The organism is Brevibacterium rongguiense (assembly GCF_009857845.1).
GTDB lineage: Bacteria > Actinomycetota > Actinomycetes > Actinomycetales > Brevibacteriaceae > Brevibacterium > Brevibacterium rongguiense.
This window is the reverse complement of the sequence record NZ_WWEQ01000020.1, coordinates 1-51,728: the sequence shown is the minus strand read 5'-3', so window position 1 is coordinate 51,728 and position 51,728 is coordinate 1. Positions and strand designations below refer to the sequence as shown.

Below are 51,728 nucleotides of genomic sequence, written 5' to 3'. Positions count from 1 at the left end.
GGGCCGGCGGTGTGCGCGATGCCCGCCCGGCCCGCGCCCCACGCGCGGGCGGCAAGCGCACGCAGGCGCGCCTCGGCGTCCCCGTCATGCCCCGCCCACCAGCGCATTCGCACCCTCCCACCGGCAGCCGATCACACCCGCCAGCCCCGGCCCACCGGCGGCGGTCCGGGCAGTCCCGGTTTCGACGTACCATCGTCATGACCATTGTCGTCCACGGCCGCGGCCCGCGGCCCGCTCTGCGCCGATTCCGCTCTCACGCACCCCACGAAAGCCTGCCGTGACCGTTCATCCCCCGCAGTTCCCCGCCGCGCCGCTCGCCGGCCCTCCCCGCACCCTCATCGACATCCTCCTCGCCACGACGGCCGCGCACCCGCACGCCCCGGCGCTCGACGACGGGCGGCGCGTGCTCAGCTACGAAGAGCTCATCGCGCAGGTGCGCGACGTCGGGCTCGCCCTCAACGCCGCGGGCGTGGGCCCCGGCGACCGGGTGGGCGTGCGCGTGCCCAGCGGCACCGCCGAGCTCTACACCGCGATCCTCGGCGCGCTCATGATCGGGGCGGCCTATGTGCCGGTCGACGTGGATGATCCGGAGGAGCGCGCAGCGACGGTCTTCGGCGAGGCCGCGGTGGCAGCGGTCATCATGGGCCCCGAGGGCGCACCCGGCGCGAGCGCGGGGGCCCAGTCGGTGCCCGGCTTCCCTGGCCTTGCCATCGAGAGCCGGGCGGAGCGCACCGCGCCGCCGGCCCTGCGCGAGCCGCGGCCGGACGACGACTGCTGGATCATCTTCACCTCGGGCTCTACCGGCAAGCCCAAAGGCGTGGCCGTCTCGCACGCCTCGGCGGCCGCGTTCGTCGCTGCGGAGGCGGAGCTCTTCCTCGCCGAGGATCCGATCGGGCCGGGCGACCGCGTGCTCGCCGGCCTGTCCGTCGCCTTCGACGCGAGCTGCGAGGAGATGTGGCTGGCCTGGGGCCACGGTGCCTGCCTCGTCCCGGCCCCGCGGGCGCTCGTGAAGTCCGGGATGGACCTGGGCCCGTGGCTGGCCAGCCGCCGCATCACGATCGTGTCCACCGTGCCGACGCTGGCCGCGCTGTGGCCGGCCGAGACGCTCGACTCGGTGCGCCTGCTCATCTTCGGCGGCGAGGCGTGCCCGCCCGAGCTCGCGGCCCGCCTGGCCGACGGTGAGCGCGAGGTGTGGAACACCTACGGGCCCACCGAGGCCACGGTCGTCGCGTGCGCCGCACAGCTGGGTGCGGGACCCGTGCGCATCGGGCTGCCGCTGCGCGGCTGGAGCCTCGCGATCGTCGACCCCGCCACGGGCTTCCCGGTGCCCGAGGGCGCCTCCGGTGAGCTCATCATCGGCGGCGCCGGGTTGGCGCGCTACCTCGATCCGGCCAAGGATGCGGAGAAGTACGCGCCCATGGCGTCGCTGGGCTGGGAGCGGGCGTACCGCTCCGGCGACATCGTCGTCAACGACCCGGCGGGGCTGCTGTTCGTTGGCCGCGCGGACGAGCAGGTGAAGCTCGGGGGCCGGCGCATCGAGCTGGGCGAGGTCGATGCCGCGCTGCAGGCCCTGCCGGACGTGCGCGGGGCCGCCGCCGCGGTGAAGTCCACCCCGGGCGGCACGCAGCTGCTCATCGGCTACCTCGCCCCGGACGACCCCGCCCTGGGCGCGTCCGCCGGCAGCCCGCAGGCGGAGGCGGCGATCGAGGGCTGGGCCGCGCGGCTGCGCGAGTCCCTGCCGCCCGCGCTCGTGCCGCGCCTGGCGCTCGTCGACGAGCTGCCGACGAAGACCTCGGGCAAGGTCGACCGCGCCGCCCTGCCGTGGCCGCTGCCCGGTGCCGCCGCGGCCGAGCCGGCGGACGGCAGCCCGCTGCCCCCGGAGGCCGAGTGGATCGCGCAGCAGTGGGCGGCGGTGCTCGGGGCCGTCCCCGGGGAGGCGACCGACTTCTTCTCCGCCGGCGGGGGCTCGCTCGCGGCCGCGCAGCTCGTCTCGCGGCTGCGCGCCCGGCACTCGGCCGTGACCGTCGGCGACGTCTACGCCCACCCGCGCTTCGGCGCGCTCGTCGACCTGTGCCTGGGCGCGGAATCACAGGCCCCGGCGGCCCGGGCCGCGCGCACCGTGGTGCGCACGAAGCGCTCGATGCAGGCCCTGCAGACCCTGCTCGGGATTCCCGTCCACATCCTCGCGGGCATGCGCTGGCTCGTCATCGCCTTCCTCGTCCTCGAGGCCGCGGCCCTGCTGGGCGCCCGCGTGCCCACCGCACCGGGCTGGCTCACGCTGGCCCTCTTCGCCGCGTTCGTCACGCCCTGGGGGCGCATGCTCGTCTCCGCCGGCGTGGCCCGGGCGCTGCTGGCCGGGGTGGGCCCGGGTGTCTATCCGCGCTCGGGCGGGGTGCACCTGCGCCTGTGGCTCGCCGAACACATCGCGGACCTCGCCGCCGCGGTGTCCGTCGCGAGCGCACCGTGGGTGACCTGGTACTCCCGGCTGCTGGGCAACCGGGTGGGGCCCGGCGTGGACCTGCACTCCGTGCCCCCGGTGACCGGCCTGCTCACGCTGGAGGCGGGTGCGGCGATCGAGCCGGAGGTCGATCTGCGCGGCTGGTGGGTCGACGGCGACCTGCTGCGCATCGGCGCGATCCGGGTGGGCCGCGGCGCCACCGTGGGAGCCCGCTCCACGCTCATGCCCGGCGCGCAGGTGGGCGCGGGGGCCCATGTGGAACCCGGTTCTGCGGTCACCGGGAAGGTGCGCAAGAACCAGGTGTACTCCGGCTCGCCGGCGGTGCGGGTGGGCAAGGCGCGTCGTCACTGGCCGCCGCCCCCGCGCACGCGCCGCCACGCCCCGTTCCTCCTCTACGCGCTCGGCTCGCTGGGGCAGGCGACGATCCCCTACCTTGCGGCCGTGCCGGGGCTCGCGCTCATGGTCGCCGTCTCCGGGCCCGAGGTCGCCACCCGGCCGCTGGCGCTGCTCGCGTGGGCGCCGTTCCAGGCGCTCGCGTGGTTTGCGTGCACCGCGCTGCTCATCCTCGCGGTCGTGCGGGCGCTGGGGGCCGGGCTGCGCGAGGGCGAGTTCCCCGTCCGCTCGGCCATGGGCTACCGGATCTGGGCCACCGAGCGGGTCATGGACATGGCCCGCGACCTGCTCTTCCCGCTCTACGCGGGCCTCATCACCCCCGTGTGGCTGCGGCTGCTGGGCGCCAGGGTGGGCCGCGGTGTCGAGGCCTCGACCGTGCTGCTCGTGCCGAAGATGACGCAGATCGCCGCCGGCGCATTCCTCGCCGACGACACGATGGTCGCCTCGTACGAGATGGGCCGCGGCTGGATGCGCATCGGCCGGGCGAAGGTGGGCAAGCGGGCCTTCCTGGGCAATTCGGGCATCACCGCCGCCGGGCGCCGCGTGCCCAAGAACGCGCTCGTCGCGGTGCTCTCCGCCGCGCCCAGGAAGTCGCGCAAGGGCTCATCGTGGATCGGCTCGCCGCCGGTGGAGCTGCGCCGCAGCGAGGTGGCCGCCGATGAGTCGCTCACGTACGCGCCGCCGGCCCGGCTGCGCGCGGCCCGCGGGGCGTGGGAGACGCTGCGCCTGCTCGCAGTCGCCGTGGAGGGGGTGCTCGTCTCCGGGGTTCTCCTGGCCCTGTGCTGGCTGCTCGGGGCCGGCGGGCAGCTCACCGGCCGGCCAGGCGGGCTCGGCGCCGCGCTCTTCGCCGCCGTCCTCTCCGGCCTCGTCATGATGGCCGCCGGTGCGGTTGCCGCGGGGATCGCGGTCGCGGCGAAGTGGCTGTTCGTCGGGCCCATCCGGACCGGTGAGCACCCCCTCTGGTCGGCCTTCATCTGGCGCAACGAGGTGGCCGACACGTTCGTCGAGCTCATCACCGCGCCCTGGTTCGCGCGCACGGCCGTCGGCACGCCCGCCCTCGTCTGGTACCTGCGGGCCCTCGGTGCGAAGATCGGCCACGGGGTGTGGTGCGAGACCTACTGGCTGCCCGAGGCCGACCTCGTGGAGCTGGGTGACAACTCGACCGTCAACCGGGGCTGCGTCGTCCAGACCCACCTCTTCCACGACCGGGTCATGGCGCTCGACTCGGTCACCCTGGACGAGGGCTCCACGCTGGGGCCCAACAGCGTCATCCTCCCGGCGGCCCAGCTGGGCCGCTCGGCCACCGTGGGGCCCGCCTCGCTCGTCATGCGCGGCGAGTTCGTTCCGCCGCACGCGTACTTCACCGGCAACCCCGTGGTCCCGTGGCTCGATGCCCCGCTGGCGGCCGAGGATGCGCGGGACGCGGTCGCGCGCGAGGCGCCTGCCCACGAGGAGCAGCCGAGCCCCGCTCATGGGCGCGCAGCCTCTGCAGCACACGGCCCCGCGCCCGATGCCGCTGCGCCGTCCCGCGCCTCGGCTGCGGAGCCCCCTGCGCCGCCCGGCGCGTAGCATTCCCCTATCCCCACCCTTCCGTGCGGCCGGCCCGCACCCAGCGAAAGGACGCGGCACCCGCGCATGACAGTGCTCGACCCGTATACCCCCGAATCCGGCACCGCCGCCGTGCGCATCGACCACTACGAGCTCGTCCTCGACTACCGGATCGTGCCCAATCGGCTGAGCGGGCACGCCACGCTGCGCGGTGTCATGCGCGCCGCTGCGGATGCCATCGAGCTGGACTTCGTGGGCCTGCGCTGCGATCGCGCCCAGTTCGACGGCCAGCGCTGCCGCTACAAGACGGTGGGCTCGAAGCTCGTGCTTCGCCCGGGGAAGGCGCTCAAGGAGGGTCAGGAGTTCGCGCTCGACGTCTACTACTCGGGCAATCCGGAGCCCGCGATGGGCACGTGGGGCGATGTGGGCTGGGAGGAGCTCGAGGACGGGGTGCTCGTGGCGGGCCAGCCCAATGGCGCCGCGACGTGGTTCCCCTGCAACGACCATCCCTCGGACAAGGCGACGTTCCAGATCTCCATCCTCGTCGAGTCGGAGTACACCGCGATCTCGAACGGCGAGCTCGTGGGCGAGCGGCGCAAGGCCGGGCGCACGCAGTGGACGTGGCGCTCCGATGTGCCGGTGGCAACCTACCTGGCGACCATGCAGATCGGCCGGTATCGGCGCGGCGAGATTCCCGCCCCCGCGGGCTCTGATGTCTCTCGCGTGCCGCTGCGCCTGGCGTGCCCGCCGGAGCGGTGGGCGCACGCGGAGCGGGCCCTGAGCCGTCAGCACGGCATGATGCGCGCGTTCGAGGAGCGCTTCGGCCCGTTCCCGTTCGACGCGTACGGGGTCGTCGTCACCGATGACGTGCTGGACATCCCGCTGGAGTCCCAGCCGCTGTCCATCCTGGGCCCCAATCACCTCCACCGCACGTGGCAGGCCGAGCGGCTGGTGGCCCACGAGCTGGCCCATCAGTGGTTCGGCAACTCCGTCACGCCCGCCCGTTGGCGCGACATCTGGCTCAACGAGGGCTTCGCCTGCTACGCCGAGTGGCTGTGGTCCGAGGCCTCGGAGCGAGGTTCGGCCGATGAGCAGGCCAAGGCGCACTACGACTCGCTGCGGCCGGGGTTCCTCCGGCGCGCGGCCGAGCGGGTGGGCGAGGCCGTCGGCGGCATCGTCTCCCGCGCGGCGGGGGCACGCGGTGCGGACGCGAGCGGGTCGGTTGGCGCTGAGGATGCAGACAGCGCTGGTAGTGCTGGCGGTGCAGACGGCGCAGGTAGCTCAGGCGGCGCAGGCGGCGCTGGCGACCCGGATGCGGGGGTTCGCGAGGGGAGCGACGTGACCGAGGGGGCACGCGGAGCACGCGGTGCCGGTCGTCCAGCAGGTTCCGACGGCGGGGCCGGTTCCGCGGGTAGCGCCGGTTCCGACGGCGGGGACAGTTCCGCTGGTTTGGGTCCTTCCGCAGGTGGCGCTGGTTCCGAGGGCGGCGTTGAATCCACCGGCGGTGCGAAAGGCACGATGAGCGCCACCGCCGGAGATGCGGGTTCGCCCCGGGCGGAGCCTTCCCAGGCAGCCAGCGGTGTCCTCGCCAATCCGGGGCCCGACGACATGTTCGACGATGAGGTCTACAAGCGCGGTGCACTCACGCTGCATGCGCTGCGCGCCGCCGTGGGCGACGAAGCGTTCTTCGGCCTGCTGCGCGAGTGGACGGCGCGCTACCGGCTCGGCAACGTCATTACCGATGACTTCCTCGGCCTCGTCGAGGAGCGCGCGGGAGCCGAGGCGCGCGAGGCTCTCACCCCCTGGCTCTTCGCAGCCGAACTGCCGCCGCTGCCGCAGGTCGGCTGAGACGGGTGCGCGGGCTCCGGCTGGCGCGCTCACGGGCCGGTGCATGGACTGTGGCGGCGGGCACGGGCACGGGCACAGGCACGGGTACAGGCACGGGCAAGCGTATGCATTGAACGGTCAGGGATGGACAAGCGCCGCGGTGGTCAGGGCACGGACTGAGGCCTGCCCCCGCACCGAGCGGCGCACGGGTTCAGGCCCGCTCCCACGCTCGCACCGAGCGGGCGCACGGGCTCAGGCCCGCTCCCACGCCGCCCCGCACCCATCCACCCGTAACCGTTCTGGTCCTCATCCGCCTTCTCACCAGACCGGGTGCCCCCGATCTCACTCGACGGGGTGCCCCCGATCCTGTCTGCAGCTCAGCACGGCGCCCCCGTTCCGGCTCAGCACACTGGTCACCCGTTCCGGCTCAACGCGGTGTCACCCGTTCCGGCGCGTACCCGAACATTGGGCGCTCACGAGCCGGCACTCATCCTGGCACCGAGCACGTTCGATCCGGTTTGCAACCGCCGTTGCCGGCCGTGCCGGCGCATCTCGAGGCCGTGTTCGGGGCTTGCGCAGCGGTGGAGCGCGGGTGCGCGAACAACGGTGCCACGCTGCAGCGCGTGCGGGTTACGCGCGCAGGTCGAGCAGCATGATCGAGGCGTCGCCATCGGCGCCGACGGTGCGGAAGCCGGCGGCGGCGTAGAGGTGGGCGGCGCCGTTTCCATCCTCGACCGACAGGCTGATGGCCCGCTCCCCCGCGACGCGCGCCGTGCCCTTGAGCGCCCGCAGCAGCGCGGTGCCGATCCCCTCGCCTTGCCTGTCCGGGTGCACCGCGATGGTGAGCTCGGGGATGTCGTCGGCAACCCAGCCATAGCCGGGCGAGTCCGGCAGCCGCCGCAGCCACGCCGCGCCGATGAGCCGATCCGCACCGTTGCCCTCGTACGCCCCGAGCGCGAGGTCGCCGGCCTGACCCCACCCCGTGACGTAGCGGGCGAGCTCGGGCCGGCTCATGGCCTCGTCACGCGAGAGTTCCGGCTTGTCCATCGACCAGTTGACGGCCAGCAGGAGGAACGGCTCGAGCAGTTGTTGGGTCGCGGCGTCGTCGGTCAGGGGGCGGATTGTTGCCATGCTCCCAGCGTAGCGAGGCCGCTTGACCACCGGCGTGCGGACACACGACGGGTGAGGATTCGCCCCCGGGGAGGTCCGAAGAAGGGCACGGTCCTGGGCAGCGCCCCCTCAATTGGGAGGAGGCCCGTCAGAACGGCAGAGACTCGCGAAAGTGGGCAGAGACTCGTGAAAGTGGGCTGAGGCTCGTCAAAAGGGCGGAGGCTCGACGTGGGGCGTCTCAGCGCTTCCGGGATGACCACTGCCCCCGGGACGACCACTGGCCCCGCGGTCGCTGCCGCCTCCGAGGTGACCACCGCTCCTGGGCCGACCACCGCTTCTGAGCTGACCGGTGCTCCCGAGGCGAACATCGTGGCCCGCTGCCGCATCTCGTTCGCACTCCGCCCCGACCCTGCCGTCCGCGCCCTCTCCGACCGTTCCGCTGGGTTCAGCGAGCGCAGTGAGGAGGGCCGTGAATTCGCTCGCGTGCTGGGCCGACACAGGGTTGCCGGGAACCTCGGTGACCGCGGAGATCCCACCGTTGAGGCTCCAGGCGAGCATGCCCTCAGCGGTCCTCGTCGGCACGAGCCTGTCGTCGGTCTTCATCTGGTGGTGCCGCTTGCACAGCGGATGGAGGTTCTCGAAGTCGGTGCGCCCACCGGAACCGGGATTCTCGTGGTCGAACGGAACCCGATGGTCGAGCTCGCAGGATCCGGCCCGTCGTGAGCAACCGGGTGCCGTGCAGTGCTGCCACTTCGCCTCGATGGCCGTGCGCATGGGCGCCGGGATCGCGTAGGTGCGCGCTGCGGCATCGAGCACGTGGCCGTCGACGGGATCCGTGAGGATGCGGACCACCGAATCGAGGCCACCGGGGATCCGGCGCACGGCATCCGCCGGCACGGGCGCCCCGTCTGCGAGCTCTCCGGGCAGCTCGCTGAGTCCGAGGGCGGTGAGTGCCGGGACGGTGAGAGCGACCCGAGCCTGGGCGCGCAGCCATTGCGTGTTCGTCGGGCACGTGAGCGTGAGGGTGACGAGCTGTCCGGCCTCACCGTCGACCGTGCTGCCGTCCAGCCCGACCGATCCGTTGGATCCACCCGGCCAACCTGGCCCATCCGGTTCGTCTGCCCCGAACGGCCCGCCTGCCTCATCCGGCACACCTGTCCCGTTAGGCCTGTCCGACCGGTCTGGTCGACCTGGCCTGTCCGACCGGTCCGGTCGGTCCAGTTGGTCGCGTGCCCGGACAGTGGGCACACTGCGCCCCTGCCAGGGAACTCCCGGCCTGTTTTCCCTGCTCATCGCGCTGCAACGGTTGCAGGTACCACCTTCGTCGGCACCTCTCCCAGCTCCTTCTGCGATGCCGGGCCCGCAGGCGCGATGCGGACAGCTACCGTCGTGCGGGCAGTCAATGGGCCCCGGAACTCGCGGCGAACCGGATTGCGTTCGCACACCCTGCTCGTGGGCATCCTGGGTGTGAGAGTCGGGCACTCGGGACCCGGCGGGGCCGGCCCCGTGACCATCCACCTCGCTCGGAGGGTGAACCGCCTGCGCCGCTCCGGTGCCGGGTGCGGGGTGTCCGCGAGCCGTGTCCCCGTTGCCCGTACCGGGGACGCACTGCAGCCTCCCGGAGGCCCCGGACTCGCGCTGCAGGTGCGAAGCGGTGCGATGCGCACGCGCGTCATCAGCGGCAGCGGCGGGACGGAACCCGCGGGATGCAGCAGCGCCGGCACTGGCTCCCGCTTCGATGGGGAGCACGGCCTGCACACTCACCTGCGGCAGATACGAGGAGAGCATGTCGAAGCAGAGCTGGTCGAGGCTGCGCTCATCGATGACGCGCACCCCGGGCGGCACCTGCTGGCCGAACGCACCGAGTTCGCTGCGCCGCACGGCCCGTGCAACCGCGTAGAGGCGCCGATGCAGCGCGTCGAGTTCGGCACTGGGGCCGATGAGCGAGAGTACGGCGGTCCCGTCCGCCTGCGGCCTGTATTCGACGCGCCGCCGGCTGCGCGCGAGCTCGGCCAGCTCCGTCGGATCCTGGGCCGCTGCGACGAGTCGCACGAGGTGCCGACGGAAGTCGGCAAGGCGCATGCTCGGGCGCAGGGCGGCCAACTGCTGGTCGATGCGCCGCAGCCGCAGCAGCGGGAAGTCGCCTACGAGGTCCGCGGCGAGTGCGAGCTTGCGGAAGTCGATGAGCCCGCACCGCACCTGCGCCACGAGGCGGGGCAGACCGAGCAGCGCGGTCAGCGCCTGGGCAATGAGCCGGTGGGCAGAGTATTCGCTGATGTCGAGCACCGCGCCCACGGTCATCCCCAAGCGCAGCTTCCCGCCGTCGTAGAGCTGGCCGGGGACTCGACCAGGCGCGTGGAGGGTGAGCAGGCGGGTGATACGCGTAACCGGAATGAGCTCGGCATCCACGGGGATCGCATCGGCCCAGGCAATGTCGTCGGGAACCGGGCTGACCGGGGCACCGAGGCCGGGAAGGTCGAAGAGACGACGCGGTTCGACGGTCACAGGCTCCTCGGCCGGCGACGCCACCGGGCAGCGGCAGAGGCCCACCGCCCCCTCACGTGTACCGGCGCCCTCACCCCTACACCCACCGTGCCCCTCGGCTCCTCCGGGGCCCGGCCGAGCTCTCCATGTGCGATCGACTGTCGGTGCCCCCACAGCTGGAGCGTCGACTCCGACGCAGTCGAGTCCGCGGCCAGTCGCCTGGTCGGATGAGCGGTGCGCATCCGGAGCGGGGGCGAGCAGACCGCACCCCGTGCACACCTCGCCGATCCCCGCGCAGTCACCGGAGGAATCGAGCAGTGCACCATCGTCGACGCCGAGGGTGCGGAGCACCCCGTGGTCGACCATGCTCTGCAGTGCCGTGAGGCCGGGGCCGAGCATGCGGCGCAGGCTGTGCGTGCTGATGACGGTGGCTTCCTCGGCCAGCGCCGCGAAGACAGCGGCATCGTAGGCCTGTGGTCGGAGGTGGTCGTCTCCGGGGCTGCCGGAGCGTCTGGGACCACCGGGACCCGCAGGGGTTCCGCTGCCCGCATTCCGATGATCCGCCATGCCACTCGCCCCCTCTGCGCATGTCCGCCGGCCCCGCCGACTGGATGTTTCGGCTGTGGGTCCAGGATAGAACGAGGCACGGACACGAGAGCATGGAAAGGACTCCGTAAATCCCATGCGAACTAATACTCTTCGATTTTCTGTGGCGCAAGGGTGAAAGTCGACCCCGTACACCCGTCAAAGGGAGCGCACCGGGCTCAACCGGCGAAACCTGTGCATCCAGCGCCGTCGAGCACGGTCAGCGCAACCAGCCCACCCAGCACCGGCAACGGAACCAGCCCAGCAACCCAGACGGCACCGTTCGCACAGTCAGCACAGCCAGCGCAAGCAGCGCAGCCAGCCCAGCAAGCACCGCCGCCAAACACTGCCCGTGCAGTCAGCCCAATCAGCCCAGACAACCACCCCGGCGAACGCTGCCAGCGCAAGCACCCCAGCCAGCCCAACCAGCCCGCCCAGCGCAGTCGCGGCGGAGGTCCCGTGTGGTCAGGCTCGCGCCTCGGCGCGCTCGATCCACCCCTGGCCGCGCATGCGCAGGCCCAGCGTCACCGCCCGGGCGCCCATGAAGCCGAAGCAGAAGCTCGCCCAGAGCGCGGTGAGCGATCCGAACGCGGCCATCGCCGCCCACGCGCACGCGGCGAGCACGAGGAACGAGACCACCTGGGCAAGCGCGAGGTAGCGGGCATCCTCGGCGCCCATGAGGATGCCATCCAGGGTGAACACCCAGCCGGCGATGGGCATGCACAGCGCCAGGACGAGCACAAGCGGCGCGAGCAGCGCGCGCACGGCACCGTCCGAGGTGAACGCGGCACCCACCCACGGCGAGGCGCACGCGAGCGGCACGCCCACGACGACTCCGAAACCGGTCCCCCACAGCAGCAGCCGACGCTGCACGGCGGCCACGCCTGCGCGATCCCGGCGGCCCAGCTCCAGGCCGATGAGCGCCTGGCCCGCAATCGCAATGGAGTCGAGCACGAGTGCGAGCGAATTGAACAGCGTCTGGGCCACCTGCAGGGCGGCCAGCTGCGCCGTCCCCAGCGCGGTGGCCGCGGCGATGAGGACGATGAGGCCACCACGCAGCGAGGCATTGCGCACGAGCAGCCAGCCCGAGGTGCGGGCCGCGGCGAGCACGCCCGCCCAGTCCGGGCGGAGGTCTGCCCCGAAGCGCCGCGCCGCGCGGATTGCGATGACGATGTAGACCGCGCACATCGCGGCGTGGGCGCACACGGTGCCGAGCGCGGAGCCGGCCACCCCCATCCCCAGCCCGTAGATGAACAGCGCGTTGAGCGCGATGTTGAGCCCGAACCCGCCGGCCGCGACGAAGAGCGGCGTCTTCGTGTCCTGCAGGCCCCGCAGCAGACCCGTCGCCGCGACGACGACGAGCATGAACGGCAGCCCCCACCAGGAGATGGTGAGGTAGGACAGGGCGCCGGCGGCCACCTCGGGCGCGGGATGGAAGAGGCCCAGCAGCCAGCCCAGCAGCGGCAGTCCGCCGGCCACGAGCACGGCCGAGCACACGAGGGCCAGCCAGATGCCGTCGAAGCCCGCGCCGACGGCGGCGCGCTGATCGCCCGAGCCCAGGTGGCGGGCCACGCGCGGGGTCGTCGCATAGGCGAGGAAGACCATGAGGCCCAGGACCGTCTGCACGATGGTCCCGGCGATGGCGAGTGCGCCCAGCGCCCCGGCGCCCAGATGGCCGACCATGGCGGTGTCGGCGAGGAGGAAGACCGGCTCGGCGGCGAGCGCGCCCAGGGCCGGCAGCGCAAGGCCCCAGATCCGTCGGTCGAGTGCGCGCATGGTCACGCAGTCTACGCGGCAGGGCGCGCGGCTCAGTGTCCGGTCGCCGAGGTGCACGGCCGCCCCGTTCCGGCTCGCGCAGGCGCACCGCTCCCGGTGCACAACTGCCCGGTCTGCCGAGGTGCGCGGGCGCCGCTTCCGGTGCACGGCTGCCCATTGTCGCAAGGTGCGCAGGCGCGCCGCTCCCCGTGCGCGCAACCAGCCCGCTCCCGAGGCGCACCCCGGTCCGCTGCGCCAACGCCGGTTCGCGGCACCGAGGGTGCCGGCGGCCCGGCTCAGCCCAGCGTCGCGATCCAGCGCGCGGTGTCGGCGGGGTCGATGACGTCGTCGACGTCGAAGACCTCGGCCGCGCTCATTGCCCGGCCCTGCTCGTAGAGCGCGTCGAGGCGCTCCCGGAACGCGGCCTCGCGCTCGTCGGCATCGGCGATGGCCGCAAGCTCCTTGGCGAAGCCCAGGCGCACGGCGCCCTCGAGGCCCATGGGCCCCATCTCGCCGCTGGGCCACGCCACCGTGAATTGCGTGGCGCGCAGGTGCCCGGCCGTCATCGCCATGGCACCCAGGCCGTAGGCCTTGCGCACGATGATCGCGCCCACGGGCACCGTGAGCGCGGCCCCGGCGGCGAACAGCTCGCCGAACACCCGCACGCCCGGCTCCTCCTCCGCCTGCGGCCCCACCATGAACCCCGGGGTGTCGACGAAGCTCATGAGCGGCAGGCCCAGCGCCTGCACGAGCCGCAGATGCGCGGTGAAGGACCGCGCGGCATCCACGTCGATCGCTCCGCCCTGGTGGCGGTTGGCGTTCGCGATGAACCCGAACGGCCGCCCCTGAACGCGGGCGAAGCCCACGATCGCGCCGTCCGCATGGTCCGCGCGCAGCTCGAACACGGTCGCCGGGTCGGCCACCGCCGCGATGACCTCGCGCATGTCGAAGGCCCGCAGCCGGTCGGCGGGCACAAGGGTGCGCGGATCGGGGCGCGCCCCCTGGCCCTCCGCGGCCCCGGCGTCCCCGGCTTCGGGCGCCCCGGCTGCTGGCCCCTCGCTTTCCAGCGCCTCGACTGTCAGCGCCTTAGTCTCCCGCGTCCCAGCCGCAGGGGCACCGGCCCCAGCAGCGCCGCCATCGACAGCACCGCGGTTCGCCGCACTCCCCTCGGCGGCCCTCCCCCCGGCGGCGAAGCCCAGGTACTCCCTGGCCCGGGCGACGGCCGCGGCATCGTCGGCGGCGAGCACGTCGATGGCGCCCGTGCGGGCGTGCAGGGCGGCCGGGCCCACGTCCTCGGGGGCGAAGCGCCCCAGCCCGCCGCCCTCAATCATCGCCGGCCCGCCCATGCCGATGTTCGCGTCTGCCGTGGCGATGATGACATCGCACACCCCCGCCAGGGCCGCGTTGCCGGCGAAGCACCGGCCGGAGGCGATCGCGACGAGCGGCACGCGCCCGCGCAGCCCGGCGAGCGCGGCGAACGTCGTGACGTCGAGCTGCGCACCGGGCGGGATGTCCGTGTCCCCGGGCCGCCCGCCCCCGCCCTCGGCGAAGAGGACGACGGGCAGCCCGCGCTCCCGGGCCACGTGGATGAGCCGGTCCGTCTTCGCGTGGTTCCGGGCGCCCTGCGTGCCGGCGAGCACCATGTAGTCGTAGCTCATGACGACCGCCTCGACCTCGCCGGCCGGCGTTGCGATCCGCCCGATCCCGCCCACCAGGCCATCGCCCGGGGTGCGGGCGATGAGGTCGGCGCGGCTGCGCCGGGCCCGCTGCGCGGCGATGGCCAGCGGGCCGTATTCGACGAACGTGCCCGCGACGACGAGGTCGGCGAGGTTTTCCCGCGCCGTGCGCCGGCCGCGGGCGTGGACCTTCGCCACCGCCTCGGGGCGCGCCTCGTCGCCCGTGCCCGCGTGGCGCTCGCGCGCCTCGGCGATGCCGGGATGCTCCGCGGCCGCCTCCGCGTCCACCGCGCCGGCGCCCGGTTCGGCCGTCTCGATGAGGAACAGGGGCTCGCCCGCGCGGACCGTCTGGCCCACCGCGACGAGCGCGCGCGCCCGTGCGTGGGGCGGCGCGGTGACCGGGTGGTGCATCTTCATCGCCTCGATGACCGCGAGCTCGCTGCCCTCGCCGAGGGCGATGACGGTGCCGGTCAGCGGCGCGCGGACATACTCCTCGCCCGGCCCAGGCTCCGGCAGTGCCGCACCCGACACCGGTGCCCCGGTCCCACCCGGGCCCGAGGCGCCAGCCGGTTGACCGTCCGGACCCGAACCCAAGGCGCTACCCGGGTCTCCGTCCGAACTCCCCCGTGCCCCCGGCTCCGCGGCCGCGGCGATCCCCGCCGCGGCCTCGAGCAGTTCGCCCAGCCGCTCGTCCAGCGCGGTGGTCGTGGCCTCCCCCGCCAGGCCCGCCGCGAGGATGGCCCGCAGGAGCGGCAGCGTCGTGTCGACCCCGCGGATCCGCGTGCGGGCGAGTGCCCCGGTCAGAGCGCGCACGGCCCCGGTGAGATCCGCCCCGCTCACCGTGACCTTGGCCAGCAGCGAGTCGTAGAGGGCGCCCACCTGCGTGCCCGGGCGCAGCCACGAGTCCACGCGCACCCCCGGCCCGAACGGCAGCTCGAGGCCCTCGACGCGGCCCACGGCCGGCTCCACGGCCCCATCGGCGCGCAGCGCCTCGGCGCCCACGCGCGCCTCGACGGCGAAGCGGCCCGGCACGCCCCCGGGATCACCGCGCGGCAGGTCCACGGGCTCCCCGGAGGCGAGCGCGAGCTGCACGGCCACGAGGTCGAGGCCCGTGACCTCCTCCGTGACGGTGTGCTCGACCTGGATGCGCGGGTTGACCTCGAGCAGCACCCACCGGTCGCCCGCGACGAGGAATTCGACGGTGGCCAGCGAGGCGTAGTCGAGGGCGGCGAGCAGCCGTTCGGCGGCCTCCCACAGCCGCGCGCGCAGGCCCGGGTCGAGCCCCGGTGCGGGCGCGATCTCGATGACCTTCTGGCGCCGGCGCTGCAGGGAGCAGTCGCGGTCACCCACGGCGACGACGCGGCCATCGCCCAGGCCCGCGCACTGCACCTCGATGTGCCGGGCGCCGGCGAACCACTCCTCCGCGAAGACGCGGTCGTCGCCGAACCCGGCGCGCGCCTCGGCGGCGCAGCGGGCGAACGCGGCCTCGAGCTCCCCGGGCTCCGTCACGACGGCGATGCCGCGGCCCCCGCCGCCGGCCACGGCCTTGAGCGCGATGCCCTGCGGGGATGCCGCCAGCAGCTCGCGGGCGCCGTCCGCGCCGTCGAGCACCGGAGTCGAGGCGCCCAGGGGGATCCCGAGCTCGCGGGCGAGCGCCGCGGTGCGCGCCTTGTCCCCGGTTGCTTCGAGCGCCTCCGGGGAGGGCCCGGCGAACGCGGCCCCGGCGGCGGCGCACGCGCGGGCGAACGCGGCGGACTCGGCGAGGAAGCCGTAGCCGGGGTGGACGATGTCTGCGCCGGCTTCCTCGATCGCGGCGGTCAGCGCGGCGATGTCGAGGTAGGCCGCGGGGCCGGTGCCCGGCAGCTCGATGGCGAGGTCCGCCGCGCTCACGTGCAGGCTCGTGGCGTCGTCGGCGGAATGGACCGCGACGGCGCGGTGGCCCAGGGCCTGGGCGGTCGCGATGACGCGCACGGCGATCTCGCCGCGGTTGGCGACGAGGACCGTGCTCATGCGCCCTCCGCCTCCTCGAGGCCCGCGATGAGCTCGACCTTGCGGATCTTGCCGGTCGCGGTCATGGGCATCGCGTCGACGAGGTGGACCTCGGGCACCTTGTAGACCGCCATGCGCTGCGCCGCCCACGCGCGGAACTGCTCCGCGCTCGTCGTCGACCCGGGTGCGGCCTCGATGAAGGCGACCGGGATCTGGCCCGCCGCCGCGTCCTCGCGCGGGGCCACGGCGATGCGCACGATGTCGGGATGGTCCTTGAAGAGGGACTCGACCTCGGCCGGGAAGACGCTCATGCCGCTGACCTTGATCATCTCCTTCGTGCGGCTGAGGTAGGTGAGGGCGCCGTGGTCGTCGAAGCGGCCGGTGTCGCCCGTGAGCAGCCAGCCGTCCACGAGCTGCTGCGCGGTGGCCTCCGGCCGGTTGAAGTAGCGGGTGAGCACGGAGGGCGAGGACTCGATGATCTGCCCGGGCGTCCCGGCCGGCACGGGGACCAGGTCGTCGTCGACGACGAGGATCCGCGTGCCGGGGACGGGGTAGCCGCAGTAGATGGGCTCGGCGCGCAGGTCCTGGTCGTCCGCGTCCAGGCCGTGCGTCGTCGTGTCCGCCGTGTGGGTCTCCGTCATGCCGAACGAGGCCTCGTGGAGCACGGTGCCCGTGGCCGCCCGCCACTGCGCGCGCAGCTGGGGGTCGAGCTTGCGCACGAACGAGATGGCCATGCACTCGGCCAGGGAGTCGGTGCGCGCCGCGGCGAAGCCCGGCAGCTCCATGAGCTCGACGTAGTTGTCGGCCATCGCCACGGTGGTCGTGACTGCCTGGGATTCGATGAGCGCGAGCGCCGCCTCGGGGTGCCAGCGCGTCATGAGGACGAGGGTCGAGCCGTCCACGATCGGGTTGAGGATGCAGAAGTCCTCGCCGGCGATCCAGAAGATCGGCAGGAACCCCAGGACGCTCTGGCCCCCGGCCCCGGGCTGCAGGCCCATGCCGGCCAGCGAGCTCACGGCGGTGTAGAGCATGTGGGCCTGCGTGTGCTCGCAGCCCTTGGGCAGGCCCGTGGTGCCGCCCGTGTAGTTGAGCGCCGCGAGCGCGTCCGGATCCGCCTGCGCCGCCGGGGCGGGAGGGCTGGCGAGGATGGCCGCCCAGTCCGAGCCCAGCGCGGGGTCGGCGGGGCCGAACGGCGCCGCGGGCACCGCGGGCCCGGGCAGCGCATCGCCCAGCTGGGTGTAGCCCACGCACAGCGGTTCGGAGGGCTGCGCGGCATCCCGGGCCTGGGTCCCCTGGGCCTGCGCGGCATCCCCGGCCGCGCCCGCATCTCCGGCCGGGGCGCCCTGTGCGTCCTCGAGGCGCAGTCCGAGCTCCGCGGCCGCGGCCTGCACGACGGGCCGGAACTCCGCCTGCGCGAGCAGCGCGCGGGGCCGGGCATCGTCGAGCTCGTGGGCGAGCTCGGCGGCCTTGAACATGGGGTTGACCGGCACGTGCACCGCGCGCAGGCGCAGGATGGCGAGGAACGCGACGATGAACTGCGGGCAGTTGGCCAGGTAGACGCCCACCCGGTCGCCCGGACGCACGCCGCGCGCGGCCAGCCAGCCCGCACAGGCCGCGACCTGGCGCTCGAGCTCGGCATACGTCGTGTCCGCGCCGTAGAAGTGGATCGCGGTGGTCTCCGGGCGCTCGCGGGCCCAGCGGTCCAGGCGATCGCCCAGCGTGCCGGCCCACGCGGCGGGGTCGAGCGCCTGTGGCACATCGGCGGGCCAGAGGTCGCGCAGGCCCTCGAGCTCGGCCGCGGCGGCGTCCCAGGCCGCGCTGCGCCCGCTCATGCGCCCGCCCCCGGAGCGGATTCGGCGGCGTCGACCGGCTCCGCTGCGTCCGCGGACTCGGCGGCGTCGGCGCGGATCTCGCGCCGCAGCACCTTGCCCGAGGCGGTCTTGGGCAGCTCGTCGATGAACGTCACGGTCCGCGGGGCCTTGTAGCTCGCCAAGTGCTCGCGGCAGTAGTCGATGATCTCCCGCTCCGTGGCCTGCGCGCCGCGGTGGAGGGTGACGAAGGCCGCGACGGACTCGCCGCGGTAGTCGTCGGGCACCCCCACGACCGCGGCCTCCTGGACCGCCGGGTGGGTGAAGAGGACGTCCTCGACCTCGCGCGGCCAGACCTTGTAGCCCGAGGCGTTGATCATGTCCTTCTTGCGGTCGACGATGAAGACCCAGCCGTCCGCGTCCATGAACCCCACGTCGCCCGTGTGCAGCTCTCCGTCCGGGATCTCCCGCGCCGTGGCCTCGGGGTTGTTGATGTACTCGCGGACCACCATGGGGCCGCGCACGCAGATCTCGCCCACCTCGCCGGGGCCCACCGGGGCGCCCTCGTCGTCGAGGACGCGCACGACGGTGGAGGCCAGCGGCAGCCCGCAGGACAGGTTGCCGGAGTCCGGGTCGACGGGTGCGCGCAGCCCGCGCGGGACCACGATGCACTGGGCGGTGGTCTCCGTGAGCCCGTAGCCCTGGCCGATGTAGTAGCCCGTGCGGTCCTCGAAGCGGCGCACGACGCCCTCGGGCAGCGGCGCCCCGCCGGACATGATCTCGTCGAACGAGTCGAACTCGTCGCCCTGGAAGTCCGGGTGGGCGAGCAGCGCGAGGTAGGCGGTGGCCGGGCCGGCCATGTAGGTGGGCCGCTCCGTGCGGAAGAGCGCGAGCGCGGTGGCCGGCTCGAAGCGGCCGTTGAGCACGAGCCGGGCGCCGGCGGCGACCGCCGCGAGGAACAGGCACACGAAGCCCGTGATGTGGAAGACGGGAGCGAGCGCGAAGATCGCGGAGTCCGGCCCGTAACCGCGCAGCACCTTGAGCATCTGCGCGTTCGCGGCGAGGCCCCGCTGGAGCACGAGGGCGCCCTTCGAACGGCCCGAGGTCCCGGACGTGTAGCCGATGATGCCCGGGTCGTCCGGGCTCGTCTCGCGGTGGGGCACGCGCTGCCCGCGGTGGGCCTCGAGCGCTGCGAGGAAGTCCTGGCGCCCCGTGTCCGCCCCCGCCTCGGCGCCTGCCGGGCCGAACACCGCCTCCGGCTGCTCCACCGCGAAGTCGCGCTCCCCGCAGGTGAGGACGATGGGCAGGTGCTCGCCGTGAGGGCGGACCCGGTCGTCCACGCGGCGGCGGAGACGACGAGGGCGGTGACGTTCGCGTCCGCGAAGACGTGGTCGAGCTCATCGCGGTACATGGGATTGAGCGGGACGACGATCCCGCCGAGCTTCCACACCGCGAACACGGCGATCATGTAGTGCGGGACGTTCTGCAGGTAGATGCCCAGCCGGTCGCCCTCCCCGAAGCCCTGCGCGGCCAGGTAGGCCGCCAGCGCCTCGGCCATCTCGTCGACCTGCGCGAAGGTGGGCCGGTAGCCGAAGTACGCGAGCGCCGCGGCCTCGGGGTGGTTGCGCACCGTCTCGTCGAAGAGCGCGGGCATCGTGGATTCCGGGATCTCGCGCAGGCTGTCCGGGCTCTGCTCGAGCGTCTGCAGCCAGGGCCTGTCGTCGAACCAGCTCATGGGCGCTTCCTCACTGTCGTCGTTGATCAGCTGTGCGGGTGCTGCGGGCCGTGCGGGTACTGCGGGTGCTGCTGGGCTTCGGGTGCCGCGGGGGCCGGGCGGCCCGACGCCGGGGCGGGCGGGCGCCCGTGCCCCGGCACCGCCGCCGAGGCGCGGGCGCTGACCCGCGCCTCGGCGGCGGTGAGCGCCCTCAGGGGCGCAGGGCGGGGCTCAGAGGACCTCGAAGAGGCCGGCGGCGCCCTGGCCGCCGCCGATGCACATCGTCACGACGACGTACTTGACGCCGCGGCGCTTGCCCTCGATGAGCGCGTGGCCGGTCAGGCGGGCGCCGGACATGCCGTAGGGGTGGCCGATCGAGATCCCGCCGCCGTCGACGTTGTACTTCTCCGGGTCGATGCCCAGGGTGTCGCGGCAGTAGAGCGTCTGGGAGGCGAAGGCCTCGTTGAGCTCCCACAGGCCGATGTCGTCGACCGTCAGGCCGTGGCGCTTGAGCAGCTTGGGCACGGCGTAGACCGGGCCGATGCCCATCTCGTCGGGCTTGACGCCGGCCACGGCCATGCCACGGTAGACGCCCAGCGGCTCGAGCCCGCGCCGGCTGGCCTCGTCGTCGGCCATGAGCACGCAGGCCGAGGCGCCATCGGACAGCTGGGAGGCGTTGCCCGCCGTGATCGTCACGTCCTTCGTCACGAGGCCGGGCTCGACGACCGGCTGGAGGCTCTGCAGGCCCTCGAGGGTGGTCTGCGGCCGGTTGCCCTCGTCCTTCTCCAGGGTCACCTCGACCTCGGAGACCTTCCCGGTCTCCTTGTCCTGGACGAGCTTGGTGGTGGGCAGCGGCACGATCTCCGCATCGAACCGGCCGGCCTCCTGGGCGGCGGCGGTGCGCATCTGCGACTGGTAGGCGTACTCGTCCTGCGCCTCGCGGCTGATGCCGTAGCGCTCGGCGACGATCTCCGCGGTCTGGAGCATGGGCATGTACATGTCCGGCTCGTGCTCCTTGAACCACGGGTCCGCGGCGCGGTAGCTGTTCATCTTGTCGTTCTGGACGAGCGAGATCGACTCGACGCCGCCGCCCACGGCGATCGTCTGGCCGTCGACGATGATCTGCTTGGCGGCCGTCGCGATCGCCATGAGGCCCGAGGCGCACTGACGGTCGACGCTCATGCCGGGCACCTCGACGCCCAGCTCGGCGCGGACGGCCGCCTGGCGGCCGATGTTGCCGCCCTGCGCGCCCTGCTGGAGCGCGGCGCCCAGGATGACGTCCTCGACCTCGGAGCCCTCGATCCCGGCGCGCTTGACCGCGTGGCGGATCGCGTGGCCGGCGAGCTCCTGGGACTGTGTGTTGTTGAAGGCCCCGCGGTAGGCCTTGCCGATGGGCGTGCGGGCGGTGGAGACGATCACTGCGTCGGTCATGTCATTCCTCGATGTCGATGATGGTGGCCAGTTCGCGCTCGAGGGCCTCGCGGCTGCCCAGCAGCAGCTCGTCGGCCTTCGCGCGCTTGAGGTACAGGTGGATGGGGTACTCCCAGGTCATGCCGTTGCCGCCGTGGAACTGGAGCATCTCCTCGGCGACGTGGACGGCGACCTTCTTACCGTAGGCCGCCGCGGTGAGGACCGCGATCGCGGCATCGGCGTGTTCGGCGGCCGGATCGTCGGCAGCCCTATCGCCGGCCTCCGTTTCACCGGCACCGGGCTCGCCCCCGGCGGGCACGGCGGGGGCCGCGGACAGCGAGCGCACGGCGGCGAGCGCCGCGGCGCGCAGCTGCATGACGGCGATCCACGCATCGGCCGCGCGGTGCTTGAGCGCCTGGAACGAGCCCAGCGTGCGGCCGAACTGCCGGCGCTGCCGGATGTAGTCGAGCCCGATCTCGAGGACGCGCTCGGCCAGGCCCGCGCACTCGCAGGCCAGCAGCGCAAGGCCCAGGAGGCGGGCGGCCTCGCACGCCTCGCCGGCGGCGTCGCCGGTGCCCAGGACCGCGCCCGCCGCGCCGTCGAAGGACACATCCGCCAGCGGGCGCGTCTCGTCGAGGCCGGGGAAGCCCTCGATGCGCGCGGCGGCGGCCTCGACTGCGACGAGCACGAAGTCCTCCCCGCAGCGGGCCGGGACCACCAGGACGTCGGCGGCCTGGGCGTCGGGCACCGCCGTGATCGTCCCGGTCACGGAGACCGTGCTGGCCGAGCCGCTGGCCTCGACGGTCGTCACGGCGAGATCGGCGGAGTCGAACGGGGCGGCGACGATGCCCACGGCACCGCCGGCCAGGCGCTCGACCAGCTCATCGGCGCCCAGCGCCCCGACCGCTGCCATGGCGACGGCGAAGGTGAGGAAGGGCACGGGCGCGACGGCGCGGCCGAGCTCGTGGGCCGCGGCGCCGGCCAGCGCCGGGCCGGGTTCGGGCTCGGCAGGCGCAGCGCTCGCGGCGCCGGCGGGGTCCCGTCCGCCCGGGCCGGCGAGCAGCTCCCCCAGCCCCATGTCCGCGAGCAGGGCCGCGCGCAGCGCGGCGAAGTCCGGGCGGGGCTGGGCGAAGGCCGACAGCGCGGTCGGCGCATCGCAGTGGTCGGCGAGGAGGGCGCGGACGGCCTGGCGCAGCGCCTCTTCGTCCGCGTCGGGCAGCAGGTCGGTCGTCGTCATCTCGGCAGGTCCTCGAAGGGGATGTCCTTGTCGACGCGGTGCTCGCCGGGCAGGCCGAGCACGCGTTCGGCGATGATGTTGCGGATGATCTCCGTGGTGCCGCCCTCGATCGAGTTCCCCTTCGCCCGCAGGTAGCGGTAGACGGGGTTGCGGCCGGTCATGGAGTAGTGCTCGGGGCGGCGGTCGGCCCAGTCGTCGTAGCGCAGGCCGGCGGCGCCGCGCATCCGCACATCGAGCGCGGAGAGCGCCTGGGCGTTGCGGGCGAACGAGATCTTCGCCCCGGACCCCTCCGGGCCGGGCCGGCCGGCGGCCGCCTGCTGGCGCTGGAGCTCACCGGCGAGGCGCGCGACCTCGGACTCGATCCACAGGTCCATGAGCTCGGCACGGGCCGCCGGGCTGCGGTATTCGGGGTGGGCGCGCCAGGCCGCGGCCACGACGCCGATCATGCCGGCCTCGCGCGCGGCTCCCCCGCCGATCGAGACGCGCTCGGAGTTCAGCGTCGTGTTCGCCACCTGCCAGCCGGCGCCCTCGGGTCCCAGGCGCATGGCATCGGGCACCCGGGCGTCGGTGAGAAAGACCTCGTTGAACTCCGATTCGCCGGTGATCTGGCGCAGCCCGCGGGTCTCGACACCCGGCTGGTGCATGTCGATGAGGAAGTAGCTCAGCCCGCGGTGCTTGGGCACGGTGGGGTCGGTGCGCGCCACGAGGATGGCCATGTCCGCGTTCTGCGCCCCGGAGGTCCAGACCTTCTGGCCGTTGACGGTCCACTCGTCGCCGGAGCGCACGGCGCGCGTGGCGACGGCGGCGAGATCGGAGCCGGCGCCGGGCTCGGAGAACAGCTGGCAGAAGATCGTCTCGAGCGTGTAGATCCGGGCCAGCAGCGCCTTCTGCTCGTCCGTGCCGTACTCCACGATCGTGGGGGCCGCCATGCCCATGCCGATTGCATTGGCGTGCGGGTCCGGCACCGGCACGCCGGCGGCGGCCAGCGCCTCGGCGGCGAAGGCGCGCAGGCCGGCGGACACGCCCAGGCCGCCCCAGCCTGCGGGGAAGTCGACCCAGGCCAGGCCCTCGTCGTAGAGGACGGCGCGGACCTGCGCGTCGTCCTGGGAGCCCGCGAGCCGCCGGGCGGCCGCGGCGACCGCCGCCGCGACGAGCTCGCGCTCGGCGGCGGCGGTGCGCTGCGGTGCGGGACTCAATTCTTCGGCCCGCCCGCGACGTAGATGACCTGCCCCGAGACGAACCCGGCGCCCTCGCTGGCCAGGAAGGACGCGGTGTTCGCGATGTCCTCGGGCTTGCCGGAGCGGGCGACGGGGATCGTCTTGATGGCCGCCTCGACGAACTGCTCGAAGGGCACGCCCACGCGCTCGGCGGTGGCCTTCGTCATGTCCGTCTCGATGAAGCCCGGGGCGATCGCGTTCGCGGTGACGCCGAACTTGCCGAGCTCGATCGCGTAGGTCTTCGTCATGCCCTGGATGCCGGCCTTGGCCGCCGAGTAGTTCGTCTGGCCGCGGTTGCCCAGCGCCGACGTCGACGACATCGAGATGATGCGGCCGAACTTCTGCTCCACCATGTGCTTCTGGCAGGCCTTCGTCATGAGGAAGTTGCCGGACAGGTGGACGTTGAGGACCGCGTTGAACTCCTCGAGCGTCATCTTGAACAGCATGTCGTCCTTGATGATGCCGGCGTTGTTGACGAGCACGGTGGGCGCGCCCAGTTCGCTCGCCACGCGGTCCACGGCCGCCTCGACGGCCGCGGGGTCGGTGATGTCCGCGCCGATGCCGACCGCCCGGCCACCGGCCTGCTCGATCTCGCCGACGACGTCGGCCGTCTGGTCCTCGCGGATGTCGAGGACCGCGACGCTCATGCCGTCGGCGGCCAGCTTCTTCGCGATCGCCGCGCCGATGCCGCGGGCGCCGCCGGTGACGATTGCCGTGCGCTGTGCCATGTTCTCTCCTTCGCTGCCCCGGATGGGGCCGGTACTGCGCCCCGTGCGGGGCGGGGTCACTTCTGCTTGCGGTGCTTCTTGATCTCGTTGCGCGCGATCGAGCGCTTGTGCACCTCGTCCGGGCCGTCGGCCAGGCGCAGGGTGCGCATGTGCGCCCAGAACCGCGCGAGCGGGAAGTCGTCGGTCACGCCGCCGCCGCCGTGGACCTGGATGGCCCGGTCGAGGACCTTGAGGGCCATCGAGGGGGCCACAACCTTGATCGCGGCGATCGCGTTCTTGGCGACCTTGTTGCCGTGCTTGTCCATCATGTCAGCGGCCTCGAGGGTGAGCAGGCGCGCCTGGTCGATCTCGATGCGCGATTCGGCGATCCAGTCCTGGATGTTGGCGCGGGAGGACAGCGGCTCGCCGAAGGTCGTGCGCGACTCCGCGCGCTTGACCATGAGCTCGAGGGCGCGCTCCGCGACGCCGATGGCGCGCATGCAGTGGTGGATGCGGCCGGGGCCCAGGCGGGCCTGGCTGATGGCGAAGCCCTCGCCCTCGCCCTTGAGCACGTCCTTCTTGGGCACGCGGACCTGGTCGAAGACGATCTCCGCGTGGCCCTCGCGGTCGTCGTAGCCGAAGACCGGCAGGTTGCGCTTGACGGTCACACCGGGGGCGTCGATGGGCACGACCATCATGGACTGCTGGCGGTGGACCTCCGCGTTGGGGTCCGTCTTGCCCATGACGATGAGGACCTTGCAGTTGGGGTGCATGGCGTTCGAGGCGAACCACTTGCGGCCGTCGAGGATGTACTCCTCGCCCTCGGGCTTCATGAGCATCTCGATGTTCGTCGCATCGGAGGACGCGACGGCGGGCTCCGTCATCGCGAAGGCGGAGGCCATCTCGCCCTCGAGCAGGGGGCGCAGGTACTTCTCCTTGTGCTCGTCCGTGCCGTAGAGGGTGAGCACCTCCATGTTGCCGGTGTCCGGGGCGTTGCAGTTCGTGGCCTCCGGGGCGATCTCGATGGAGCGGCCCATGATCTCCGCGAGGGGCGCGTATTCGAGGTTCGTCAGCCCCGGGCCCCATTCCTTGTGGGGGTGGAAGAGGTTCCACAGGCCCTGGCGCTTCGCCTCGGCCTTGAGGTCCTCGAGGATCTGCGGCTGGAAGTGCGGGCTGGGGGCCGCGGCCATCTGCTCCTCGTAGACGGGCTCGGCCGGGTAGACGTACTCGTCCATGAATGCCTCGAGGCGCTCCCGGTAGTCCCGGGCGCGGTCGGATTCTTCGAACACTGTCACTCCTTCGTTTCGCTGGCGCTGGGCTGGCGGCGGCGCGGCTGCCCTGCCGTGCCCCGCCGGGTCGGGTCGCAGCCGCGCTCGCCGGCCTGGGCGGCGGTGAGCAGCTGGCGCTGGTAGCGGCGCATGCCGCGCAGCCAGCGGTCGTAGTCGGAGCCCTTCATCCGGTACATCTCGAGCACCTCGGGGTGGGGCAGGGCCAGGAACTGGCCGGCCTCGACCGCGGCGAGGACGCACTCGGCGACCTCGGCCGGGGCGAGTACGGCGCCCGCGGAGGTCACGGCGGCTGCCGCCGCGCGGTCCACGGGGTCCGCGGCCTGCGCACCGGCCTGCAGCATGGCGGTGTCGACGGCCATCGGGCACAGGCACGTGACCTGGACGCCGGCATCGCCGTAGGTGATGGACAGCCATTCGGCGAAGCCGACGGCTGCGTGCTTGGTCACGGAGTAGCCGGCCTGGCCAAGCTGGGTGAGCAGGCCCGCCGCCGAGGCGGTGGTGACGAAGCAGCCCGAGCCGCGCTCCGTCCACTCGGGCAGGAGGGCCTTGGCCGCGCGGATGTGGGCTCGGACGTTGGTCTCGAAGATGCGGTCCCAATCTGCCTCGTCCTCGCCGATGCCGCGCGGGCCCATGATGCCGGCGTTGGCGAAGTACGCGTCGATGCCGCCCAGCTGCTCGCGCGCGGAATCGAGCAGGGCGGCGATGCCCTCGCTCGTGGCGGTGTCGCCGGTGAACGAGCCCGCGCCGATTCCCTCGGCGACCGCGGCGACTCCGGGGTCGATGTCGGCGAGGACGACGTGCGCCCCGCGCTGGGCCAGGGCCGCCCCGAGGGCCGAGCCGATGCCTCCCGCGCCGCCGGTGACGATGGCGCGCGTGCCGCGGATGTCCATGCGTGCGATGCCTTCCGCTTGCCGTTCTTGTGACCGGGTTCACCACTATCTATAGTGGACCGCACCGGAGTTTTCAAGTCAGACCAAACAATCGTTCGCCCAGATTGGAAGACGCGGCGGCCCGCCGGGCCGTCGGCACTCCCATGATCCGAAGGAGCATCGTGGAGCAGAGCTCTCACAACCTCATCGACCCCCTGCTGGAGCACGCGCGCACCCGGCCGGACGAGGTCTTCCTGCGGGGGCCGCTCAGCGAGCCGCGCCTGGAGCTCACCTGGGCGCAGCTGGCGGGGCTCATCGCGCCCCGCGCCCGGGAGCTCGCGGCGCTCTACGCCCAGGGCGAGCGCGTAATCCTCATCGCGCCCACGACGGCGGAGTTCGTCATCGAGTACTACGCGGCCCAGGCCGCGGGCCTCACGGTGGTCGCGGTCAACCCGCTGTCCACGCCGCGCGAGCTCGCCTACTACATCGCGGACTCGGGGGCCAGCGCGATCCACGCCCATCCCGCCACGGCCGAGGCAGGTGAGACCGCCGCGCGCGAGGCGGGCATCCCGTTCGCCGCGCTGACGACCGTGGGCGCCGAGTCCGTCGCCGCCGCGGCACGGGAGGACCTGGGCGCCCTCTCCCCCGCCCGCCTGCCGGCCGAGCACGTAGCCACACTGCTCTACACCTCGGGCACGACCGGGCGGCCCAAGGGCGCCATGCTCACGGTGCGCAACCTCCTGGACTCCGGGCGCAACGGCGTCGAGGCCTCGGGCCTGACGACGGACGACCGCTCCGGCACCGCCCTGCCCCTGTTCCACGTGTTCGGCCTGGCGTCCGTGCTCATCTGCGCCGTCGCGGCCGGCGGCCAGCTCACCCTGCTGCCCCGCTTCGATGCGGTGGAGCTCATGAGGGTGATGGACACCGACCGGCTGACGCTGGTGGCGGGAGTGCCGACGATGTGGAACGCCATCACCCATGCGCCGGAGGGCGAGTACGACTTCTCCAGCCTGCGGTTCGCCCTGTCCGGCGGCGCCTCGATCGCCGTGGGCCTCATGCGCCGCTTCGAGGAGCGCTTCGGCGCGCGGATCGCGGAGGGCTATGGGCTCACGGAGACGACCGCCCAGGCCACCCTCAACCGCTGGGACGGCGTCATCAAGCCGGGCACCGTGGGCACGGACCTGCCCAACATCGAGACGAAGATCGTGGCCCTCGACGGCACGGACGCCGACGTGGACGAGGTCGGCGAGGTGTGCGTGCGCGGCTCGATCGTCATGGCCGGCTACTGGAATCGCCCCGAGGCCACGGCGGAGGCTATCGACGCCGACGGCTGGTTCCGCACCGGGGATCTGGGCAGCAAGGACGCCGACGGCTACCTGTCGATCGTCGACCGCCTCAAGGAGATGATCATCCACGGCGGCTACAACGTCTACCCGCGGGAGATCGAGGAGGTCCTCTACGAGCACCCGGGCGTCCTCGAGGCCGCGGTCATCGGCTCGCCGGATGAGCACTACGGTCAGATCGTCGCCGCCGCGATCACGCCCATGCCGGGTGTCGAGCTCACCGCCGCGGAGATCGAGGCTTTCTGCCGCGAGCGCCTCTCGGCCTACAAGATCCCCCGCATCATCCGGTTCCTCGAGGCGCTGCCCAAGGGCGCCACGGGCAAGATCCAGAAGCGCGAGATCGCCCTGGACTGACGCGCGGGGCGGCGCACGGCCGGGAGCTGGGCTGCGGCCGGCCGTGCGCCGCCCCGCGGCGGCCAGCACCCGCAGCGGAAGGGCCCGCGGTCCGCACCCGTCACGGGTGCGGGCCGCGGGCCCTGCGCGGTGGCCGAACGGGCTCAGGCGTCGGCCACGAGCACCTTCGTGGGCTCCTGCGGGTAGAGGTTGGTGCCGGGCACGGCGTGCGGGTCGTCCCGGACCGCGCGCGGGTTCGTCTCCTTGAGCGCCAGCGTGCAGGCGATCGTGATGACCGAGGTCACGACGACCATCGCGACGACCCCGTTCGTGTTGCCGAACGAGGCGATGAGCCACGTCATGAGGAACGGCGTGCCGCCGGAGATCGTGATCGCGGCCAGTTGGTAGGACATCGAGGCGCCGGAGAACCGGATGTGCGGGGCGAACAGCTCGCCGAAGTACGCCGCCAGCGGCGCGTAGACCATCGACTGGAAGACCGAGGCCACGCACAGCGCCACGCCGAAGAGCACGAGGTTGCCCGTGTTGACGAGCGCGAAGTACGCCGGCGCCCAGAGTCCGATGCCCAGGCCGCCGATGAGGATGATCGGGCGGCGCCCGAAGCGGTCGCTGGCCAGCGCGGCCAGCGGGGTCGTCGCGATGCCGACGAGGCACGAGAGCATCGAGGCGACCATCATCTCGTTGCGGTTCATGTGCAGCGCCACCGTGCCGTAGGACAGGATGCCGGAGATCGAGATGTAGAAGATGCAGTTCGTCGACGCCATGACGCCGCAGGCCAGCACGATCGTCTTCCAGTGCCCGCGCAGCGCCTCGACGAGCGGGGCCTGGGCGACCGCGGGGCGCTCCGAGGCGACCTCGGCCTCGAGCTGCTTGAACTCCGGGCTGTCCTCGACCTTGAGCTGGATGTAGAGCACGACGGGCACGAGCGCCGCGGTGAACCAGAACGGCACGCGCCACGCCCACGCGATGAGCGCCTCGCTGCCGAAGATGAGCGAGGTGGAGGTGAACACGAGGCTGCCGAGCAGGGCGCCGGCGGGCACGCCCAGCTGCATGAACGAGCCGGAGAAGGCGCGGCGCTTGGGGCCGGCCGACTCCGTCATGAGCAGGGCGAGGCCGCCCCACTGGCCGCCGCAGGCGAAGCCCTGGACGAAGCGGCAGCTCACGAGCAGGACCGCCGCGATCTCGCCGATCGTGCCGGCGCCGGGCAGGCAGCCGATGACGAAGGTGGAGACCGCCATGCCGATGAGCGCGGCGACGACGACCGGCTTGCGGCCCACCTTGTCCCCGTAGTGGCCGGCCACGAGGCCGCCGATCGGGCGGGCGATGAAGCCGGCCCAGAACGTGGAGAACGACAGCAGCGTGCCCATGAGCGGGCTGCTGTGGGGGAAGAACACGTGCGGGAAGACGAGCGCTGCCGCCGTGCCGTAGAGGAAGAAGTCGTACCACTCGATCGACGATCCGATGAGCCCCGCGGTGAGCAGCTTGCGGTGGGCCGCGGCGCCGTGGGCGGATGTCGTGGGCCGCGAGGTGGGGATCGCGGGGTCGGTCACTGCCATAGTCGAATGCTCCATCGTCGTTGACGGGCCCGGCCGCGCGGTGCCGGCCGGGGCACGGGCACGCGTTTCAGTGCGCCGTACAAGCGCTCACTCTGCCTGAACCTAAATGTGATGTCAATCACTATTTAAGGTATGGGTATCGCTCTTTTGCGCAACATCCGACGATTTTCGCGGGACTGCGCCGCGCGCAGCAGCACACCCCGTGCAGCTCCTCGCCCGGAGCATCGCCCGGAGGCGCGCGATGGCCCGAGCGCCCATCGGGCACCCGGGCCATCGCACACGCGGCCGCGCAGGCCCGGCAAGCCTTGCACGCTCCGCAGGCCCCGCTGTCCCACGGGCCCACCGGGCCTTGCGCAGCCCAACGCTGCGCGCTCAGCGCGCCAGCACGTCCGGATACAGGTTGGTGCCGGGCACGGCGTGCGGGTCCTCGCGGATCGCGCGCGGGTTCGTCTCCTTGAGCGCCAGGGTGCAGCCGACCGTGATGACGGCGGTGACGATGACCATGCCCACCACGCCGTTCGTGCCGCCGGTCGTGGCGATGAGCCAGGTCATGAGGAACGGGGTGCCCCCGGAGATCGTGATCGCCGCGAGCTGGTAGGCCAGTGAGGCGCCGGAGAAGCGGATGTTGGGCGGGAACAGCTCGCCGAAGTACGCGGCCAGCGGTGCGTAGACCATGCACTGGAAGACGGAGGACACGCACACGGCGACGCCGAGCAGCAGGACCGAGCCGGTGTTGACGAGCATGAAGTAGAACGGCACCCACAGCGCGATGCCCACCCCGCCGATGATGATGATGGGCCGCCGGCCGTAGGCGTCGGCGATCTTCGCCCAGAGGAACGTCGTGAGGATGCCGACCGCGCACGAGGCCATCGTGGCGATCATCATCTCGTCGCGCTTCATGCCCAGGTGCGTCGAGCCGTAGGACAGGATGCCGGAGATCGAGATGTAGAAGATGCAGTTCGTCGACGCGAGGACGCCGGCGGCCAGGAGGATCGTCTTCCAGTGGCTGCGCACCGCCTCGACGAGCGGGGCCTGGACGACCTTGGGCAGCTCATCGGAGACCTCGGCCTCGAGCTGCTTGAACTCCGGGCTGTCCTCGACCTTGAGCTGGATGTAGAGCACGACCGGCAGCAGCACCGCGGTGAACCAGAACGGCACGCGCCAGGCCCAGGCGGCGAACGCCTCCTCGCCCGCCAGCACGGATGTCCCGACGAAGATGAGGTTGCCCAGCAGCGCGCCGGCGGGCACCCCGGTCTGCATGAAGGAGCCGGCGAACGCGCGGTGCTTGGGGCCCGCGGACTCCGTCATGAGGAGGGCGAGGCCGCCCCACTGGCCGCCGCACGCGATGCCCTGGATGAAGCGGCACAGGACGAGCAGGACCGGCGCGATCGCGCCCACGGTGTGGGCGCCCGGCAGGCAGCCGATCGCGAACGTGGAGACCGCCATGCCGAGCAGCGAGATGACGACCATGGGCTTGCGGCCGATCTTGTCCCCGTAGTGGCCGGCGATGATGCCGCCGATGGGGCGAGCGATGAAACCGGCCCAGAAGGTCGAGAACGACAGCAGCGTGCCGGTCAGCGCGGAGCTCTCCGGGAAGAAGACATGGGGGAAGATGAGCGCCGCGGCGGTGCCGTAGAGGAAGAAGTCGTACCACTCGATCGAGGAGCCGATGATGCCCGAGACGAGCAGGCCGCGGTGGCGCTTGAGCGCGCTCTCCGGCGAGGCGGCCGGCGGCCGCGCGGCGCCGGCCTGCGCGGACGACCCGCGGGCGGGCGAAGAGGACACTGACATGAACGACTCCATCTCCATTGACGAACTCGCGGCGCCGCCCAGGGGCCTTTAAAGCAACCGCACGAGCGTTCACTATGCCCGGCTCGCACTGTGGTGTCAATCACATGTTCGCGTGTCGGACAGGACGGCCTCACCCGGGCCCCGCGCCTCACTCGAAGCGGGAGACGTCCCCGGCCCCGGCACGGGCGACGACCGGATCGCCGCCGGTGAAGTCGATGACGGAGGTGGGCACGGTGCCGGGCACGCCGGAGTCGATGACGATGTCCACGTCGTTGCCGAGGCGGTCCATGACGTCCTCCGCGTGGGTGAGCGGATCGTCGTCGCCGGGCAGCAGGAGGGTCGAGGACAGCAGCGGCTCCCCCACCTCCGCGACGAGCTCGAGCGCCGTGGTGTTCTGCGGGATGCGGGCGCCGACCGAGTGCTTCTTGGCGTGCATCATGCGCCGCGGCACCTCCTTCGTCGCCTTCATGATGAACGTGTAGGGCCCCGGGGTCAGCGACTTGATCGTGCGGAACGCGGAGTTGTCGACGATGACGAATTGGCCCAGCTGGGCGAAGTCGTGGCACATGAGGGTGAAGTGGTGCTTGGAGTCGAGCTGGCGGATGCGGATGATGCGCTCGATGCCGTCCTTGTTCTCCAGCGCGCACCCCAGTGCGTAGCAGGAGTCCGTGGGATAGGCGACGAGGCCGCCGTCCGCGATCGTCTGCGCGACCCTGCGGATGAGGCGGGGCTGGGGGTTGTCCGGGTGGATCTCAACGAGTTCGGCCATACCCCATGCTAAGCACCGCGCGGCGGCGCTGAAAAGGGCGGATGGGCCCGAGGCGCGGGCCGGGCCCGCGCGTCAGGAGCCCTGGTCGGCCCTGCCCGGCTGCGCAGAGCCCGCGGGCGCGTCCGGGTCCCCGTGCTCCCCCGAAGCCCCTGCCCGAGGCTCCCCGGCCCCACGCGCCTGGGTCCCACGCGCCTCGGGGGCGGGGCCGCTCGCGGGGGTGCTGCCCCCGGTGGTGCCGCCCGTGGGCGCGCCGGCGGCGCCGGAGCCCTCGGCGGCAGTGCTCGTGGCCTCGGTGACGCGGGCGGCGGGCGCCTCGGCGGGCGGCTCGGCACGGTCCTCGGCCGCGGTGCCCGCGCCCGACCGCCCGGGTGCCGCCGGCGCTGCGGGCGGATCGGAGGCGATGAGGAGGTTGACCCAGGAGGCGCGCGGGTCGGCGTCCACGAGGAGGGCCTTGAGCAGCAGCGTCGCGGGCAGCGCGAGCAGGGCCCCCAGCCAGCCGAGCACCCAGTACCAGAACAGCAGGGAGACGAACGAAACGAACGGGGTCACGCCCACGGACTCGCCGGTGAACTTGGGCTGGATGATCGACTGGATGACGAAGTTGAGCGCGGAGTAGGCGACGATGACCCACACGGCATCGGCCCAGCCGCCGTCGACGAGGGCCATGAGCGCGGGCGGGATGACGCCCAGGACGAAGCCGATGTTGGGGATGTAGTTCGTGAGGAACGACAGGATGCCCCAGACGATGGCCAGCGGCACCCCGATGACGTAGAGCGCCGCCACGTCGAGCACCGCGACGATGAGGCCGAAGATCGTCGCGACCACCCAGTAGCGGCGCACGCCGGCGCCGAACGACGTCAGGGCCGCGGCGAAGCGCGGTCGCAGGATGCCCGCGCGTGCCATGCGCTGGGGGAAGGACATCGAGTCCAGCGCCACGAAGAACACGGCCATGACCGCGGTGACCATGAGCGAGAGGCCCAGCGAGAGGTTCTGCGCCAGCGACATCGCGGCGTTGAAGATCGATGTGAACGACAGCCCGGACAGCTGCCGGCCCACGAGGTCCGGGGTGATGCCGAGCTGGCCGAGCGCCTGCACCGCCTGGCCGTAGAGCACGCTGATCTTCTGGCTGTAGCCGGGCAGCACGGTGACGAACTGCGCGATCGACCACGCCGTGAGCCCGAAGAAGCCGACGACGAGCACGAGGACGAGGACCACCGTCACCATCGCGGCGACGAAGGCGGGGACCCGGCGGGCGACGAGCCAGCGCTGGACGGGGTAGACGACGATGACGAGGTTGACGGCCAGGAACACCGGCGCCACGATGTCCTGCAGCCCGCGGAAGAACTGGAGCGCGAACGCCAGGCCCGCGATCCCCAGCACGACGACGAGGAAGCGCGGCCAGCGCGCGCCGGACTCGGGCCGGTCCCCGTGCGCAGCGGGCGCCGGCGCCTGCGCGGCGCCGGCGCTCACTTGCGCTTCCTCTTCTCGCGGATGCGCATGCTGATGTCGATGGGGGTGCCCTCGAAGCCGAAGGTCTCGCGCAGCCGGCGGGCGATGAAGCGGCGGTAGCCGGGGTCCAGGAAGCCGGTGGTGAAGAGCACGAACCGCGGCGGCCGGTTCGACGCCTGGGTGCCGAAGAGGATCCGCGGCTGCTTGCCCCCGCGCAGGGGGTGGGGGTTGGCCGCGACGAGCTCGCCGAGGAACGCGTTGAGCCGGCCGGTGGGGATGCGGGTGTCCCAGGACTCGAGGGCCCGCTCCATCGCCGGCACGAGCTTGTCCGCGTGGCGGCCCGTCTTGGCGGACAGGTTGACCCGCGGGGCCCACGCCACATGGGCGAGGTCGCGCTGGATCTCGCCCTCGAGCTGGTGGCGGCGTTCCTCGTCGATGAGGTCCCACTTGTTGAACGCGAGCACGATCGCCCGGCCCGCCTCGACGGCGGTCTTGACGATGCGCACGTCCTGCTCGGAGATCACCTGATCGGCCTCGAGGAGGATGACGGCCACCTCGGCGCGCTCGAGCGCCGTCTGCGTGCGCAGCGCGGCGTAGAAGTCCGCGCCGGAGGCCTGCCGGGCGCGCTTGCGGATGCCCGCCGTGTCGACGAAGCGCCACTGGCGCCCGCCCAGCTCGACGAGCTCGTCGACCGGGTCGCGGGTGGTGCCAGCGACGTTGTCGACGAGGACGCGCTCGCTGCCGACGAGCCGGTTGAGCAGCGAGGACTTGCCGACGTTCGGCCGGCCCAGCAGCGCCACCCGGCGCGGGCCGCCCACCTCGAGCTTCTGGTCGACGGCGGAGACCTCCGGGAGGACCTCGAGGACGGTGTCGAGGAGGTCGGCGACCCCGCGCCCGTGCATGGCCGACACCGTGTGCGGCTCGCCCAGCCCGAGGGACCAGAACTCGGCGGCCTGCAGCTCGCCGCGCTCGTCGTCGACCTTGTTGACGGCGAGGACGACGGGGCGCGCGGCGCGGCGCAGCATCCGCACGACGTGCTCGTCCGTCGACGTCACGCCGGTGCGGGCGTCGACGACGAAGATGGCGGCATCGGCCATGTCCACCGCGATCTCGGCCTGGTCGGCGATGCGCGAGGCCATGCCCCGCACGTCGATGTCCCAGCCCCCGGTGTCGACGAGGGTGAACGGGCGCCCGTTCCACTCCGCGGGGTAGCTCACGCGGTCGCGGGTGACCCCGGGCACGTCCTCGACGACCGCCTCGCGGCGGCCGAGGATGCGGTTGATGAGCGTCGACTTGCCCACGTTCGGCCGGCCGACGACGGCGAGGACCGGCGCGGGGCCCGTCTCCTCGTCGTCGAACTCGTCGGCGAGCGCGGTGTCGAGCAGGCTGCGGTCCTCGTCCTCGAGCTCGTAGTCCGACAGGCCCGCGCGCAGGGTCTGGGCGCGCTGCTCGGCCTCCGCGTCGTCGATGCCGGCGACGCGCCGGCCCAGCTCCTCGTCCGGGGCCTCGACGAAGCCCTCGGGGTCCGGTGCGCTCATGTGCGGTCTCCGATCAGCTCGAGGACGGCGGCGACGGACTCGTCGAAGCCGATGTGCGTGGTGTCGAGGGTGACGACGCCGTCCGCGGCGGTCGTGAAGTTCGTCGTCTGCGCGTCGCGGGCGTCGCGGTCGGAGATCTGCGCGCGGGTGGAGTCCACGTGCGCGGCATCGGCCGCGCCGTGCAGCTCCGCGGCGCGGCGGGCGATGCGCACTGCCTCGTCGGCGGTCATGAGGATGCGCACCGGGGCCTGCGGCGCGACGACGGTGGTGATGTCCCGGCCCTCGACGACGATGCCGGGCGAGGCCGCGGCGATGATCTCGCGCTGGCGCTCGATGAGCTCGCTGCGCGCCTCGGGCACCGCGGAGACGGTCTGGACGAACTGGGCCACCTCCGGGTCGCGGATGTCGTCGGTCACGTCGATGCCGTCGACCTCGATGGCGAACGCATCCGGGTCCGTCGAGATCTCCAGTTCCGCGCCGCGCACCAGCTCGACGACGTCGCCGGGGTCGCCGACGCCGCGCTGGTGGGCCAGCCAGGCCATGGCGCGGTACATCGCGCCGGTGTCGAGGTAGCCGAAGCCCAGCCGGCGCGCGGTCTCCTTCGACACGCTCGACTTGCCGACCCCGCTGGGGCCGTCGATGGCGATGACGGTGGCGGTCATGGCGCTCCTTCTCCTGCGTGCTGTGCTGCGTGCTGGGCTTGCTGTGGCTGTGGCGCCGAGTCGGCGTCGGCCGGCTGTGCGCCGGCGCCCCCGGCCCGGCGGGGCTCGCGGGCGGGCTCCTCGGACAGCGCGGCGGCGGGGATCCACCAGCCGCGCTCGGCGAGGCCCTCCTCGAGGGCGGCCTGCGCTGCGGGGAGGACGGCGACCTCCACGCTGCCGAGCTTAATGCCGGTGGCGTGCTCCATCCGGATGTCCTCGACGTTGATGCCGAGCTCCCCGATGTCGGCGAAGAGGCGGGCGAGCGTGCCCGGCCGGTCGTCGAGGAAGACCGTGACATCGGCGTACTTCGTGGGCGCCGCGCCGTGCTTGCCGGGGATCCGCTCGTGGCCCTCGTTGCCGGCCGTGAGCGCGCCGGCGATGACGGCGAGCGCACCCGGGCCCAGCCCGAGGGCCGCGATGACCTCGTCGAGGTCGGCGCGAACCTCGGCGAGCACCGCGCGCACCTCGGCGGCGTTGCCGGCGAGGATCTGGGTCCACAGGCCGGGATCGGAGGCCGCGATGCGCGTGGTGTCGCGCAGTCCCTGGCCCGCCAGGGCGATGCCCTCGGCGGGCATGGCGCGCAACCGGGCGGCCAGCAGCGTCGCGAGCACCTGCGGGGCGTGGGAGACCCGCGCGACGGAGGAGTCGTGGAAGTCCGGGTCGAGGTGGACGACGCTGCCGCCGGCATCGCGGGCGAGCGCGATGACCTCGTCGAGGCGCTCCGGCGGGGTGTCCGCGTCCGAGCAGATGACCCACGGCCGGGCGGCGAAGAGATCGGCGCGGGCCGCGGCCGCACCGGACTTCTCCCGCCCGGCCATGGGGTGGCAACCGATGTAGCGGTCGAGCTCGGGGCCCGTGGCGGCGGCGCGGACGCGCTCGAGGATCGCGCCCTTGACGCTCGCGACGTCGGTGACCGTGGCGCGCGGCCAGCGGCGCAGGGCGCCCACGATCGTCTCCCCCGCCACGTCCGGCGGCGTGGCGACGACGACGACGTCGGGGGCCTCAGGATCGTCTGCCCGGCCCGCGCCCATGTCCGCGGCCAGCCGCCTGACGGTGGGCGAGGCGTCGTCGAGCGTGACCGCGTGGCCGCGGCGGGTGAGCGCGAGGCCCAGCGAGGTGCCGAGCAGCCCCGCGCCGATGATGTGGACCCTCACAGCCCCACGGCCTCGAAGAGCTTCGCGACCTCGTCGGGCCGCAGGTCGCGCAGCTTGCCCTGGCGCTGCTCGGCCAGCTCGATCGGGCCGAACTTCGTGCGCACGAGCCGCTCGACCGGGTTGCCCACCGCGTCGAAGAGGCGCCGGACGATCCGGTTGCGCCCCGAGTGCAGCGTCACCTCGACCAGCGCGGTGCCCGGCGTGGAGTCGAGCAGCTTGAACGAGTCGACGCGGGCCAGGCCGTCCTCGAGCTCGATGCCCTCGCGCAGGCGGGCACCGACGTCGCGGGCCACCGGGCCCTTGACCTGTGCCAGGTAGGTCTTCTGGATCTCGTAGCGGGGATGGGTGAGGCGGTTGGCGACGTCACCGTCGTTCGTCAGCAGCAGCAGGCCCTCGGTGTCGAAGTCGAGCCGGCCCACGTGGAAGAGCCGCTCGGGGCGGTCGCGGACCACCTCGCTGAGATCGCGCCGGCCCTCCGGGTCGTCCATCGAGGTGACCATGCGCGCGGGCTTGTTGAAGGCGAGGTAGACCCGGCCCGTCTGGGCCGTGATGGGCATGGTGTCGACCTCGACGCGCTGGGTGCGCGGGTCCACGCGGGTCCCGAGCTCCGTGACGATCTCGCCGTCCACGGCCACCCGGCCGTCGGCGATGAGCTGCTCGCAGGCGCGCCGCGAGCCCAGGCCGGCCTCCGCGAGCACCTTCTGCAGGCGCACGCCGTCGGGGGTGTGGACATCGGCGCCCGCGGGGCCGGACTTGGCGGTCTGCGCGCGCTGGCGGCGGGTGGGGCGCTTGGACCGGTGGCCGGGGGCGCGGCTGTCGTGGGAATTCATTCCCCCATTGTCCCAGATGCCGACGGGTGAGAGTACGACGGTGCAGGTACCCTGGCTGTCGAGCGCGCACCGGGTGCTAGCTAGCAGGCGGCAACCTGCTTTTTCATGTCCGCCAATTCCTTCTTGGAATACCGGAACTTTGATTTTCCGATATATTCACCTTTCGGAGCGGAAAAGAAGCGTCTTAGAAAGCTACTGCCATCTGAACTCGCAGTTGCTGTAGATGTTGCGGAAGGAGAGGATTTTTCAACGTACGGAGCTACACGGCCACGTTGGGCAGTACACACGTCCGCACCAGATGCTCTCATCAGACCCCTGTAGTAGTAATCGCCACTAGTAGCCGCATATTCGGGGTTGACGGTGGTCAACGACACCCACCGCACCATCGGAACCAGCGCCGGCTCAGACTCACCGTTCCGGACCAGGGGATAGATAGAACGAGTCGCGAGTGAAACCTCGACCGCAGGCTCCCCGCGCAACTTGACATCTTTCACCTGCCACCCAGATGTCGACTGCCCGCTACCTGTGACCGACCACCCGTCAGCCAGGTCGGTCGCATATCCCAGGGGCCAAAAATCTTCATGCTTCTTATCCCACTTCACAAAACCTCGCATATAACTGCGAAGCTGACCGGGAGCCGAGTTCAGTGTCTGCTGAACGGCCTCGTTTGTGTCGAGATTCTTGTGGGGTATCGACATCGCGCGCATGATGGAAGACGCGGCTTCCTCCATGCTGACGAGGTCCTGTGCCGTATAGCGCTTTGTCGACTGCGTCAGCTTCGGGATCTCAAGCTGATCCACGCTTCCCCAGTCCGCGGCCTTCTCGTGAACCAATGCCGCGTCTGCCTGCGACTCTGAGCTAGGAGTAGCAGAAGTGGAAGAACCTCCTTCTTCCTTGTGCGAACAACCGGACATGCTCAACCCGACGATCGACAAGAGCGCTGCGGACCGAAGGATACGATTCATGCGGAGAATCCTTTGTGACACCGCGAGCACTCGGTCGCGATTGGAAACGTAGGCGGATCACTGACACCAACCCGGAGCAGCAGATAGCCACTTCGGAAACAGTACACCGAAAAACGAATGTATTCCCGACCTCAGTCGGCCGTGGGCACGTCGTCGCCCTCGGGCAGGAACGGGGCGATGTCCGGCAGCTGGTCGAGGGCGTCGAGGCCCGCGGCGGCGAGGAACTCGTCGGTCGTGACGAACTGCTGGGCGCCCGAGGCGCCGTCCTCGCCCGCCTCCACGATGAGCCCGCGCATGAGCAGGGTGCGCACGACCCCGTCGACGTTGACGCCGCGGATCGCGGCGATCCGGGCGCGGGTGACGGGCTGGCGATAGGCGATGACGGCCAGGGTCTCGAGCGCTGCCTGCGACAGCCGGGCCGTCTGGCCCGCGGTGAGGAACTCGCGCACCGCCTCGTGGTGCGCCGCGCGGGAGTAGAGCCGGAAGCCGCCGGGGCCCTCGCGCAGCTCGAAGCCGCGGCGCGGGCCGGCCAGCTGCCCGTCGTAGTCCGCGCCGAGGTGGGCGAGCGCAGCGGCGACCTCGCCCGCATCCGCTCCGAGGGCATCCGCGAGCTGGGCGGGGGCGACGGGCTCGGCGGCGACGGCGAGGATCGCCTCGAGTGCCGCGCGCAGCTCGGGTGCCGGTTCGGCCACCGGCTCCCGCGCGGCCGCCGGTCCGCCGTCACGGGGCTCCGCGGCCGGGTCCGCGGAGCCGTCCGGGCGCGGCGGCTTAGGCATCGGGATCCTCCCCCGCCGTGTCCGCGCTGGGCGGGCCGAGCGCCGCGGCGCCGGGCGCGCCCGGGCGCAGCCGGGCGTGGAGCGCCCCGAGCGGCTCGTCCTGGTCGAGCGCGCACACCCCGGCCTTGAACAGCTCGAGCAGCGCGAGGAAGCGGGCGACGACCACGAGGCCGGATTCGGCATCCGCGGTCAGCTGCGCGAACTCGGCGGCCCCGCCGTGCGACTCGAGGAGCGCGACGATGCGGGCGCGCTGCTCGGCCACGCTGACCTGCGGCAGGTGGAGGTGGTCGAGCGCGACGCTGGGCGGGGTGCGGTCCCGGCTGATGATGGCCGCGAACAGCGCGGCGAGCGCCTGGGGGCTCGTCGTGAAGTCCAGCGGGGGCAGGATGTCGTGGAACTCCGGCGGCAGCGGCACGGCGCGCGGAGTGCGGCGCGCGGCCTGGCGCATCGCCGCGCCCAGCACCGCGGACACGCCCTTGTAGGCGCGGTACTGGAGGAGGCGGGCGAAGAGCAGGTCGCGGGCCTCGAGGAGCTCGAGGTCGAGCTCGTCGTCGACCTCGCCGCGCGGCAGCAGCCGGGCGGTCTTGAGGTCGAGCAGGGTGGCCGCGACGAGGAGGAAGTGGGACAGCTCGGCCAGGCTGGCCGCCCCGCGGTCGCGCAGGGTGCCCACGTAGGCGATGAACTCGTCGGTCACCTCGGCCAGCGCGACCTCGGTGATGTCGAGGCGGCGCTTGCCGATGAGGGCCAGCAGCACGTCGAAGGGCCCGGAGAAGTTGCCGAGTTCGACGACGAACCCGGCCACCGCCTCGGCGGCCTCGCGCTCCCCGGCGCCCGGGTGCGCGGCTGCCACCGCGAGGGTGTCCGCGCTCAGGGGGCGCCGCCGCGGCTGATGAGCTCCCGGGCCAGCCGCCGATAGGCCTCCGCGCCCGGGTGGGTGGGCGCGTAGGAGGTGATGGGCTCGGCGGCGACGGAGGCATCGGGGAACTTCACGGTGCGATTGATGACGGTGTCGAAGACCCGATCGCCGAACGCCTCGACGACGCGGGCGATGACCTCGCGGGCGTGGAGCGTGCGCCCGTCGAACATCGTCGCGAGGATCCCGTCGATCTGCAGGCCCGGGTTGAGGCGGTCCTGGACCTTCTCGATCGTCTCGACGAGCAGCGCCACGCCGCGCAGGGCGAAGAACTCGGTCTCGAGCGGGATGATGACGCCGTGGGAGGCGGTGAGGGCGTTGACCGTGAGCAGGCCCAGGGAGGGCTGGCAGTCGATGAGGATGACGTCGTACTCGTCGGCGACCTTGGCGAGCGCGCGGGCGAGCACCTGCTCGCGGGCGACCTCGCCGACGAGCTGGACCTCCGCGGCCGAGAGGTCGATGTTGGCAGGCAGCACGTCGATGTTGTCCACGGCCGTCGTCGCGATCACCTCGTGCGGATCCAAGCGGGACTGCATGAGGACGTTGTAGACGCTGAGCTCCAGGTCGTGGGGGTTGAGCCCCAGGCCGACGGACAGCGCACCCTGCGGGTCGAAGTCGACGAGGAGGACGCGGCGGCCGTAGGCGGCCAGCGCAGCGCCCAGGTTGATCGTCGAGGTGGTCTTGCCCACCCCGCCCTTCTGGTTGACCATCGCGATGATGCGCGCGGGACCGTGCTCGTCGAGCGGCGCGGGCTCCGGGAACTCGACGAGGGGCCGGCCGGTGGGGCCGATCTGCTCGGAGGCGGGGATGTCGAGTTGCTGCTGGGAGTCGGCCACGGGGAGCTCTCACCTTTCGTCGGGGCGGATCGGGACCAGACTACCGCGCCCGCAGGAGCCCCGCGCTACCGCGCCCTCGGGTGGGCAGTCGCGTAGACCTCGCGGAGGCTCTCGGCGGTGACGCGCGTGTATGACCCGCGCTACCGCGCCCTCGGGTGGGCAGTCGCGTAGACCTCGCGGAGGCTCTCGGCGGTGACGCGCGTGTAGATCTGCGTCGTGGTGACCGAGGCGTGGCCCAGCAGCTCCTGGACGACGCGGATGTCCGCGCCCCCCTCCAGCAGGTGGGTGGCGAACGAGTGCCGCAGGGAGTGGGCGGTGACGTGGGAGGCCAGACCGGCGCGCTCGGCGGCGCGGGTGACGATCGCCCAGGCGCTCTGCCGGCTCAGCCGGCCCCCGCGCGCGTTGAGGAAGACGGCGCCGGCCCGCTCGCCCGAGGCGCCGGCCCCCTTGGCGGCGAATCCGGGGCGTCCGCGCACCAGCCAGGCCTCGAGGGCGGCCGCGGCGAGCGAGCCCACCGGCACGAGCCGCTCCTTGCTGCCCTTGCCGTAGAGGCGCGCCACGCCCTGGCCCAGGTCGAGGTCGTCGACGTCGAGGCCGACGGCCTCGCTGATGCGCGCCCCCGTGGCGTAGAGGAACTCGAGGACGGCGCGGTCGCGCAGCTCGCCGGGGCTCTCGCCGCTGACGGAGTCGATGAGCGCCTCGACCTCGGCCACCGTGAGCGCCTTGGGCAGCCGCTCGGCCCCGGAGGCGGGGGCCACGTCCGCCCCGGGGTCGTCGGCGGCCTGGCCTTCGGCCAGCAGGAAGCGGTGGAGCCGGCGCACGGCCACGGTGGCCCGCGCCCGCGAGCGCACGGCAAGGCCGTCGGCCTCGAGAGCCGCGGCGAACGCGCGGATGTCCTCGGCGGTGGCCGCGGCGAAGTCGCTCACGCCCCGGGCCGCGAGCACCGCCACGTATTTGGCGATGTCGCGGGCGTAGGCGTCGATGGAGTTCGCGGACAGGCCGCGCTCGAGCCGGAGGTGGGTGAGGTAGTCGGCGGCCGCGGCGCGCAGGGCGGGCGGCCCGTCGGGCAGCAGCTGCGCGCCGTGGCGGGCCACGGGCTCAGCGTCCCCGCAGGTGCTCGCGGGCCGGCCACGGCGCATCGGCCGGGCGCAGGTCCTCCCAGCCGCGCTCCCGGGCCGCGCACGCGTGGAGCACGGCCAGCTGGGTCGTGGCGTTGCCGATGCCCCCGGCGATGACGGCCTCGCGGGCCTCGGCCAGCGGTGTCCAGCGCGGCTCGATGCCGCTCTCCTCGTCCGCGCGGGCGAAGCGCTCGGCATCCGGGACCTCGCTCAGCTCCCTGGCCAGGTAGATGCGCAGGGTCTCGTCCATCCCGCCGGGCGAGGAGACGTAGTCCGCGAGCACGTGCCAGTCGGCGGCCCGCAGGTCCGCCTCCTCGGCGAGTTCGCGGCGCGCGGCGGCCGCCGGGTCCTCCCCGTCGACATCGAGCAGCCCGGCCGGGATCTCCCAGTCGCGGGTGCGGATGGGGTGGCGGTACTGGCGCATGAGGAAGATCCGGTCGTGCGCGTCGAGCGCGGCGATCGCCACGGCCCCGGTGTGCCTCACGAAGTCGCGCACCATGGGCCGCTGCGCCTCCGGCAGCGTGAACGTCTCGCGCTGGACGTCCCAGACCTTGCCCCGGAAGACGGTCTGGGAGTCGGAGACCTCGACGTCGACGGGCTGGTCGCGCAGCACGCCTACGCCCCGCCGGCCGCGCGCTGGTGGTCGAGCCCGGCCCGGATGAGGCCGGCGAAGAGCGGGTGCGGGTCGGTGGGCCGCGAGCGCAGCTCCGGGTGGGCCTGCGTGGCGACGTAGTACGGGTGGACCTCGGCGGGCAGCTCGACGTTCTCCACGAGCTGGCCGTTCGGCGAGGTCCCGGAGATGACGAGGCCGGCGTCCTCGAGGCGCTGCCGGTAGGCGTTGTTGACCTCGTAGCGGTGGCGATGGCGCTCCTCGACACTGTCCGAGCCGTAAACCGCGGCGGTCACGGAGCCCGGCAGGAGCTCGGCGGTGTAGAGGCCCAGGCGCATGGTGCCGCCCAGGTCGCCCTCGCCGTCGACGATCTCGAGCTGCTCCTCCATCGTCGCGACAACGGGCTCGGCGGCCTCCGGGTCGAACTCGGTGGACGAGGCGCCCTCGACCCCCGCCTCGGCGCGGGCGTACTCGATGACCATGCACTGGAGGCCCAGGCACAGGCCCAGGGTGGGGATGCCGTGGGCGCGGGCATAGCCCAGCGCGCCGATCTTGCCCTCGATGCCGCGCACCCCGAAGCCGCCGGGCACGCAGATCGCATCGAGGCCCGCGAGCTGCTCGGCCGCGCCCTCTGGCGTCTCGCAGTCATCGGAGAGGATCCAGCGGATGCTCACCTTCGCGTCGTTGGCGAACCCGCCGTGGCGCAGCGCCTCCGTGACGGAGAGGTAGGCGTCGGGCAGGTCGATGTACTTGCCCACGAGGCCCACCTCGATCTCCGCCGAGGGCCGGTGCACCCGGTCGAGGACCCGGTCCCACTCGGACCAGTCGACGTCGCGGAAGGGCAGGTTGAGCCGGCGGATGACGTAGACGTCGAGCCCGCCGTCGTGGAGGACCTTGGGGATGTCGTAGATGCTCGGCGCGTCGACGCAGGACACGACGGCCTCGTAGTCGACGTCGCAGGACGAGGCGATCTTCGCCCGGATGGAGCCGGGCAGCTCCCGGTCGGAGCGCAGCACGATCGCATCGGGCTGGATGCCGATCGAGCGCAGCGCGGCCACCGAGTGCTGGGTGGGCTTCGTCTTGAGCTCGCCCGAGGGGCCGATGAAGGGCACGAGCGAGACGTGGATGAAGAAGACGCTGTCGCGGCCCACGTCGTGGCGGATCTGCCGGGCCGCCTCGAGGAACGGCTGGGATTCGATGTCGCCCACCGTGCCGCCCACCTCGGTGATGATGACATCGGGGGCGCCGCCGTCGGTGCGGTCGGCCTGGGCGCGCATGCGCGCCTTGATCTCATCGGTGATGTGCGGGATGACCTGGACGGTGTCGCCCAGATACGCGCCGCGCCGCTCCTTGGCGATGACCTCGGAGTACACCTGGCCCGTCGTGACGTTGGCGCTGGCGTCGAGGTTCGTGTCGAGGAAGCGCTCGTAGTGGCCGATGTCGAGGTCCGTCTCCGCGCCGTCGTCGGTGACGAAGACCTCGCCGTGCTGGAACGGGTTCATCGTGCCCGGATCCACGTTGAGGTAGGGATCGAGCTTCTGCATGGCGACCTTGAGGCCGCGCTCTGCGAGGAGGTGGCCGAGCGACGAAGCGGTCAGGCCCTTCCCCAGTGAGGACACGACTCCGCCGGTGACGAAGATGTGTCGGGTCTTGTGTTTTCCGCTTGAACTCAGTCGTTGCACCACGGACCTCGATTCTAACAGAGCCGCGGGCCGGCGGCAGTCGCTGGGGATTCGAGCTTAGCGCCCGGCGCGCACCGGGCGGGCCGGGGCGGCTCGGCGCGGGAATACGGGCGCCGGGCTGGGCCGACCACGCCGGCTACAGGGCGGCGGCGATGCGCGCCCGCGCGTAGACGTCGTCGAGCGCGGCGGGGTCGAAGCGCTCATCGGCGACGACCCGGCGGCGGGCGGCGAAGCCGTCCTGGACGCGCTGGGCCGGATGGTCGGAGAGCTCCTCGAGTTCGTGCAGCAGCCCGCGGGTGTCCCCCGGTGCCGCGCGCGGGATGGAGGGACCCCACACCCGGGCCTCCTGCTCCGAGCCCACGAAGACCACGGGCCGGCGCAGCTGCATGAGGCCGGCCGCGTCGATGCCGCCCAGCTTCGTCCCGGCCACGACGATGTCCGCCGCCGCCGCGGTGTCCACGGTGCTGACCTGGGGCTCGACGCGCAGGTGGTCGAAGCGGGGCAGGAACTCCCGGGCCACGGTGTCCGCGGCGCGGCCGCCGCCGGTGAACGCCACGACCCAGCGCCGGTCGCCGCGCGCCTCGGGCAGCCGCGCGGCGGCTTCGAGGATCGCGGTGAACTCCGGGGTGTCGGCCATGCGCACGGGCACGGCGATGAGCACGGCCCCGGCGGGGACGTCGAGGTCCTCGCGCACGCGGGCACGGCTCAGCCGCGGGGCGACCTCGCGGGCGAGTTCGGAGCGCAGCAGGCGGGCCCGGCGCACCAGGGGCACGCGGTCCTCGTAGTGCTCGCAGATGGGCTCGGTGGTGCCGAGCACCGCGGTGGCGGTGCGGGCGACGACGGCGCCCTCGAGCGACCCGATCGGCCCCGTCTGCTCGTCGTGGCCGAGCGTCGCGACGAGCGCGGGCCGCAGGCGCTGCGGCAGTCCCGTGCACGCGAGGCCCGCGAGTGCGGCGGCGTGGAGGCCGTGGGCGTGGACGACGTCGACGAAGCGGTAGCGCTTGTGCAGGGCGAGCGCGGATTCGGCGTCGCTGGGCCGCACGCCGGGGGCGGCCGCGATCGGCACGGTGCGCAGCAGCTCGGAGGCCGGCAGCTCGAGCGCGGCGAGCACCTCGGGCCGGGCGGCGACGGCCACGGCCAGGCCCGCCTCGAGCTGGGCTGCGATCGCGGCGCGGGCGACCTCGCCGATGGCGGTGTGCGCGCTCGTGAGGACGTGGAGGATGCGCGTGCGCCCGTCGAGGGCAAGCGCGGCGTCGGGTGAGCTCATGGTCCTCTTCCTGCAGCGTGTCGGGCCGTGCACGGCCGGTCTGGCCCTACCTTACGGCAGGCACCGGCGCACCGGTCGCCGGCCCTGACGCACCGGCCGCGGTCCCGGGCGCACCCGCCGCCGGGGGCGGGCGGCGCGCGCCCGGCCTCGGCTGTTCGGCCTCAGCTCTTCGCGATGCCCGGGACGAGGGAGGCGGTGCCGTCGGCGAAGCCGTACGCCTGGTTCTTGTTCGTCGCGAGGCGCTCCTTGACGGCGAGCGCGCCGATCACGGGGCCCGCGCCCAGTTCGAGGCCGTCGGTGGTCGTCACGTCCGCGTTGTCCGCCCGCAGGGTGGCGACGAGGCCGCTGGAGGCGTTGCCGGAGGTGCCCTCGACCACCGTGGCAATGCGGGTGCCGAGGCCCGCGGCGAAGGCCACGAGGTCCTCCGGGATCGACTGTGCGGCCCCGGCGGTGGGCGTGGCCCCCTCGTCCTGCGCGGCGGTCTGCGCCCCGGCGACGAAGACGACGGCATCGGCCTTCTGCGCCTGCCCGCCTTTGAAGCGGCCGGCGTCCTGGAACGCGGTCAGCACGTCCTTGGCGGTCTGGGCGCTGTAGGGCTGCGAGCCGCGCTCGGCGCTCAGCGCCTTGGCCAGGGCGGTCGTCAGCGCGGTCCCGGGGTCCTTGGGCAGCGCGGTGTCGAGCTCGCGCAGCTTCGCGACGAGGTCGTCGCGCTCCTGGGAGGCGAAGGTCTTGGCGGTTAGCCCCCCGGCGTCAACCGTCTTCGCGTTCGCCTCCCGCAGCCGCTGCTGCACCGCCGCGAGCTGGTCCGCATCCGCATCCGCGGCGTGCACGACGGCCACCGTGCGGCCCTTGAGGGCCCCGCGCAGCTGGCTGGGCGCCTCGGCGACGACGAAGTCGTTGAGCTTCTGCACATCGCCGTGGGCGGTGTCGAGCTCGCCGCGCAGCTTGTCGCGGTCCGTGCGCAGGCTCTCCACCTGGCTCTGCAGCGATTCGCCGATGGGCTGCTTGAGCGGCCCCGCGCCCAGCACGATGCCCACCGCGAGGGCGAGGAACACGGAGATGAGGGAGACGAGGTGGTAGCGGAAGTCGATCACGGGCGGTTGCGTCCTTGTCTGGGCGGTGGGTGCGCGGGCCGGAGCGGGTGGGCCGCTATTCGCTGGCGGGTGCGGAGGCGAAGAGCGAGTGGACCCAGCCGAAGAAGCCGTCGAGCTGGGCGCCGATGAGGCCAATGAGGGTCTGGCCGGCCGCGGTGGCGAAGAGCGCCGCCGCGACCGCGAGCAGGCCCGCGATGGCGAGGATGATGAGCTGCCAGGAGCCCACGCTGCGGCGGTAGAGCAGGGAGACGCCCTTGGCGTCGATGAGCCGGGAGCCCACCCGCAGCCGGGTGAGGAACGTCGTGGCCATGTCCGAGCGCCCGCCGTCGGCGAACTCGACGAACGTGTCGTTGGTGCCGACGGCCACGATCATCTGCGCGCCCAGCGTGTCGGCCATGAGCAGGGCGAGGTCCTCGTTCGTGCCGGGCGCCTCGACGCGCTCGAAGTCGAGGTTCGCGTGCTCGAGCCGGGCCGCGCCGGCATCGCCCCCGCCGCCGCGCGGATGGACGACGAGCTCGGCCTTCGTGTTGAGAGCGGCATCGGAGACCGCGTCGAGGTTGCCCACGATGAGGTCCGGGGTGTAGCCGGCCTCGAGGAGGGCGTCGCCGCCGCCGTCGACGCCCACGAGCACGGGCTTGTACTCGCGGATGTAGGACCGCAGCATCGCGAGGTCCTCCTTGTAGTGGTGGCCGCGCACGACGACGAGCGCCTGGCGGCCCTCGAACGAGGTCCGCAGCTGCGGCAGCTCGAGGTCGTCGGCGACGAGCTCGCGGCCCTCGCGCTCGTGCGCGGCCATCGTCTCGACGAGGCCGGCCAGGGCCCGGTTCATGCTCGTGCGGGTGGAGCCGTCGCCCGCCGCCGAGGCGCCGGCTGGGCCGCGCTCGCCGGTGCCCGCGGCGGTGGAGCCGGCCGGGGCTCCGTCACCCGGACCCGCGCCGGAATCCCGCCCGGCGGCGGCGCGCTCGGCGATCCTGCGGCGGCGCCGGCGCGCGACATCTGCCGCGCGCACGGCGCGCATCTGCGCGACCGGGTCGGATTCGGGGGGAGGTGTGTCCATCGGGATCATTGTGCCACGCGGCGCCTGAGCGCTCTCTGAGGGAGCGGGCCGCCTCAGCTGCCCGGCTGCGGTGCCCCGCCGACCTGCTGCGCGCTCCCGCGCTTGGCCTGCGCGGCGGTGGCCATGAGCTCCTGGGCGTGGGCGCGCGCGGACCCGGACTCCGACATGCCGCCGAGCATGCGGGCGAGTTCGGCCTCGCGCTCCTCCTCGCCCAGCACGCGGACGCCGGAGACCACGCCCGCTCCACCGTCGTCCTTGACGACGGTGATGTGGTGATCGGCCCACGCGGCGACCTGGGCGAGGTGGGTGACGACGATGACCTGGGAGCGCTCGGCCAGCAGGGCGAGGCGGCGGCCGATCTCGCCGGCGGCGCGCCCGCCCACGCCGGCGTCGACCTCGTCGAAGACGAACGTGGGGAACGCCTCGGTGCGGGCCATGACGACCTCGATCGCGAGCATGACGCGGGAGAGCTCGCCGCCGGAGGCGAGCTTGCCGATGTCGCCGGGCTGCGTGGCGGAGTGGGCGGAGAAGAGCATGCGCACCGTGTCCGCGCCCAGCGCGTGCGGGGCGGCCGGCTCGATCTCGAACACGACACCGGCCTTCGGCATGGACAGCGCGGCGAGCTCCGCTGCGACCTGGGCGGAGAAGTCCTCGGCGGCCCCGCCGCGGGCGGCCCGCAGGACCTCACCGGACGCCTCGACGGCGGCGCGGGCGGCGGTGAGGCGCTCGTCCATGTCGGTGAGGGACTCGTCCGAGGCGCGCAGGGCCAGCAGCTCCGCGCCCGCGCGCTCCTCGAACGCGAGGACGGCGCCGACGTCGGCGCCGTAGGCCGACAGGGAGCCCAGGGCGGCGCGGCGGGACTCCGTGTCCTCGACGGAGACCTCGGAGAGCTCCTCGAAGCCCTGGAGGTAGCCGCCCAGCCGCTCGGCGGCGTCGGCGAGCTGGAGGCCCAGCCCGGTGATCGCCTCGGCCTCCTCGGCCAGGGAGGCATCGCGCTCGGCGGCGCGGCCCACCTCGGCCGCCGCCGCGTTGATGAGGTCGACGGCGTTGGGCGCCTCGTCCCAGTCGCTGCCCACCAGCCCGTCGTGGGCGCGGCCCACGGCGGCGGTGAGCTCCTCGGCCGCGGACAGCCGGGCGCTGAGGGCCTGCAGCCGTTCGTCTTCGCCCGCGACGGGGCGCACGGCCTCGATGGCCTCAAGCGCCGTCTCGAGGAAGGCGATGCGGGCCGCGCGCTCCTGGGCGCCGGCCCGCAGCTCCTCGTTCTCCTTCTCCAGACGCGTCCAGGCGGCGAAATCGGCGCGGTAGTCGGCCAGCGCGGCGGCCAGCTGCGGGCCGCCGAAGCGGTCGAGCAGCTCGCGCTGGCGCGCGGCCCGGCGCAGGGTCAGCTGCTCGCTCTGGCCGTGCATGCTCACGAGCTCGGCGCCGATGTCGGAGAGCACCCCCACCGGCACGGTGCGCCCGCCCGCCGTGGCCCGCGCGCGCCCGGCCGCGGGCAGCACCCGGGCGACGATGACCTCATCGTCGGCCTCGCCCCCGGCCTCGCCGACGCGCTCGGCGACCCCGGGCGCGCCGCCCAGGGAGAAGACGCCCTCGACGACGGCTCGCTCGGCCCCGGCGCGGACCATGTGCGCCTCCGCCCGGGAGCCGGTGAGCAGGTCGAGCGCGGTGACGAACATCGTCTTGCCGGCGCCGGTCTCGCCGGTGACGACGGTGAGGCCGGGGCCCAGGTCGATGTGGGAGGAGGCGATGACGCCGAGGTTCTCGATGGTGAGCGATTCGATCACGGCTCGACCGCCGGTCCCCGCCAGCCGGCCACCGGCAGATGGAACTTCGCGACGAGGCGGTCGGAGAACTCGCCCATGTTCAGCCGGGCCAGGGGGACGGGCGTGGCGGACTTCACCGCCTCGATGCGCGCACCGCGCGGCAGGTCGAGGATGCGGCGGCCATCGCACCACAGCTCGGCGGAGGCATCGGGCTGGACGGAGGCGAACTCGACTCCGAGGCGCGCATCCGGGGCGACGACCATGGGCTTGGCGAACAGCGCGTGGGCGCTGATGGGGACCATGAGCAGCGCCTCGACCTCCGGCCAGACGATGGGCCCGCCCGCGGAGAACGCGTAGGCGGTGGAGCCGGTGGGGGTGGCGAGGATGACGCCATCGGCGCCGAACGAGGTGACGGGCCGGGCGTCGACGCCGAGCGCGAGTTCGATCATCGAGCAGTCGCGGCTCTTCTCGATCGTCGCCTCGTTGAGCGCCCAGCCGCGGTGGATGACCTCGTCGCCCAGCGACACGGCGATGTCGAGCGCCATGCGCTGCTCGACCTCGTAGTCGCGGTCCGCGGCCCGCCGCACGGCGAGCTCGAGGTCCTTGCGCTCGCTCTCGGCCAGGAACCCCACGTGGCCGAGGTTGATGCCCATGATCGGCACCTGCGAGCCGTGGAAGTGCTCGGCGGCGCGCAGGATCGTGCCGTCGCCGCCCAGCACCATGACGAGTTCGACATCGGCGCTGTCCGGGTTGGGGGCCGAGTCGGGGATGACGGAGATCGGGACCTCCGGCTGGTCCTCGTATTCGACGAGGGCACGGTAGTCCGATTCGAGCATGCGCGCCTCGATGCCCTCCGCGGCGAGCCGCGCGCACACGGTGAGCGCGGCGGCGCGGGCGGCGGCGCGGTGGGGGTGCAGCACCACGACCATGCTGCGCTGGGCGTGCGGGTCCTCCACGTGCTCTCCTCTCCCCTCGGCGCGATCCGCACCCGATTCTACTGATCCGACCGCCGCGGGGGGCCGAGGCGGGGGCCGGCTGTGCGGCTAGGCGCGACCGGCCGCGATCTGCGCGGCGAATTCCTCTGGGTCCCAACCCGCCTGCGGGGCGCTGTCCGCGCCCGGCTCCTCCGCCGCGCCCGGGGCCCGTGCCAGGAGGAAGTACTCGCGGTTGCCCGCGGGACCCGGCAGCGGCGAGGGGGCGCCGGCGAGCACCGTCGCGCCGGCGGCGGTCAGGGCGGCTGCGACCGTGCGCACGGCCTGGGCGCGCGCGGCGGGGCTGGTCACGACGCCGTGCTTGTCTAACCCTGCCCGGCCCGCCTCGAACTGGGGCTTGACCATGAGCAGCAGGCGGGCCCCGGGGGCGCAGACGCCCAGCAGCGGGCTCACGAGGTAGGTGAGCGAGATGAACGAGACATCGGCGACGACGAGGTCGACCGGCGCTCCGCCGAGCACGGCGAGGTCGAGGTCGCGCAGGTTCGTCCCGGGCAGGTCGGCGACCCGCGGGTCGGCGGCGAGCACCGGGTCGAGCTGTCCGTGGCCCACGTCCACGGCGCTCACGTGCGCGGCACCGGCGGCGAGGAGGACCTGGGTGAAACCGCCCGTGGAGGCCCCGGCGTCCAGGGCGCGCGCACCGCGGACGGCCGGGGCGAGGCCCAGCGCGTCGAGGGCGCCGAGCAGCTTGTGGGCGCTGCGGGCGACCCACGGGTCCGGGTCGAGCAGCTCGATGACGCTGTCCGCGGTGACGGGCTGGGAGGCCTTGGCGGCGATGCCGCCGTCGACGCGCACGCGCCCGGCCGCGATCTCCCGGGCCGCGCGCGTGCGCGAGGCGGCGAGCCCGCGGGCGGCGAGCTCCGCGTCGAGGCGGGTCACCGCTGCTCCAGCCCGCGCTCCATGGCATCGAGGAGGGTGCGGGCCGCGGCCGCGGCCGCGGCGGGCTCGAGCCCGGCGATGCGCTCCTGCTCGGCGCGCCACTGCGCGAGCTGCGGGTCCTGCGGGTCCTGTGGGTCCTGTGGGTCCGAACCGCTCGCGCCTGCGGGGCCGGGCGCGGCGCCCGGTGCCGGCGGTGCGGAGGTGATGCGGTCGCGCAGGCG

36 protein-coding genes and 2 pseudogenes are annotated in these 51,728 nt (G+C 73.2%); 3 read left to right on the top strand and 35 right to left on the bottom strand.

The window, feature by feature from the left end:
- Nucleotides 1-277 precede the first annotated feature (277 nt).
- A complete protein-coding gene (locus GSY69_RS06480) occupies nt 278-4,420 on the top strand; it encodes a Pls/PosA family non-ribosomal peptide synthetase (protein ID WP_160953056.1) in 4,143 nt (1,380 codons plus the stop codon).
- A gap of 66 nt (nt 4,421-4,486) precedes the next feature.
- On the top strand, nt 4,487-6,247 hold the full coding sequence (locus GSY69_RS14930) for a M1 family metallopeptidase (protein WP_268892172.1): 1,761 nt from the start codon (nt 4,487-4,489) through the stop codon (nt 6,245-6,247).
- Nucleotides 6,248-6,856: 609 nt separating this feature from the next.
- On the opposite strand, the gene GSY69_RS06465 is transcribed toward GSY69_RS14930, so the two are convergent.
- From GSY69_RS06465 to GSY69_RS06410, 13 genes and pseudogenes are all read right to left on the bottom strand, one after another.
- Nucleotides 6,857-7,357, bottom strand: coding sequence for a GNAT family N-acetyltransferase (locus GSY69_RS06465; protein ID WP_160953055.1), 501 nt, complete (start codon nt 7,355-7,357; stop codon nt 6,857-6,859).
- A gap of 186 nt (nt 7,358-7,543) precedes the next feature.
- The gene (locus tag GSY69_RS15155) at nt 7,544-9,841 is read right to left on the bottom strand and encodes an HNH endonuclease signature motif containing protein (RefSeq protein ID WP_160953054.1); all 2,298 of its coding nucleotides are present in this window, start codon (nt 9,839-9,841) and stop codon (nt 7,544-7,546) included.
- Nucleotides 9,842-10,870: 1,029 nt separating this feature from the next.
- A complete protein-coding gene (locus GSY69_RS06455; protein WP_160953053.1) occupies nt 10,871-12,181 on the bottom strand; it encodes an MATE family efflux transporter in 1,311 nt (436 codons plus the stop codon).
- A 275-nt stretch (nt 12,182-12,456) separates the two neighbouring features.
- Nucleotides 12,457-15,846 carry an acetyl-CoA carboxylase family protein gene (locus GSY69_RS06450; RefSeq protein WP_160953052.1) on the bottom strand — a complete coding sequence of 1,130 codons (3,390 nt, stop codon included), beginning with the start codon at nt 15,844-15,846 and terminating at the stop codon, nt 12,457-12,459.
- The gene (locus GSY69_RS06445) at nt 15,843-17,657 is read right to left on the bottom strand and encodes an AMP-binding protein (protein ID WP_160953051.1); all 1,815 of its coding nucleotides are present in this window, start codon (nt 17,655-17,657) and stop codon (nt 15,843-15,845) included. The genes GSY69_RS06450 and GSY69_RS06445 overlap by 4 nt, the downstream gene beginning before the upstream one ends.
- On the bottom strand, nt 17,654-18,973 hold the full coding sequence (locus GSY69_RS06440) for a class I adenylate-forming enzyme family protein (RefSeq protein WP_328698786.1): 1,320 nt from the start codon (nt 18,971-18,973) through the stop codon (nt 17,654-17,656). Before GSY69_RS06440 ends, GSY69_RS06445 begins: the two co-directional genes overlap by 4 nt.
- A 50-nt stretch (nt 18,974-19,023) precedes the next feature.
- Nucleotides 19,024-19,287, bottom strand: a pseudogene (locus GSY69_RS14545) (AMP-binding protein); the annotation flags it as partial.
- Nucleotides 19,288-19,578: 291 nt separating this feature from the next.
- Nucleotides 19,579-20,778: an acetyl-CoA C-acyltransferase gene (locus GSY69_RS06435; RefSeq protein WP_160953050.1), complete on the bottom strand. Its 1,200-nt coding sequence runs from the start codon at nt 20,776-20,778 to the stop codon at nt 19,579-19,581.
- Between the two features lies 1 nt (nt 20,779).
- The gene (locus GSY69_RS06430) at nt 20,780-21,994 is read right to left on the bottom strand and encodes an acyl-CoA dehydrogenase family protein (protein ID WP_160953049.1); all 1,215 of its coding nucleotides are present in this window, start codon (nt 21,992-21,994) and stop codon (nt 20,780-20,782) included.
- Nucleotides 21,991-23,190, bottom strand: coding sequence for an acyl-CoA dehydrogenase family protein (locus GSY69_RS06425; RefSeq protein WP_160953048.1), 1,200 nt, complete (start codon nt 23,188-23,190; stop codon nt 21,991-21,993). Before GSY69_RS06425 ends, GSY69_RS06430 begins: the two co-directional genes overlap by 4 nt.
- The gene (fabG, locus tag GSY69_RS06420; protein WP_160953047.1) at nt 23,187-23,939 is read right to left on the bottom strand and encodes a 3-oxoacyl-ACP reductase FabG; all 753 of its coding nucleotides are present in this window, start codon (nt 23,937-23,939) and stop codon (nt 23,187-23,189) included. Before fabG ends, GSY69_RS06425 begins: the two co-directional genes overlap by 4 nt.
- Before the next feature lie 56 nt (nt 23,940-23,995).
- Nucleotides 23,996-25,207 (bottom strand): acyl-CoA dehydrogenase family protein, encoded by a 1,212-nt coding sequence (locus tag GSY69_RS06415; RefSeq protein WP_328698785.1) that lies wholly within the window; start codon nt 25,205-25,207, stop codon nt 23,996-23,998.
- 2 nt (nt 25,208-25,209) lie between these two features.
- Nucleotides 25,210-26,097: an SDR family oxidoreductase gene (locus GSY69_RS06410; RefSeq protein ID WP_160953045.1), complete on the bottom strand. Its 888-nt coding sequence runs from the start codon at nt 26,095-26,097 to the stop codon at nt 25,210-25,212.
- Between the two features lie 161 nt (nt 26,098-26,258).
- On the opposite strand from GSY69_RS06410, the gene GSY69_RS06405 reads away from it, so the two are divergent.
- Nucleotides 26,259-27,773, top strand: coding sequence for an AMP-binding protein (locus tag GSY69_RS06405; RefSeq protein WP_328698784.1), 1,515 nt, complete (start codon nt 26,259-26,261; stop codon nt 27,771-27,773).
- Between the two features lie 143 nt (nt 27,774-27,916).
- Here GSY69_RS06405 and GSY69_RS06400 read toward each other — a convergent pair whose 3' ends face one another.
- From GSY69_RS06400 to GSY69_RS14530, 22 genes and pseudogenes are all read right to left on the bottom strand, one after another.
- On the bottom strand, nt 27,917-29,326 hold the full coding sequence (locus tag GSY69_RS06400; protein WP_160953043.1) for an MFS transporter: 1,410 nt from the start codon (nt 29,324-29,326) through the stop codon (nt 27,917-27,919).
- 372 nt (nt 29,327-29,698) lie between these two features.
- Complete coding sequence (locus GSY69_RS06395; protein WP_160953042.1) at nt 29,699-31,117, bottom strand: MFS transporter; 1,419 nt, start codon at nt 31,115-31,117, stop codon at nt 29,699-29,701.
- A 148-nt stretch (nt 31,118-31,265) separates the two neighbouring features.
- The gene (locus GSY69_RS06390) at nt 31,266-31,886 is read right to left on the bottom strand and encodes an L-threonylcarbamoyladenylate synthase (protein ID WP_160953041.1); all 621 of its coding nucleotides are present in this window, start codon (nt 31,884-31,886) and stop codon (nt 31,266-31,268) included.
- Nucleotides 31,887-31,958: 72 nt separating this feature from the next.
- On the bottom strand, nt 31,959-33,356 hold the full coding sequence (locus tag GSY69_RS06385) for an AI-2E family transporter (protein ID WP_328698783.1): 1,398 nt from the start codon (nt 33,354-33,356) through the stop codon (nt 31,959-31,961).
- Nucleotides 33,353-34,873 carry a ribosome biogenesis GTPase Der gene (gene der / locus GSY69_RS06380; protein ID WP_160953040.1) on the bottom strand — a complete coding sequence of 507 codons (1,521 nt, stop codon included), beginning with the start codon at nt 34,871-34,873 and terminating at the stop codon, nt 33,353-33,355. The genes GSY69_RS06385 and der overlap by 4 nt, the downstream gene beginning before the upstream one ends.
- Nucleotides 34,870-35,535: a (d)CMP kinase gene (gene cmk, locus GSY69_RS06375; RefSeq protein WP_160953039.1), complete on the bottom strand. Its 666-nt coding sequence runs from the start codon at nt 35,533-35,535 to the stop codon at nt 34,870-34,872. Before cmk ends, der begins: the two co-directional genes overlap by 4 nt.
- Nucleotides 35,532-36,728: a prephenate dehydrogenase gene (locus GSY69_RS06370; RefSeq protein ID WP_160953038.1), complete on the bottom strand. Its 1,197-nt coding sequence runs from the start codon at nt 36,726-36,728 to the stop codon at nt 35,532-35,534. The genes cmk and GSY69_RS06370 overlap by 4 nt, the downstream gene beginning before the upstream one ends.
- Nucleotides 36,725-37,558 (bottom strand): pseudouridine synthase, encoded by an 834-nt coding sequence (locus GSY69_RS06365; RefSeq protein ID WP_160953037.1) that lies wholly within the window; start codon nt 37,556-37,558, stop codon nt 36,725-36,727. Before GSY69_RS06365 ends, GSY69_RS06370 begins: the two co-directional genes overlap by 4 nt.
- An 80-nt stretch (nt 37,559-37,638) precedes the next feature.
- Nucleotides 37,639-38,523: a hypothetical protein gene (locus GSY69_RS06360; protein ID WP_160953036.1), complete on the bottom strand. Its 885-nt coding sequence runs from the start codon at nt 38,521-38,523 to the stop codon at nt 37,639-37,641.
- 131 nt (nt 38,524-38,654) lie between these two features.
- Nucleotides 38,655-39,299 (bottom strand): SMC-Scp complex subunit ScpB, encoded by a 645-nt coding sequence (gene scpB, locus GSY69_RS06355; RefSeq protein ID WP_160953035.1) that lies wholly within the window; start codon nt 39,297-39,299, stop codon nt 38,655-38,657.
- Nucleotides 39,292-40,149, bottom strand: coding sequence for a segregation and condensation protein A (locus GSY69_RS06350; protein ID WP_328698782.1), 858 nt, complete (start codon nt 40,147-40,149; stop codon nt 39,292-39,294). Before GSY69_RS06350 ends, scpB begins: the two co-directional genes overlap by 8 nt.
- A gap of 17 nt (nt 40,150-40,166) precedes the next feature.
- A complete protein-coding gene (locus GSY69_RS06345) occupies nt 40,167-41,048 on the bottom strand; it encodes a ParA family protein (RefSeq protein WP_160953034.1) in 882 nt (293 codons plus the stop codon).
- 140 nt (nt 41,049-41,188) lie between these two features.
- A complete protein-coding gene (xerD, locus tag GSY69_RS06340) occupies nt 41,189-42,142 on the bottom strand; it encodes a site-specific tyrosine recombinase XerD (RefSeq protein WP_160953033.1) in 954 nt (317 codons plus the stop codon).
- A 4-nt stretch (nt 42,143-42,146) separates the two neighbouring features.
- Complete coding sequence (locus GSY69_RS06335) at nt 42,147-42,776, bottom strand: NUDIX domain-containing protein (RefSeq protein WP_160953059.1); 630 nt, start codon at nt 42,774-42,776, stop codon at nt 42,147-42,149.
- 5 nt (nt 42,777-42,781) lie between these two features.
- A complete protein-coding gene (locus GSY69_RS06330; RefSeq protein WP_407925010.1) occupies nt 42,782-44,479 on the bottom strand; it encodes a CTP synthase in 1,698 nt (565 codons plus the stop codon).
- A 115-nt stretch (nt 44,480-44,594) separates the two neighbouring features.
- Entirely contained in the window at nt 44,595-45,725 is a 1,131-nt protein-coding gene (locus GSY69_RS06325; RefSeq protein ID WP_160953031.1) for a hypothetical protein, read from the bottom strand.
- A gap of 161 nt (nt 45,726-45,886) precedes the next feature.
- Nucleotides 45,887-46,819, bottom strand: coding sequence for a copper transporter (locus GSY69_RS06320; protein ID WP_160953030.1), 933 nt, complete (start codon nt 46,817-46,819; stop codon nt 45,887-45,889).
- A 55-nt stretch (nt 46,820-46,874) separates the two neighbouring features.
- Complete coding sequence (steA, locus tag GSY69_RS06315; RefSeq protein WP_235936343.1) at nt 46,875-47,876, bottom strand: putative cytokinetic ring protein SteA; 1,002 nt, start codon at nt 47,874-47,876, stop codon at nt 46,875-46,877.
- A gap of 53 nt (nt 47,877-47,929) precedes the next feature.
- Entirely contained in the window at nt 47,930-49,660 is a 1,731-nt protein-coding gene (gene recN / locus GSY69_RS06310; protein WP_160953029.1) for a DNA repair protein RecN, read from the bottom strand.
- Nucleotides 49,657-50,595: an NAD kinase gene (locus tag GSY69_RS06305; RefSeq protein ID WP_326958111.1), complete on the bottom strand. Its 939-nt coding sequence runs from the start codon at nt 50,593-50,595 to the stop codon at nt 49,657-49,659. The genes recN and GSY69_RS06305 overlap by 4 nt, the downstream gene beginning before the upstream one ends.
- 87 nt (nt 50,596-50,682) lie before the next feature.
- A complete protein-coding gene (locus GSY69_RS14540) occupies nt 50,683-51,507 on the bottom strand; it encodes a TlyA family RNA methyltransferase (protein WP_160953028.1) in 825 nt (274 codons plus the stop codon).
- Nucleotides 51,504-51,728, bottom strand: a pseudogene (locus GSY69_RS14530) (hypothetical protein); the annotation flags it as partial. The gene GSY69_RS14540 and the pseudogene GSY69_RS14530, both read right to left, overlap by 4 nt.

What these genes read in the sequence shown, in the direction of transcription:
- GSY69_RS06390 (WP_160953041.1), bottom strand. Translation starts at nt 31,886, where the DNA reads ATGGCCGAACTCGTTGAGATCCACCCGGACAACCCCCAGCCCCGCCTC.
- GSY69_RS14930 (WP_268892172.1), top strand. Translation starts at nt 4,487, where the DNA reads ATGACAGTGCTCGACCCGTATACCCCCGAATCCGGCACCGCCGCCGTG.
- GSY69_RS06410 (WP_160953045.1), bottom strand. Translation starts at nt 26,097, where the DNA reads ATGGACATCCGCGGCACGCGCGCCATCGTCACCGGCGGCGCGGGAGGC.
- GSY69_RS06445 (WP_160953051.1), bottom strand. Translation starts at nt 17,657, where the DNA reads ATGAGCGGGCGCAGCGCGGCCTGGGACGCCGCCGCGGCCGAGCTCGAG.
- cmk (WP_160953039.1), bottom strand. Translation starts at nt 35,535, where the DNA reads ATGACCGCCACCGTCATCGCCATCGACGGCCCCAGCGGGGTCGGCAAG.
- GSY69_RS06395 (WP_160953042.1), bottom strand. Translation starts at nt 31,117, where the DNA reads ATGTCAGTGTCCTCTTCGCCCGCCCGCGGGTCGTCCGCGCAGGCCGGC.
- GSY69_RS06365 (WP_160953037.1), bottom strand. Translation starts at nt 37,558, where the DNA reads ATGAATTCCCACGACAGCCGCGCCCCCGGCCACCGGTCCAAGCGCCCC.
- der (WP_160953040.1), bottom strand. Translation starts at nt 34,873, where the DNA reads ATGAGCGCACCGGACCCCGAGGGCTTCGTCGAGGCCCCGGACGAGGAG.
- GSY69_RS06455 (WP_160953053.1), bottom strand. Translation starts at nt 12,181, where the DNA reads ATGCGCGCACTCGACCGACGGATCTGGGGCCTTGCGCTGCCGGCCCTG.
- GSY69_RS06450 (WP_160953052.1), bottom strand. Translation starts at nt 15,846, where the DNA reads ATGAGCACGGTCCTCGTCGCCAACCGCGGCGAGATCGCCGTGCGCGTC.
- steA (WP_235936343.1), bottom strand. Translation starts at nt 47,876, where the DNA reads ATGGACACACCTCCCCCCGAATCCGACCCGGTCGCGCAGATGCGCGCC.
- scpB (WP_160953035.1), bottom strand. Translation starts at nt 39,299, where the DNA reads ATGCCTAAGCCGCCGCGCCCGGACGGCTCCGCGGACCCGGCCGCGGAG.
- GSY69_RS06430 (WP_160953049.1), bottom strand. Translation starts at nt 21,994, where the DNA reads ATGACGACGACCGACCTGCTGCCCGACGCGGACGAAGAGGCGCTGCGC.
- GSY69_RS06465 (WP_160953055.1), bottom strand. Translation starts at nt 7,357, where the DNA reads ATGGCAACAATCCGCCCCCTGACCGACGACGCCGCGACCCAACAACTG.
- GSY69_RS06360 (WP_160953036.1), bottom strand. Translation starts at nt 38,523, where the DNA reads ATGAATCGTATCCTTCGGTCCGCAGCGCTCTTGTCGATCGTCGGGTTG.
- fabG (WP_160953047.1), bottom strand. Translation starts at nt 23,939, where the DNA reads ATGGCACAGCGCACGGCAATCGTCACCGGCGGCGCCCGCGGCATCGGC.
- GSY69_RS06325 (WP_160953031.1), bottom strand. Translation starts at nt 45,725, where the DNA reads ATGAGCTCACCCGACGCCGCGCTTGCCCTCGACGGGCGCACGCGCATC.
- GSY69_RS06400 (WP_160953043.1), bottom strand. Translation starts at nt 29,326, where the DNA reads ATGGCAGTGACCGACCCCGCGATCCCCACCTCGCGGCCCACGACATCC.
- GSY69_RS06435 (WP_160953050.1), bottom strand. Translation starts at nt 20,778, where the DNA reads ATGACCGACGCAGTGATCGTCTCCACCGCCCGCACGCCCATCGGCAAG.